52 protein-coding genes, 1 tRNA gene and 3 pseudogenes (1 of these 56 running past the window's edge) are annotated in these 56,168 nt (G+C 63.2%); 27 read left to right on the top strand and 29 right to left on the bottom strand.

Annotated features, from left to right (window positions below; translation table 11 throughout):
- A protein-coding gene (locus tag AB5Y54_RS09150; RefSeq protein ID WP_368153472.1) for a YdiU family protein crosses the window boundary here: on the bottom strand, window positions 1-866 show its 5' portion. 562 nt of this gene lie to the left of the window's left edge; the window shows 866 of its 1,428 coding nt (coding positions 1-866); the start codon lies at window positions 864-866; its stop codon lies beyond the left edge, outside the window.
- 104 nt (window positions 867-970) lie between these two features.
- Here AB5Y54_RS09150 and AB5Y54_RS09145 point away from each other — a divergent pair, with 104 nt between their 5' ends.
- On the top strand, window positions 971-1,273 hold the full coding sequence (locus tag AB5Y54_RS09145) for a cytochrome c (RefSeq protein WP_041211966.1): 303 nt from the start codon (window positions 971-973) through the stop codon (window positions 1,271-1,273).
- A 99-nt stretch (window positions 1,274-1,372) separates the two neighbouring features.
- Here the strand turns inward: AB5Y54_RS09145 and recQ are convergent, their stop codons facing one another.
- Complete coding sequence (recQ, locus tag AB5Y54_RS09140; protein WP_069784941.1) at window positions 1,373-3,208, bottom strand: ATP-dependent DNA helicase RecQ; 1,836 nt, start codon at window positions 3,206-3,208, stop codon at window positions 1,373-1,375.
- Between the two features lie 131 nt (window positions 3,209-3,339).
- On the opposite strand from recQ, the gene AB5Y54_RS09135 reads away from it, so the two are divergent.
- Window positions 3,340-3,804, top strand: a complete 465-nt coding sequence (locus tag AB5Y54_RS09135; RefSeq protein ID WP_201985335.1) for a thioesterase family protein — start codon at window positions 3,340-3,342, stop codon at window positions 3,802-3,804.
- A gap of 123 nt (window positions 3,805-3,927) precedes the next feature.
- Window positions 3,928-4,455 (top strand): hypothetical protein, encoded by a 528-nt coding sequence (locus AB5Y54_RS09130; protein ID WP_010676052.1) that lies wholly within the window; start codon window positions 3,928-3,930, stop codon window positions 4,453-4,455.
- A 235-nt stretch (window positions 4,456-4,690) separates the two neighbouring features.
- Here AB5Y54_RS09130 and AB5Y54_RS09125 read toward each other — a convergent pair.
- From AB5Y54_RS09125 to AB5Y54_RS09085, 9 genes are all read right to left on the bottom strand, one after another.
- A tRNA-Pro gene (locus tag AB5Y54_RS09125) sits at window positions 4,691-4,767 on the bottom strand.
- 140 nt (window positions 4,768-4,907) lie between these two features.
- Window positions 4,908-5,633 carry an MOSC domain-containing protein gene (locus AB5Y54_RS09120; protein WP_103260958.1) on the bottom strand — a complete coding sequence of 242 codons (726 nt, stop codon included), beginning with the start codon at window positions 5,631-5,633 and terminating at the stop codon, window positions 4,908-4,910.
- A gap of 48 nt (window positions 5,634-5,681) precedes the next feature.
- Complete coding sequence (locus AB5Y54_RS09115; protein ID WP_010676054.1) at window positions 5,682-6,524, bottom strand: ABC transporter permease subunit; 843 nt, start codon at window positions 6,522-6,524, stop codon at window positions 5,682-5,684.
- Entirely contained in the window at window positions 6,521-7,426 is a 906-nt protein-coding gene (locus AB5Y54_RS09110; RefSeq protein ID WP_368153470.1) for an ABC transporter permease subunit, read from the bottom strand. The genes AB5Y54_RS09115 and AB5Y54_RS09110 overlap by 4 nt, the downstream gene beginning before the upstream one ends.
- Window positions 7,423-8,577, bottom strand: coding sequence for a polyamine ABC transporter ATP-binding protein (potA, locus tag AB5Y54_RS09105; RefSeq protein WP_010676056.1), 1,155 nt, complete (start codon window positions 8,575-8,577; stop codon window positions 7,423-7,425). The genes AB5Y54_RS09110 and potA overlap by 4 nt, the downstream gene beginning before the upstream one ends.
- 76 nt (window positions 8,578-8,653) lie before the next feature.
- Complete coding sequence (locus tag AB5Y54_RS09100) at window positions 8,654-9,739, bottom strand: polyamine ABC transporter substrate-binding protein (RefSeq protein ID WP_043153440.1); 1,086 nt, start codon at window positions 9,737-9,739, stop codon at window positions 8,654-8,656.
- Window positions 9,740-9,856: 117 nt separating this feature from the next.
- On the bottom strand, window positions 9,857-10,954 hold the full coding sequence (locus AB5Y54_RS09095) for a polyamine ABC transporter substrate-binding protein (RefSeq protein WP_029314872.1): 1,098 nt from the start codon (window positions 10,952-10,954) through the stop codon (window positions 9,857-9,859).
- A 54-nt stretch (window positions 10,955-11,008) separates the two neighbouring features.
- Window positions 11,009-12,370 carry an aspartate aminotransferase family protein gene (locus tag AB5Y54_RS09090; RefSeq protein WP_053288187.1) on the bottom strand — a complete coding sequence of 454 codons (1,362 nt, stop codon included), beginning with the start codon at window positions 12,368-12,370 and terminating at the stop codon, window positions 11,009-11,011.
- 290 nt (window positions 12,371-12,660) lie between these two features.
- On the bottom strand, window positions 12,661-13,992 hold the full coding sequence (locus AB5Y54_RS09085; protein WP_010676060.1) for a glutamine synthetase family protein: 1,332 nt from the start codon (window positions 13,990-13,992) through the stop codon (window positions 12,661-12,663).
- Window positions 13,993-14,454: 462 nt separating this feature from the next.
- On the opposite strand from AB5Y54_RS09085, the gene AB5Y54_RS09080 reads away from it, so the two are divergent.
- The 9 genes from AB5Y54_RS09080 to malZ all read left to right on the top strand — a co-directional run bounded on the left by AB5Y54_RS09080 (window position 14,455) and on the right by malZ (window position 23,121).
- Window positions 14,455-14,841, top strand: coding sequence for a TraR/DksA C4-type zinc finger protein (locus tag AB5Y54_RS09080; protein WP_010676061.1), 387 nt, complete (start codon window positions 14,455-14,457; stop codon window positions 14,839-14,841).
- Between the two features lie 156 nt (window positions 14,842-14,997).
- Entirely contained in the window at window positions 14,998-15,858 is an 861-nt protein-coding gene (locus tag AB5Y54_RS09075) for a hypothetical protein (protein ID WP_202041055.1), read from the top strand.
- Window positions 15,859-16,049: 191 nt separating this feature from the next.
- The gene (locus AB5Y54_RS09070; RefSeq protein ID WP_041214237.1) at window positions 16,050-16,496 is read left to right on the top strand and encodes a DUF962 domain-containing protein; all 447 of its coding nucleotides are present in this window, start codon (window positions 16,050-16,052) and stop codon (window positions 16,494-16,496) included.
- Window positions 16,497-16,517: 21 nt separating this feature from the next.
- Window positions 16,518-16,997 carry a CreA family protein gene (locus tag AB5Y54_RS09065; protein WP_103857784.1) on the top strand — a complete coding sequence of 160 codons (480 nt, stop codon included), beginning with the start codon at window positions 16,518-16,520 and terminating at the stop codon, window positions 16,995-16,997.
- Window positions 16,998-17,074: 77 nt separating this feature from the next.
- Entirely contained in the window at window positions 17,075-18,064 is a 990-nt protein-coding gene (locus tag AB5Y54_RS09060; RefSeq protein WP_042878605.1) for a 2-hydroxyacid dehydrogenase, read from the top strand.
- Window positions 18,065-18,168: 104 nt separating this feature from the next.
- On the top strand, window positions 18,169-19,530 hold the full coding sequence (gene yegD / locus AB5Y54_RS09055) for a molecular chaperone (protein WP_042878606.1): 1,362 nt from the start codon (window positions 18,169-18,171) through the stop codon (window positions 19,528-19,530).
- A 178-nt stretch (window positions 19,531-19,708) separates the two neighbouring features.
- Complete coding sequence (locus AB5Y54_RS09050; RefSeq protein ID WP_010676067.1) at window positions 19,709-20,128, top strand: META domain-containing protein; 420 nt, start codon at window positions 19,709-19,711, stop codon at window positions 20,126-20,128.
- A gap of 69 nt (window positions 20,129-20,197) precedes the next feature.
- Window positions 20,198-21,046, top strand: a complete 849-nt coding sequence (locus tag AB5Y54_RS09045) for an HDOD domain-containing protein (protein WP_039039670.1) — start codon at window positions 20,198-20,200, stop codon at window positions 21,044-21,046.
- A 245-nt stretch (window positions 21,047-21,291) separates the two neighbouring features.
- Entirely contained in the window at window positions 21,292-23,121 is a 1,830-nt protein-coding gene (gene malZ, locus AB5Y54_RS09040; RefSeq protein WP_128272681.1) for a maltodextrin glucosidase, read from the top strand.
- A 154-nt stretch (window positions 23,122-23,275) separates the two neighbouring features.
- Here malZ and AB5Y54_RS09035 read toward each other — a convergent pair whose 3' ends face one another.
- Both AB5Y54_RS09035 and AB5Y54_RS09030 read right to left on the bottom strand, forming a co-directional pair.
- Window positions 23,276-23,809, bottom strand: a complete 534-nt coding sequence (locus tag AB5Y54_RS09035) for an ATP--cob(I)alamin adenosyltransferase (protein ID WP_042016441.1) — start codon at window positions 23,807-23,809, stop codon at window positions 23,276-23,278.
- Window positions 23,810-23,903: 94 nt separating this feature from the next.
- Window positions 23,904-25,025 carry a DUF5610 domain-containing protein gene (locus tag AB5Y54_RS09030; RefSeq protein ID WP_323909279.1) on the bottom strand — a complete coding sequence of 374 codons (1,122 nt, stop codon included), beginning with the start codon at window positions 25,023-25,025 and terminating at the stop codon, window positions 23,904-23,906.
- Between the two features lie 169 nt (window positions 25,026-25,194).
- Between AB5Y54_RS09030 and trmA the strand changes: the two genes are divergently transcribed.
- The 5 genes and pseudogenes from trmA (at window position 25,195) to AB5Y54_RS09005 (ending at window position 29,085) form a co-directional block, all read left to right on the top strand.
- The gene (gene trmA / locus AB5Y54_RS09025) at window positions 25,195-26,328 is read left to right on the top strand and encodes a tRNA (uridine(54)-C5)-methyltransferase TrmA (RefSeq protein WP_368153467.1); all 1,134 of its coding nucleotides are present in this window, start codon (window positions 25,195-25,197) and stop codon (window positions 26,326-26,328) included.
- 258 nt (window positions 26,329-26,586) lie between these two features.
- On the top strand, window positions 26,587-27,294 hold the full coding sequence (gene rstA, locus AB5Y54_RS09020; RefSeq protein ID WP_010676073.1) for a two-component system response regulator RstA: 708 nt from the start codon (window positions 26,587-26,589) through the stop codon (window positions 27,292-27,294).
- Window positions 27,295-27,319: 25 nt separating this feature from the next.
- A pseudogene (locus AB5Y54_RS09015) lies at window positions 27,320-27,409 on the top strand (two-component system response regulator RstA); the annotation flags it as partial.
- Between the two features lie 113 nt (window positions 27,410-27,522).
- A complete protein-coding gene (gene rstB / locus AB5Y54_RS09010) occupies window positions 27,523-28,848 on the top strand; it encodes a two-component system sensor histidine kinase RstB (RefSeq protein ID WP_277856486.1) in 1,326 nt (441 codons plus the stop codon).
- Between the two features lie 54 nt (window positions 28,849-28,902).
- Window positions 28,903-29,085 carry a hypothetical protein gene (locus tag AB5Y54_RS09005; protein ID WP_010676075.1) on the top strand — a complete coding sequence of 61 codons (183 nt, stop codon included), beginning with the start codon at window positions 28,903-28,905 and terminating at the stop codon, window positions 29,083-29,085.
- Between the two features lie 72 nt (window positions 29,086-29,157).
- Here AB5Y54_RS09005 and AB5Y54_RS09000 read toward each other — a convergent pair whose 3' ends face one another.
- The 3 genes from AB5Y54_RS09000 to rpmE form a co-directional block, all read right to left on the bottom strand.
- A complete protein-coding gene (locus tag AB5Y54_RS09000) occupies window positions 29,158-30,414 on the bottom strand; it encodes a malic enzyme-like NAD(P)-binding protein (protein WP_368153466.1) in 1,257 nt (418 codons plus the stop codon).
- A gap of 179 nt (window positions 30,415-30,593) precedes the next feature.
- Entirely contained in the window at window positions 30,594-32,027 is a 1,434-nt protein-coding gene (locus tag AB5Y54_RS08995; protein WP_368153465.1) for a DUF2867 domain-containing protein, read from the bottom strand.
- Between the two features lie 116 nt (window positions 32,028-32,143).
- Complete coding sequence (gene rpmE / locus AB5Y54_RS08990) at window positions 32,144-32,359, bottom strand: 50S ribosomal protein L31 (RefSeq protein WP_010676078.1); 216 nt, start codon at window positions 32,357-32,359, stop codon at window positions 32,144-32,146.
- Window positions 32,360-32,506: 147 nt separating this feature from the next.
- Between rpmE and priA the strand changes: the two genes are divergently transcribed.
- On the top strand, window positions 32,507-34,714 hold the full coding sequence (priA, locus tag AB5Y54_RS08985) for a primosomal protein N' (protein WP_368153463.1): 2,208 nt from the start codon (window positions 32,507-32,509) through the stop codon (window positions 34,712-34,714).
- Here the strand turns inward: priA and AB5Y54_RS08980 are convergent.
- Window positions 34,711-35,250 carry a TetR/AcrR family transcriptional regulator gene (locus AB5Y54_RS08980; RefSeq protein WP_290435930.1) on the bottom strand — a complete coding sequence of 180 codons (540 nt, stop codon included), beginning with the start codon at window positions 35,248-35,250 and terminating at the stop codon, window positions 34,711-34,713. The genes priA and AB5Y54_RS08980 overlap by 4 nt on opposite strands.
- Before the next feature lie 150 nt (window positions 35,251-35,400).
- On the opposite strand from AB5Y54_RS08980, the gene AB5Y54_RS08975 reads away from it, so the two are divergent.
- The gene (locus AB5Y54_RS08975; protein WP_171864758.1) at window positions 35,401-35,796 is read left to right on the top strand and encodes an HPP family protein; all 396 of its coding nucleotides are present in this window, start codon (window positions 35,401-35,403) and stop codon (window positions 35,794-35,796) included.
- Window positions 35,797-35,848: 52 nt separating this feature from the next.
- On the opposite strand, the gene ompA is transcribed toward AB5Y54_RS08975, so the two are convergent.
- The 6 genes from ompA to ilvG form a co-directional block, all read right to left on the bottom strand.
- Complete coding sequence (gene ompA / locus AB5Y54_RS08970; RefSeq protein WP_104452107.1) at window positions 35,849-36,979, bottom strand: porin OmpA; 1,131 nt, start codon at window positions 36,977-36,979, stop codon at window positions 35,849-35,851.
- A 248-nt stretch (window positions 36,980-37,227) separates the two neighbouring features.
- Complete coding sequence (gene ilvA, locus AB5Y54_RS08965; protein ID WP_010676083.1) at window positions 37,228-38,760, bottom strand: threonine ammonia-lyase, biosynthetic; 1,533 nt, start codon at window positions 38,758-38,760, stop codon at window positions 37,228-37,230.
- A 64-nt stretch (window positions 38,761-38,824) separates the two neighbouring features.
- Window positions 38,825-40,666, bottom strand: a complete 1,842-nt coding sequence (ilvD, locus tag AB5Y54_RS08960) for a dihydroxy-acid dehydratase (protein ID WP_043153414.1) — start codon at window positions 40,664-40,666, stop codon at window positions 38,825-38,827.
- Window positions 40,667-40,812: 146 nt separating this feature from the next.
- Entirely contained in the window at window positions 40,813-41,757 is a 945-nt protein-coding gene (locus AB5Y54_RS08955) for a branched-chain amino acid transaminase (RefSeq protein WP_039039680.1), read from the bottom strand.
- 12 nt (window positions 41,758-41,769) lie between these two features.
- Complete coding sequence (ilvM, locus tag AB5Y54_RS08950) at window positions 41,770-42,027, bottom strand: acetolactate synthase 2 small subunit (RefSeq protein WP_010676086.1); 258 nt, start codon at window positions 42,025-42,027, stop codon at window positions 41,770-41,772.
- Window positions 42,024-43,670 carry an acetolactate synthase 2 catalytic subunit gene (gene ilvG, locus AB5Y54_RS08945; RefSeq protein ID WP_041211990.1) on the bottom strand — a complete coding sequence of 549 codons (1,647 nt, stop codon included), beginning with the start codon at window positions 43,668-43,670 and terminating at the stop codon, window positions 42,024-42,026. Before ilvG ends, ilvM begins: the two co-directional genes overlap by 4 nt.
- 384 nt (window positions 43,671-44,054) lie before the next feature.
- Here ilvG and AB5Y54_RS08940 point away from each other — a divergent pair, with 384 nt between their 5' ends.
- The 3 genes from AB5Y54_RS08940 to AB5Y54_RS08930 all read left to right on the top strand — a co-directional run bounded on the left by AB5Y54_RS08940 (window position 44,055) and on the right by AB5Y54_RS08930 (window position 47,559).
- Window positions 44,055-45,572, top strand: coding sequence for a YifB family Mg chelatase-like AAA ATPase (locus tag AB5Y54_RS08940; protein WP_052815775.1), 1,518 nt, complete (start codon window positions 44,055-44,057; stop codon window positions 45,570-45,572).
- Window positions 45,573-45,704: 132 nt separating this feature from the next.
- Window positions 45,705-46,604: an acyltransferase gene (locus tag AB5Y54_RS08935; RefSeq protein WP_104454974.1), complete on the top strand. Its 900-nt coding sequence runs from the start codon at window positions 45,705-45,707 to the stop codon at window positions 46,602-46,604.
- 7 nt (window positions 46,605-46,611) lie between these two features.
- Window positions 46,612-47,559 carry an acyltransferase gene (locus tag AB5Y54_RS08930; RefSeq protein ID WP_052815773.1) on the top strand — a complete coding sequence of 316 codons (948 nt, stop codon included), beginning with the start codon at window positions 46,612-46,614 and terminating at the stop codon, window positions 47,557-47,559.
- On the opposite strand, the gene AB5Y54_RS08925 is transcribed toward AB5Y54_RS08930, so the two are convergent.
- From AB5Y54_RS08925 to AB5Y54_RS08915, 3 genes are read right to left on the bottom strand one after another with little or no spacing between them, the layout of a single operon-like run.
- Entirely contained in the window at window positions 47,502-47,978 is a 477-nt protein-coding gene (locus AB5Y54_RS08925; protein ID WP_104454975.1) for a DUF523 domain-containing protein, read from the bottom strand. The genes AB5Y54_RS08930 and AB5Y54_RS08925 overlap by 58 nt on opposite strands.
- Entirely contained in the window at window positions 47,975-48,280 is a 306-nt protein-coding gene (locus tag AB5Y54_RS08920; protein ID WP_143236902.1) for a hypothetical protein, read from the bottom strand. Before AB5Y54_RS08920 ends, AB5Y54_RS08925 begins: the two co-directional genes overlap by 4 nt.
- A gap of 16 nt (window positions 48,281-48,296) precedes the next feature.
- The gene (locus AB5Y54_RS08915; RefSeq protein ID WP_368153461.1) at window positions 48,297-48,947 is read right to left on the bottom strand and encodes a DNA mismatch repair protein MutT; all 651 of its coding nucleotides are present in this window, start codon (window positions 48,945-48,947) and stop codon (window positions 48,297-48,299) included.
- Between the two features lie 74 nt (window positions 48,948-49,021).
- Between AB5Y54_RS08915 and AB5Y54_RS08910 the strand changes: the two genes are divergently transcribed.
- The 5 genes from AB5Y54_RS08910 (at window position 49,022) to phnE (ending at window position 54,100) form a co-directional block, all read left to right on the top strand.
- A complete protein-coding gene (locus AB5Y54_RS08910) occupies window positions 49,022-49,657 on the top strand; it encodes a nicotinamidase (RefSeq protein ID WP_043153394.1) in 636 nt (211 codons plus the stop codon).
- Window position 49,658: 1 nt separating this feature from the next.
- A complete protein-coding gene (gene pncB / locus AB5Y54_RS08905; protein ID WP_104452104.1) occupies window positions 49,659-50,837 on the top strand; it encodes a nicotinate phosphoribosyltransferase in 1,179 nt (392 codons plus the stop codon).
- Window positions 50,838-50,961: 124 nt separating this feature from the next.
- Window positions 50,962-51,807 carry a putative selenate ABC transporter substrate-binding protein gene (locus AB5Y54_RS08900; protein ID WP_043153390.1) on the top strand — a complete coding sequence of 282 codons (846 nt, stop codon included), beginning with the start codon at window positions 50,962-50,964 and terminating at the stop codon, window positions 51,805-51,807.
- Window positions 51,804-52,565: a phosphonate ABC transporter ATP-binding protein gene (locus AB5Y54_RS08895; protein WP_043153387.1), complete on the top strand. Its 762-nt coding sequence runs from the start codon at window positions 51,804-51,806 to the stop codon at window positions 52,563-52,565. Before AB5Y54_RS08900 ends, AB5Y54_RS08895 begins: the two co-directional genes overlap by 4 nt.
- Complete coding sequence (gene phnE, locus AB5Y54_RS08890; RefSeq protein ID WP_109112443.1) at window positions 52,553-54,100, top strand: phosphonate ABC transporter, permease protein PhnE; 1,548 nt, start codon at window positions 52,553-52,555, stop codon at window positions 54,098-54,100. The genes AB5Y54_RS08895 and phnE overlap by 13 nt, the downstream gene beginning before the upstream one ends.
- A gap of 80 nt (window positions 54,101-54,180) precedes the next feature.
- Here the strand turns inward: phnE and AB5Y54_RS08885 are convergent, their stop codons facing one another.
- The 3 genes and pseudogenes from AB5Y54_RS08885 to AB5Y54_RS08875 form a co-directional block, all read right to left on the bottom strand.
- Entirely contained in the window at window positions 54,181-54,789 is a 609-nt protein-coding gene (locus AB5Y54_RS08885; protein ID WP_053287991.1) for a thiol:disulfide interchange protein DsbA/DsbL, read from the bottom strand.
- 209 nt (window positions 54,790-54,998) lie between these two features.
- A pseudogene (locus AB5Y54_RS08880) lies at window positions 54,999-55,565 on the bottom strand (serine/threonine protein kinase); the annotation flags it as partial.
- A gap of 3 nt (window positions 55,566-55,568) precedes the next feature.
- Window positions 55,569-56,168, bottom strand: a pseudogene (locus tag AB5Y54_RS08875) (ISL3-like element ISAeme19 family transposase); the annotation flags it as partial.

The raw sequence follows: 56,168 nt of genomic DNA, 5'->3' as shown, positions 1-56,168 counted from the left end.
TGCAGGTTCCAGTATCCGACCGCAGGCTGCTGATCCAGCGCATAGCGACCGTCCGGATCCGAGTGGTTGCAGACGAAGTCCGGCACATAGGCGTCGATAAAACCGTAGGGGCCGTAATCCAGGGTCAGCCCGAGCAGGGACATGTTGTCGGTGTTCATCACCCCGTGACAGAACCCCGCCGCCTGCCACTTGGCGATGAGCCGCGCGGTGCGGCGCACTACTTCGGCAAACAGCTCGGCGCCATCGGCCAGCTCGGGGAAGTGGTAACGCCGCGCATAGTCGATGAGGGCCGGGATCTTCTCCCCCTGTCCGCTCCATGCGAAATACTCGAAGTGACCGAAGCGCAGATGGCTCGGCGCGGTGCGCAGCACGGTCGCCCCGCTCTCCACCTGCTCCCGGTAGACAGGCTCGTCACTGCCCAGCAGCACCAGAGCCCGGGTGGTGGGAATGCCGAGGGCATGCAGCGCCTCGGAAGCCAGGTACTCGCGAATGCTGGATCGCAGCACGGCACGGCCGTCGCCGAAGCGGGAGAATGGCGTCTTGCCCGCCCCTTTGAGGTGCAGGTCCCAGCGGCTGCCATCAGGCGCCAGCTGCTCCCCCAGCAGCAGGGCGCGGCCATCCCCGAGACGCGGGCTGTAGCCGCCGAACTGGTGGCCCGCATAGACCTGAGCCACCGGCTGCATGCCCGGCAGGGGCTGCCCCTGGCCGCAACAAGCGAGCCACTGCGCCTCGCTCACCTCCCCGAGCCCCAGCTCCCCAAGCAGCGCACCGTTCAGATGCAGCAATCTGGGGCCATGCAGCGGCTGCGGGGCAACAGGCTCGCAAGCCCAGGGGAGTTCGGTGGCAAAAGTGTTGATCAACTTCATGGTGATGGGGGTTGTCCCTGCGTATGCTCGTGTCACTCTTTATACCGCCGTCGGCTCGTCGAGGCTAACAGGCGATCACGATTATTCATTTCAAGGAGAAGACGATGCAAAAGTGGGTCTATACCCTGCCCCTGCTGGCGCTTGCCTGGGGCCATCAGGCCAAGGCGGCCGACATAGACGCAGGCAAGGCCAAATCCGTGGTCTGTGCCGCCTGTCATGGCGCGGATGGCAAGGCGAGCGTCCCGACCTACCCCCACCTCGCGGGCCAGAACCAGGCCTATTTGCTCAAGCAGATGAAAGCGTTCAAGGAGGGTTCCCGTACCGAGCCGCTGATGGTTCCCTTCATGGCGATGCTGACCGAGGCGGACATGGAGAATCTGGCGGCCTATTACGCCAACCTCAAATAATGCATGGCGCCGATCAACGGGCGCCTTTTCACTGTGTGTTGTGCCAGCCTACCGGCCTGGGCCTGCTGCGGTCGATGACAAGGTCTACCAGGGCCGACCCTACCGGCGGCAGTAGTCGATGATCAGGTCCATAAAAGCCTCACCGAAGCGCTCCAGCTTGCGGTGACCGACACCGTTGACCGCTAGCATTTCCTCCTCGGTCATCGGCATGAGCTGTGCCATCTCCACCAGGGTGGCGTCGTTGAACACCACATAGGGCGGCACCTCTTCATCCTCGGCGATCTGCTTGCGCAGGGCGCGCAGCTCCTTGAACAGCCGCTTGTCATAGTTGGCGTTGTCGAGCAGGCCGTTGCGCTTCTCCTTGCGACTGGAGATGGGCTGCAGGCGGGGGACTGCCAGTTCAAGCTTCATCTCGCCACGCAGCACGGGTCGAGCCGCTTCGGTCAGCTGCAACACCAGATTGCGGGTGATGTTCTGGGTCAGCAACCCCTTGTGGATCAGCTGGCGGATGACGCTCATCCAGTATTCGTGGCTCTGATCCTTGCCGATGCCGTAGGTCGACAGCTTGTCGTGACCGTGATCCTTGATGCGCTGGTTCAGCGATCCGCGCAGCACCTCCACCACATAACCGACCCCGAAATTCTGTCCCACCCGCCAGACGCAGGAGAGCGCCTTCTGGGCATCTTCGGTGCCGTCATAACTCTGGGGCGGATCGAGGCAGATGTCGCAGTTGCCGCACGGCTTGTCGTTGTACTCGCCGAAGTAGTTGAGCAGCACCTGACGGCGGCAAGTCTGCGCCTCGGCGAAGGCCGCCATCACGTTGAGCTTGTACTGCTCCACCTGCAACTGCTGTGGGTTTTCGATGTTGTCGAGCAGCCGGCGAACCCGACCGATGTCGGCGGGATCGTAGAGCAGCAGCGCCTCGGCCGGGGTGCCGTCGCGCCCGGCACGGCCGGTTTCCTGATAGTAGGATTCGATGTTCTTCGGAATGTCGTAGTGCACCACGAAGCGCACGTTGGGCTTGTCGATGCCCATGCCGAACGCCACCGTCGCCACCACGATCTCGATGTCATCCTTGAGGAAGGCCTCCTGGGTCTGCTGACGCAGCTCCAGCGGCAGACCGGCATGATAGGGTGCCGCCTTGCAGCCGTGACGGGATAGCCGCTCGGCCACCTCCTCCACCCGATTGCGGCTGGAGCAGTAGACGATGCCGCAGTTGCCCTTCTGGCTCTGCACGTAGCGCAGCAGCTGCTCCGCCGCCTTGAACTTTTCCACCAGGCTGTAGCGGATATTGGGCCGATCGAAGCTGGCGGTGTGGATGAAGGGATCGTTCAGTTCCAGCCGGTGCAGCATGTCGCAGCGGGTCGCCTCGTCGGCGGTGGCGGTGAGCGCTACCACCGGCACCTGGGGGAACCACTGCTTGAGCCGTCCCAGCGCCGCGTATTCCGGCCGAAAATCGTGCCCCCACTGGGAGACGCAGTGGGCCTCGTCGATGGCGAACAGGCCGAGGGGCAGCTCCGCCAACCGGTCCATGAACTCGTGCTGCAGCAAACGCTCGGGGGAAACATAAACCAGCTTGATCTCGCCCCGGCGCATGGCGGCGAAGTTCTGGATCATCTCTTCCCGGCTCAGTGCCGAGTTGATGTAGACCGCCGCCACGCCGTTGGCGCGCAGGGTGTCGACCTGATCCTTCATCAGCGAGATGAGGGGGGAGACCACCACACCGAGCCCGGGTCGCAGCAGCGCCGGGATCTGGTAGCAAAGCGACTTGCCGCCGCCGGTGGGTTTGAGCACCAGGGCATCGCGCCCCGCCACTATCTGCTCGATGATCTCGAGCTGGCCCGGCCGAAACTGCTGATAGCCAAACACCGCCTGCAACAGGGCAAGGGGATTCTCTGGCTGAGGGTCAGGCAGGGTTTCGGCAATGACGGTCATGGGCTCTCCTTTGGGGTCGCCATTCTAAAGCAGCCGCCGCCCACAATAAACCTGCCATTGCGAGTGTTAAGGAAGTGTTGCAGACTGGCTGGAGTTTTTACTCGGCTTTGATGACAGGGCGGACTGAAGGAATGAAACAGATGCTCAAGAAGATGGCGCTCAGTGGCATAGCCAACCTGTTCGCCGAGAGGATGCCCTTCAACAAGCTGATCGGCATGCAAGTCACCCACTACGACTTCGACAAGGTGGAGTTGCGCATCAAGATGGAACAGAAGCTCATCGGCAACCCTTTCCACAACATACTGCACGGCGGCGTCACCGCCAGCCTGCTCGATGTGGCGGGCGGCATGATAGTCACCGCCTCCTGCATCGACGAGCTGGAGGACTTCTCCCCCAGCTATCTCAAGGAGCGCTTCTCGCGGCTTGGCACCATCGATCTGCGGGTGGACTATCTTCGTCCCGGTCGCGGCAACGAGTTCATCGCCACCGCCCACATCATCCGGGCAGGCAGCAAGGTAGCGGTCGCCCGCATGGAGCTGCACAACGAAGAGGGCACCCACATCGCCTTCGGCACGGGCACCTACCTCGTCGGCTAATGGTTTTTATTGCATAAAAAGTGCGCGTCTAAGCTGATTTTAATCATTAGAATTCTTACCCCCTCCTCCGCTCAGGGTCCATACTGAAAGTCGGGATTCTGTGCAGAGGGAGGATTGCAGACGATGAGCGCGATACTGGCTACCCAACCATCCAGAGCCTTGCTGACACGACTTGAGGCCATGCGCGAAGAAGTGCAGACCCCAGAGTGCCGTCACTGGTTGGAACAGGAGCTGGAGGGGTATTCTCTCTGTTCACCCCTGCCCTGGTATCGCATCATTGCCTGTCGGCAACGCGGTCACTTCCTGAATCTGAAGACGGGAAAATATCTGACTTGCCATATCGGCAGCCAAACGCTAAGCCAACGCGACCTGGCCCAAGTTCAGTTCATCTATGCCCGTGAACCCGCCGCCCACTATTTACTGCGTCACGATTCCCATATCGAGCCCTGGCCGGAATCACTGCTGGAAGCGTATCGAGAGCAGCTGATCCCTGGTCATCTCTGCCTGCAAGCCTGGCATGAGCCCGTGTCTTCGCTGCGTTCACAACTGATGGAGGGAATAGCACATTTCATTAGTGAGTACCCCAAGCATGCGGCCCTGCAAACCCAACACGGTTTCAAGGCATTGCGGCATCAACACTGGCATATCTGAATGAGCGCCTGGGGCGCAAGGAGGGCACCATCGACAAGACCCATAACGAGATTGTCACAATCTAGAGTGCCGGAGTCAGGATCAGACTCCACCAGTGGGGCCACCGAGCGGTGGCCCTTTTAGTTGGGCAAATGAGGGAGATCGGAGCAGGAGCAGCAATCGACAATGGAAATGTCAGCTTTGCTTCAACAGACCAAATGCGAAAAGGCCGCTCATTGAGCGGCCTTTTCAAATGTGGTCGGTGTGAGAGGATTCGAACCTCCGACCCCTTCGTCCCGAACGAAGTGCGCTACCAAGCTGCGCTACACACCGATGTCTGCGGGGCGAGAATTTACCGAAAGCCCCGACCCGACACAAGCCTTTTTTTGCATTCACTCTAAAAAAATGGCTTTACGCTCAATAATTCAGCGAGTAGCAGCAAAAATCGCCACAAGGCATCTTTCCGCCTGCCTTCAGCCCTGTCGAGACAACCTGAACTCGGTCGGCCCCAGCAAACGCCGGCTCCAATCCGCCACCACTCCATGTTCCAGCCAATGAGCCGCATGCTGGCGCCAGTTGGGAGAGAGCGCCGGGTTCTCCAGCAGCAGTTGCAGGTCTTCCTCGTTGCGAGCCTGGTTGAACAGGATGTCGGCGGTGCGCTTCACCGTCAGCTCAGGGTAGGGTCTGTCCACCAGTGTCAGCTCCCCCTGCGGATCCACCCTTCCCTCTTCCAGCACCCGCAGCAGCCAGCCACAGCGACCACTCAGCTGCATCACCTGGGAGAGCTGGCCATAGCCAAAGCGCTGGTTGAGCTTGAAACAGGGGGATCTGGGCTGGCTTATCTGGATCAGCGCCTCCCCAAGTCGATAGACATCGCCGATGCAGGCCTGCGCCTCCGTCAGCCCCGAACCAGAGAGATTCTCGCCAAAGGCGGCAGGCTGCCAGGGTGTGCGTGGTACAGGCAGCCCCAGCGCGGTTTGCCAGGTTTTCCACCAGGCGTAGTGCTCCGCAGGGTAATGGTGCAGGGCCCGATCCGGGCCGCCATGATGGCGTCTGTCGCTCTGCTCATCCCCGCGAAGGCCGAGGAAATCGCACCACAGAGGGGCGTCGGCAGGCTGCTTGTGGATGGCACTGATGAGGCCGGGGGCCTGCTCTGGGTTCAGTTCGGCGCTCTGGCCGATGAAGAGGGAGATCCGCATTCCATTCTCCTGACGGATGGGGGAATGCGGATCTTATCACGGGGCAGGTCAGGCAACTGCCTGCATCTGGGTGGTCATGGCGATTTCGGCACGGCGGCGTTTCTCCGCCCGGGCCATCAGATACCAGCTACCGAAGGTGAACAGGGATACCGACAGCAGGATCAGGCTCGCGATGGCGTTGATCTCGGGCTTCACGCCGAGGCGCACCGCCGAGAACACTTCCATCGGCAAGGTGGTCGAACCCGGGCCGGAGACGAAGCTCGCCAGCACCAGATCATCCAGCGACAGGGCGAACGACATCATGCCACCCGCCGCCAGCGACGGGGCTATCATCGGGATGGTGATCAGGAAGAACACCTTCCAGGGCTTGGCACCCAGGTCCATGGCCGCCTCCTCGATGGAGAGATCCAGCTCCCGCAGCCGCGCCGACACCACGATCGCCACATAGGCGGTACAGAAGGTGGTATGTGCTATCCAGATGGTCAGCATGCCCCGCTCCGCGGGCCAACCCACCAGCTGGGCCATGGCCACGAACAGCAGCAGCAGGGAGAGACCGGTGATCACCTCAGGCATCACCAGCGGCGCCGTCACCATGCCGCCGAACAGGGTCCGGCCACGGAAGTGAGGGATCCGGGTCAGCACGAAGGCCGCCACCGTCCCTAGCGCCACCGCCGCGATGGCGGTGTAGAAGGCGATCTCCAGGGAGCGGAACACGGACCCGATCAACTGTTTGTTGTCGAGCAGGCCGAAGTACCACTTGAGCGACCAGCCCCCCCACACCGTCACCAGCTTGGAGGCGTTGAAGGAGTAGATGACCATGATGATCATGGGCAGGTAGATGAACAGCAGCCCCAGCCACAGCATCAGCTTGGCAAAACCGAAACGTCTCATGCCTTGCCCTCCAGCTCTTTGGCCTGGTTGCGGTTGAACAGGATGATGGGAATGATCAGCACCGCCAGCATCACCACCGCCAGGGCGGAGGCCACCGGCCAGTCACGGTTGTTGAAGAACTCCTGCCACAACACCTTGCCGATCATCAGGGTCTCCGGACCACCCAGCATCTCGGGGATGACGAACTCGCCCACCACCGGGATGAAGACCAGCATGCAACCGGCGATGATGCCGTTCTTGGAGAGTGGCACCGTGATCTGCCAGAACCGGGTCAGGTTGCGGGCACCCAGGTCGGAGGCCGCCTCCAGCAGGCTCTGGTCGTGCTTGACCAGGTTGGCGTAGAGCGGCAGCACCATGAACGGCAGGTAGGAGTAAACGATGCCGATATAGACCGCCAGGTTGGTATTGAGGATCTGCAGCGGTTCGTCGATCACCCCGATGCCCAGCAGGACACTGTTGAGCAGGCCGTTGTTGCTGAGGATCCCCATCCAGGCGTATACCCGGATCAGGATCGCCGTCCAGGTCGGCATCATGATGAGCAGCAGCAGAACGGTCTGGGTCTCCTTGTTGGCCCGCGAAATGGCGTAAGCCATGGGATAACCGATCAACAGGCAGAGCAGGGTGCTGACCAGGGCTATCTTGAGGGACCCCAGATAAGCCGCGATGTAGAGATCATCCTCCTGCAGCAGCAGGTAGTTGCCCAGGTTGAGCAGTATGGTGAGCTGATTGTCTGCCCAGCTCACCACGTCCGTGTAGGGCGGGATGGCCACGTCCGCTTCGGCGAAGCTGATCTTCACGACGATGATGAAGGGCAGCAGGAAGAAGAGAAACAGCCAGAAGAAGGGGATGCCGATGACCAGCTGCCGCCCTCCCACCTGTTTGAGTCGTCTCAATGCCTTCATGATTGCAGCACCACGCCGCTGTCATCTTCCCAGTAGAGGAACACCTGGTCATCCCAGGTCGGCCGTTTGCCGTGGCGTTCGGCATTGGCGATGAAAGCCTGAACGATTTTGCCCGAGGGCAACTGGATGTGATACACGGAATGGCCGCCCAGATAGGCGATGTCATAAACCTCGCCCTTGGTCCAGTTGAAGTCCGGATGCTCGATCTCTTCCGGCTTTTGCAGGCTCATCAGCAGTTTTTCCGGACGCAGGGCATAGGTGACCTTCTTGTTCTCCGCCCGGGAGCTGATGCCGTGACCCACATAGATGGGCTGCTCCAGATCCGCACAGGCGATGATGGCGTGGTCCTGCTCATCCTCCACCAGCAGGCCGTCAAACAGGTTGACGTTGCCGATGAACTCGCACACCAGCCGGCTGGCCGGGGTTTCGTAGATGTCCATCGGGCTGCCGATCTGCTCGATGCAACCGAGGTGCATGATGGCGATCCGCTCGGCCATCGTCATGGCTTCTTCCTGATCGTGGGTCACCATGACGCAGGTCACGCCGACCCGCTCGATGATCTCGACCAGCTCGAGCTGCATGGTGGAGCGCAGCTTCTTGTCCAGCGCCCCCATGGGCTCGTCCAGCAGCAGCAGTTTCGGGCGCTTGGCCAGGGAACGGGCCAGGGCCACCCGCTGACGCTGACCACCGGAGAGCTGGTGCGGCTTGCGGCGGGCGTACTGGGTCATCTGCACCAGCTTGAGCATCTCTTCCACCCGGGCATCGATCTCCGCCTTGGGCAGGCCATCCTGCTTGAGGCCGAAGGCGATGTTCTGGGCCACCGTCATGTGGGGGAACAGGGCATAGGACTGGAACATCATGTTGATGGGGCGTTCATAGGGCGGCATGTCGGTAATGTCGACGCCGTCGAGGAACAGCCGTCCTTCCGTGGGTCGCTCGAACCCGGCCAGCATCCGCAGCAAGGTGGACTTGCCGGAGCCGGACCCACCCAGCAGGGCGAAGATCTCGCCCTTGTGGATGTTGAGAGACACGTTGTCGACCGCCAGCGTTTCGTCGAACTGCTTGCTTACCCTGTCTATTTTGACCAGCACTTCTTTACGCTGCTGGCTGCCCTCGAGGGCTTTCTTGTAGGCACTGGAGGCTATCGCCATTACCAAACTCCCAAAGGTGATTCCGGCCTGGGCCGATCCATCAATACAATCTGGCGCCCCGGGATGGGCGCCAAGGTTAGGTTCCGGATTTGATCTTGGTCCAACTCCGGGTGATCAGGCGCTGCACCGAGCGGGGATGTGCTTCCTGCACATACAGACGCTCAAGCACCGCCTGGGGGGGATAGACAGACTCATCCTCGCGAACGGCCTTGTCCATGAACTCTCCCGCCTTGATGTTCGGGTTCGCGTAACCCACATAGTCGCTCACCTTGGCGATGACCTGCGGTTCGAGAATGTAGTTGATCAGGGCGTGAGCCTCTTTCACGTTGGTGGCATCGGCCGGGATCGCCATCATGTCGAACCAGAGATTGCCACCCTCCTTGGGGATGCTGTAGGCAATATTGATCCCCTTGCCCGCCTCCTCGGCCCGGGACGCCGCCTGCAGGATGTCGCCGGAGAAACCCGCCGCCACGCAGATGTTGCCGTTGGCGAGGTCACCGATGTACTTGGAGGAGTGGAAGTAGGCCACGTAGGGGCGCACCTTGAGCAGCTGCTCTTCGGCCCGCTTGATGTCCGCCGGCTCATGGCTGTTGGGGTTGAGCCCCAGGTAGTTGAGGGCAGCCGGGATCATCTCGTCCGCCGAATCGAGGAAGGCCACGCCGCACTGGGAGAGCTTCTTCATGTTTTCCGGCTCGAAGATGGTCGCCCAGGAGTCAATCTTGTCGACACCCAGCACTTCCTTGATCTTGTCGACGTTGTAGCCGATGCCGTTGGTGCCCCAGAGGTAGGGCACGGCGTACTGATGGCCCGGATCCACCTTCTCGAGCTGCTTGAGCAGCATGGGGTCCAGGTTGCTCAGGTTTGGCAGCAGGGTGAGGTCCAGCTTCTGGAAGGCCCCCGCCTTGATCTGCTTGGCCAGGAAATTGTTGGAGGGCACGACCAGATCGTAGCCGGTGCGTCCGGTCAGCAGCTTGCCTTCCAGCGTCTCGTTGGAGTCAAACACGTCGTAGACGGTCTTGATCCCGGTCTTCTGCTGAAAGTCACTGAGGGTGGTCTCGCCGATATAATCGGACCAGTTGTAAAAATGAACCACAGGGGCTGCCTGGGTCAGATTTGCAAACCCCAGGGTCAGGGCCAGCGTTGCCATCTTGGTCATGTGCACTTATCAGTCCTCATTTGTGTGATTTTGCCAGTCGCGCATCCATACGCGCCGTCCAACCTGTCGGGTGGTCACCACCCTCCCGGCCGAACTGCGGACCGGGAGGGGTACTCGTCACTCTTACTTGCCTGACTTGATCTTGGTCCAGCTGCGGGTCATCAGACGCTGCACCTTGGCCGGCAGATCCGGGAAGGTGTAGATCTTCTTGAGGGTATCCGGCGTCGGGTAGATACCCGGGTCGGTACGGATCGCCTCGTCCACCAGCGGCGTGGCCGCCTTGTTGCCGTTCGGGAACTGCACCACGTTGGTGATGTTCGCGATCACGTCCGGCTTCATCAGGTAATTGATGAAGGTGTGGGCCGCCTCGACGTTCTTGGCATCCGCCGGGATGGCGATCATGTCGAAGAAGCTGCCTGCCCCCTCTTTCGGAATGGTGTAAGTCAGGCTGACACCGTTCTTGGCCTCGGCGGCACGCGCCTTGGACTGCTGCAGGTCACCGGAGTAACCGACCGCCACGCACAGGTTGCCGTTGGCCAGATCCGAAATGTACTTGGAGGAGTGGAAGTAAGCGGTATAGGGACGGATGGAGAGGAACAACGCCTCTGCCTTCTTCAGCTCGTCCGGCTTCTGGCTGTCCGGCTTGAAGCCCAGGTATTGCAGGGCGGCCGGCAGCATTTCGGTCGGCGAGTCGAGGAAGGAGACACCGCACTCCTTCAGCTTGGCCATGTTCTCCGGCTTGAACACCAGATCCCAGGAGTCCACCGGGGCATCCGCCCCCAGCACGGCCTTCACCTTCTCGGCGTTGTAGGCATAGCCGATGGTGCCCCACAGGTAAGGGATGGAGTATTGGTTGCCCGGATCGCTCGGTTCGAGCGCCTTGAGCAGGTCGACGTCCAGGTTCTGCCAGTTGGAGAGTTTGGACTTGTCCAGCTTCTGGAAGACACCTGCCTTGATCTGCTTGGCCAAGAAGGGGTTGGACGGTACGACGATGTCATAGCCCGACTTGCCTGCCAGCAACTTGGCTTCCAGCACTTCGTTGCTGTCGAACACGTCGTAGACCACCTTGATGCCCGTCTCCTTCTGGAAGTTTTCCAGCGTATCCGGCGCGATATAGTCGCTCCAGTTGTAGACGTGCAGCACCTTCTCGTCGGCCATCGCCCCGGTACTCATCATGACCAGCGCCACGGAAGCAGCCATCATTCCCTTTTTAAAAGACATAGTCCTTGTCTCCTAAGCAAATTGTATGCGTAAGCCAACCTGCCCGGTTCCCGCCTATTCCCGCAGCTTTGCAGCCGTCAGGTCCAGACTGAGCCTGGCCAGTTTGACCAATTCATCCACCTGTTCCTCGGTGATCACCAAGGGGGGCGATATGATCATGGTATCGCCGACAGCCCTCATCACCAAGCCATTGTTAAAACAGAACTCCCGACAGGTCATCCCGGCATGGAGCTTGGCCGGGAAGCGACGTTTCGTCTGCTTGTCCTGCACTATTTCCAGCGCGGCGACCAGGCCTTTCCCACGGGTTTCCCCCACCAGCGGATGGTCCGCCAGCTCAGCCCAGCGGCGCTGCAAATAGGGGCCGATACTATCATGAACTCGCTTAACTATGCTCTCCCTTTGCATAAGCTGGATGTTGGCAATGGCCACGGCGCAGGCGACCGGATGGCCGGAATAGGTGAAGCCATGGTTGAACTCCCCCCCCTCTTCCACCAGCACCCTGGCAACCCTGTCCCCCACCATCACGGCGCCCATCGGCAGATAGCCGGAGGTAATGCCCTTGGCCAGGCACATGAGGTCGGGTTTGATGCCAAAACCTTCACTGGCAAACCAGTGGCCGGTGCGGCCAAAGCCGCAGATCACCTCGTCTGCGATGAGCAGGATGCCGTACTGGTCGCAGATGCGCTGGATCTCCGGCCAGTAGCTCTCGGGCGGAATGATGACCCCCCCCGCACCCTGGATAGGCTCGCCGATGAAGGCGGCTACCTTGTCCACCCCCAGTGCCAGGATCTTCTCTTCCAGCTGGCGGGCACGGGCCAGACCGAACTCGTGGGCGCTCATGCCCTCTCCCTCACCGAAGTGATAGGGCTGGTCGATGTGGACTATGCCCGGAATGGGCAAGCCGCCCTGGGCGTGCATCCCCTTCATGCCCCCCAGACTGGCCCCCGCCACGGTGGAGCCGTGATAGGCATTGTGGCGGCTGATGATCACCTGCTTGTCAGGTTGTCCCTTGCTGGCCCAGTAGTGGCGCACCATGCGCAGCACGGTGTCGTTGCACTCGGAACCCGAACCGGTGAAGAAGACGTGGTTGAGGTGGGAAGGGGTGATCTCGGCCAGCAGGGTGGCCAGCTCGGCAGCAGGGGGGTGGCTGGTCTGGAAGAAGAGGTTGTAGTAGGGCAGTTGCTGCATCTGGCGAGTGGCGGCATCCACCAGCTCCTGACGGCCGTAGCCCATGTTGACGCACCACAGACCCGCCATCCCGTCCAGAATGCGCTTGCCTTCGGAGTCTTCCAGATAGACGCCTTCGGCCTTGGTGATGATGCGACTGCCCTTCTTGTTCAGGGCCTGAAAATCGGTAAACGGATGCAGATGATGGCTGGCTTCCAGTTGCTGCCACTCACGGGTGGTGTGCTGCATTGCTTGCTCCTCGGTTCCTTCGATTCGGCGAATCTTGTCGCCATTCATGAGGGCACGGATGGCCGGCCCGGTCACTGCCATTCACGGGGCTGGCACTCTCTTGCCTGCTCGATGCCTTTCCATGGGGCGAACATCGTCGCCAGTTGATTGCAGGTGACCCCCTCTCCATTGCGGGAGCGGGCCTCACCTTTACTCGGTGCCTTCCGGGTCGCGGGCGCCGCCGCGAGACGGGCCTTCAGCCCCTTGCTTGCGATATGACGGGGAGAGGCCTCGCCTCCCCCGGGGACAGATCAGACGTTCAGCAGCAGGAATTCCCGTTCCCAGCGGCTGATCACGCCGAAATAGGTCTCGTACTCCTTGCGCTTGACGGCCACGAAGGCGCGGATGAAGCGCTCCCCCAGCATGTCCTTGATGGGTTCACACTGCTCCAGGTGGCTCAGCGATTCCTCCAGCGAGCGGGGCAGGCTGTAGGGCAGGTCATAGGCACTCGCCTTCATCTCCTGCATGGGTTCGAGCTTCTCCAGCATGCCGAGGTAGCCGCAGGCCAGGGTGGCGGCCAGAGCCAGATACGGATTGGCATCGGCCCCGGCGAAGCGGTTCTCGACCCGGCGTGCGCTCGGTTCGGAGAAGGGGACCCGCAGGCCGCAGGTGCGGTTTTCCACCCCCCACTGCACGTTGCGCGGCGCACTCTCGCCAAAGGTGAGGCGGCGGTAGGAGTTGACGTTCGGCGCCAGCAGGGCGGTCACTGCCGGGGTGTATTTCTGCAGGCCGGCGATGAAATGCATGAACAGATCGGAGTTGCCCCCTTCGCTGGTACCAAACAGGTTGTTGCCATCCATGTCTTCCAGGCTCTGGTGGATGTGCATGGCGGAACCCGGTTCGTTGCTCATGGGCTTGGCCATGAAGGTGGCATAGATGCCGTGGCGATGGGCGGCCTCGCGCATGGTGCGCTTGAACAGAAACACCTGGTCGGCGAGATCGATGGCATCCCCGTGCAGGAAGTTGATCTCCATCTGGGCGGCGCCGGATTCGTGGATCAGGGTGTCCACCTCAAGCTCCTGGGCCTCGCAGTAGTCGTACATGTCCTCGAAGATGGGGTCGAATTCGTTCACCGCATCGATGCTGAACGACTGGCGGGCCGTTTCCGGGCGGCCGTTGCGGCCCACCGGCGGCACCAGCGGATAGTCGGGATCTTCGTTGCGGGTCACCAGGTAGAACTCCAGCTCCGGCGCCACCACCGGCTTCCAGCCCTGCTTCTCGTAGAATGACAGAACCCGGCGCAGCACGGAGCGGGGAGCGATGTCGATGAGCTTGCCGTTGACGTCAAAGCAGTCGTGGATCACCTGGGCGGTGGGCTCCAGCGCCCAGGGTACGAAACGAATGGTGTTGGGATCGGGATAGAGCTGCATGTCCCGCTCCAGCGGGTCTATCATGCTGTCGTCATCCGGGTACTCGCCGGTCACCGTCTGGGTGAAGATGACCTCGGGCAGCCGCATGCCCCCCTCGCGCAGAAACTTGTTGGCTGGAATGATCTTGCCTCGGGCATTGCCGGTGAAATCTGGAAACAGGCACTCCACTTCCGTGATGCGATTGCTCTCCATCCAGCCCTTGATACTGTCCATGTTAAACCCCGACTTTACGGTTGCCATTGTCAAGGGTGTCTAATATAAGGAACACCCTTGTTAAGAAAATGTAATCGACCACACCATAAAAGCCCGTGATAAAGGCCTTTGTCAAGCAGCGGTGTTTAAAAAACTATAAACAACGGCCTGTATAATGACCAGCGCGGCACCAAATACTAAACACTTTGTGTCACGATCAGCCCACTGCAAGCTCGATGCCAACGGCGGCGGGATCTCGTTCGATACTCAGTCAGACCCTGTCGGAGAAGGCCCATTTCTTTGCAAGGGCGCACACTCCTTATCCAATTTCCTTTGCATGTCTGCATTTTTTTGGTACAAGGCCCGCCCTGATTTGCACTCTCCTGCATGGATTTGGTGCAAAACGGGATACAAGGGCTTGGTCTGACGACAGACAGCCCCCATCAATGGGTAACATTGGGAAACTGACTGGTAGCAAACCGTATGTGTGATTTCATGACAGAAGACCAACTGACCTTCTACAAAGGCCAGATCGAGCGACAAATCCTTGAGCTCGAAGAACGTCTCAACTCCCAGGCCAGCCAGGCTATCGCCACCGATACCAACGAGATGGCGGATGAAATTGACCGTGCCAGTGTCGAGGAGGCCCGTCGCCTGGAGCTGAACCGCATCGAGCACGACAAGTTGCACCTGCGCAAGCTGAAAGGGGCGTTGAAGCGCATCAATGAAGGGGATTTCGGCTATTGCGAATCCTGTGGCGACGAGATCTCTCTCAAGCGGCTGCAGGCCCGTCCCGAGTCCCGCTTCTGTGTTGAATGCCAGAGCACCAAGGAATTCAACGACACTCACGTGTTCCGTCGCGTCGCCTGATGCGGCGAACAAGCCCGGCCTCGGTACGAGCCGGGCACAGGGCAGGCCATGCCCGAAGATGACGCGGCCGGGTGATCCCCGGCCCCTTTCACAGCAAGAGCGTGACAACTTCTGTTAGACTCCGGGCAAGTCCCGGATCCTACAGGAGATCAAAGCGTGAAATGGCTCATCAGGCTGTGCTTGTGCCTGCCATTGCTGGCACAAGCACAGACGCTCACCGTCAAGGTCCCCAGCCGACCGATCAACGATCTCGACAACGAATACCAGCTCAAGCTGCTGGAACTGGCGCTCAACCACGCCGGGCAGCCCTACAAGCTGGAGCGGGTCGACCTCAATCTCAACCAGTACAGCCTCCAGCAGGCGCTTGCCAAGGGCAAGGTCATCAATGTGTTCTGGATGGGTACCTCCAGCGCACTGGAATCCTCCCTCACCGCAGTGCCAATCCCGCTGTTTCGTGGCCTGGAAGGGCTGCGCCTCTCCTTCATCCACGCCGATGCCCAGGAGCGGTTCAACCAGATCAACACCCTGGCAGACCTCAAGAAACTGAAAGCCGCCCAGGGGGTGGGCTGGGCCGACAACAAGATCCTGGAACTGGCAGGCATTCCCAACTATGCCGGGCGCTACAGCAACCTGTTTCGCCTGATGAATGACGGCGACAAGCTGGACTTCTTCCCCCGTGGTCTGGTGGAAATCTTCGCCGAACGCAGCGAGCTGGCGGCACAATATCCCAACCTGGTGATCGATCAGCACCTGCTGATCCGCTACCCCTTCGCCGAGTTCTTCTTCGTCAGCCCGGAGTCGCCGAAGCTGGCCAAGGCGATCCAGACCGGCCTCGAGCGTGCCTATGCCGACGGCAGCTTCATGGCGTTCTTTCGGGAGAACCCCAAGATCCGCGAGGCCCTGGCCAGCGCCAATCTGGAGCAGAGAGTCACCATCGCCCTGCCCAATCCCGACATGACCCCCTTGCTCAAAAGCATTCCGGCCCAATATTGGGAGTATCCACCGTCGCAGGAGTAAATGGACACTATATCCGGCGTTGAGAATATCCACCGCTGCGAGCATGAACGGACACGGTATCCCGGCATTGGGAATATCCGCCGCCGGGAGCGTGATCAGCCGCGGGTCATCCCATCCGGTGGGCGCAGCCCGCCGCAGACGCACAGGAACGCGAGGTCGCCCGGCCTCAATACGCGCACCAGGGAGGTGCCATGAAACGACTGGATGACTGGTTTCGCGACTACGGCCAGAGCCATCAACACCCCGTCAATGTGGCCATCCACAAGGTGGCGGTGCCAGGCATCTACCTCTGCATCCTGGCCCTGCTCTGGTGCCTGCCCGCCGGTCCCCTGCCAGCGTCCTTCAACTGGGCGGGGCTGGTGGCCATCCCGGTGCTGGTCTTCTACCTGCGGCTGTCGTTGACGATCTTTACGGGGATGACCGCCCTGACCGCCCTGGGACTGGCCTTCTGCCACGTCTGGCAGGGGCCGCTGCTGTGGCCTGCCCTCATCGGGTTCGTGCTGTTCTGGATAGCCCAGTTCGTCGGTCACCATATCGAGGGGAAACGCCCCTCCTTTCTCACCGACCTGCAATTTCTGCTGGTAGGCCCCGCCTGGGTGCTGGCCAGCCTCTATCGTCGTTTGGGCATCCCTTTCTGAGGGAGGCCAACAGGAGAGACCATGAGACATCCTCAGACCCTTGCTCGCACCCTGCCCCTGCTGCTGGGGGCACTGATGACCGGCCCGGTGCTGGCCGACAAGGCAGATCCCGTCGGCGAGGTGAGCACCGCTTTCAAGCTGCTCGGCCCCAACCACAAGATCCTGGTGGAGGCGTTCGACGACCCGAAAATCGCCGGTGTCGCCTGCTATCTGGCGCGCCCCAAGACCGGCGGCGTCAAGGGCGGACTCGGGCTGGCGGAAGATCCCTCCCACGCCTCCCTCTCCTGCCACCAGATCGGCCCCATCACCCTGCCCGCCAGGCTGAAGGCGGGGGAAGAGGTGTTCGATGTCAGCACCTCGCTGGTATTCAAGGAGCAGAAGGTGGTGCGTTTTTACGACGAGAAGCGCAATGCCCTTGTCTATCTGACTTACAGCACCAAGTTGGTGGATGGTTCGTACAAGAGTGCAGTGAGTGCCGTCCCCATCATGCCCTGGGGTTGAAACAGCACCACTTATCCCGTGATGACGGTCACTATTTGTTGTAATTTAACCACATCATTATCTACGGAGAGCGCACCATGAGAGTCGCCGTTTTCAGTACCAAGAGCTACGACAAGGAACATTTCCACCAGGCCAACGCCCAGTACGGTTTCGATCTGGAGTTCTTCGACGTGCGGCTGGAGGCCAAGACGGCCCGTCTCGCCCACGGCTTCCCCGTGGTCTGCCTGTTCGTCAACGATGATGCCGACCGCGAAGTGCTGACCGAGCTGGCGCAGTACGGCACCAGGGTCATCGCCCTGCGCTGCGCCGGTTACAACAACGTGGATCTGGCCGCCGCCAAGGAGCTGGGACTCAAGGTGGTGCGGGTGCCTGCCTACTCCCCCGAGGCCGTTGCCGAACATGCGGTGGGCCTGATGATGACCCTCAACCGCCGCATCCATAAGGCGTATCAGCGCACCCGGGACGCCAACTTCTCCCTGGAGGGGCTGGTCGGCTTCAACATGCATGGCCGCACCGCCGGCATCATAGGCACCGGCAAGATCGGCATCGCCACCTTGCGCATCCTCAAGGGGTTCGGCATGCGCCTGCTGGTGAGCGATCCCTATCCGAACCAGGCGGCCATCGATCTGGGCGCCGAGTACGTGGATCTCGATACCCTGTTCCGTCAGTCCGATGTCATCAGCCTGCACTGCCCCCTGTTCAAGGAGAACTATCACCTGCTGAACAAGGAGGCCTTCGCCAAGATGAAGGACGGGGTGATGATCATCAACACCAGCCGGGGCGGCCTGCTCGACTCCAACGCCGCCATCGAGGCCCTCAAGACCTCCCGCATCGGCGCCCTGGGGCTGGACGTCTACGAGGAGGAGGAAGACCTCTTCTTCGAGGACAAGTCCAACGAGGTGATCACCGACGACGTCTTCCGCCGCCTGTCTGCCTGCCACAACGTGCTGTTCACCGGCCACCAGGCCTTCCTGACCCGGGAGGCACTGCACGCCATCGCCGACACCACCCTCAGCAACATCCAGGCCATCGAGAGCCAGGGCCGCTCTGACAACGAAGTGGAGTGATCCCTGAGGCGTTGTCGCCACGCCATTGATCCCGCCGCCGGGTTGTGAGACCCGGCGGCATCGGGTAGGCTACCAGCCCTTTTTTGTACAGGAGTCTGGCCAGCATGTTCATCGGATTTGATTACGGTACCTCCAACTGTGCCGTCGCCGTGATGGAACAGGGCAGCCCCAGGCTGCTGACCCTCTCCGGTTCTCATTACCTTCCCTCCACCCTGCACGCCCCCCACCGGGACGCCATCGCCGGCCTCCTGGCCGAAGGCCTGGCCCCCGTCCAGCAGAGCGAATACCTCAAGCTGCGCGGTCCCGTGGTGACCCGGGCACAAGCGGTGCGCCGCCAGATGCGCGAAGAGGGGCTCATCGACGAGCTGAGCTTCGGCGGTGCGGCGCTGGCGCGCTATCTGGAAGAGCCGGACGAGGGCTACTACATCAAGTCCCCCAAATCCTTTCTCGGGGCCTATGGCCTCAAGGCTCCCCAGATCGCCCTGTTCGAGGACATCGTCTGCGCCATGATGCTGCACGTGCGCCGGGAGGCGGAGCAGCAGACGGGCAGCACCATCCGCCAGGCGGTGATCGGCCGACCGGTCAACTTCCAGGGACTGGCGGGGGAAGAGAGCAACCGCCAGGCCATCGCCATCCTGAGCGAGGCGGCACGCCTCGCCGGGTTCGAGCGGGTGGAGTTCCTCTATGAGCCGGTGGCCGCCGGCTTCGAGTTCGAAGCGCGCCTCACCGAGGATGCGGTGGTGCTGGTGGTGGACATCGGGGGCGGGACCACCGACTGCTCCGTACTGCGCATGGGCCCGAGCCACCGTGACCAGCTGGATCGCAGCGGCGATCTGCTCGGTCACAGCGGCCAGCGCATCGGGGGCAACGACTTCGACATCCGCCTGACCGTGGAGGGCATGATGCCGCTGCTCGGCATGCACGAGACCCTCAAGACCGGCAAGCCGCTGCCCCATCCCCTGTTCTGGGACGCCGCCGCCATCAATGACGTCAGTGCCCAGAGCCGTTTCTACAGCCTGGATACCGCCCGCCAGTTGCAGGATCTCCAGCTCGACAGCCAGCCAGGCAGCAAGCTCCCGCGCCTCGCCAGCCTGCGGGCCCACAAGCTGAGCCATCAACTGGTGTGGCGCGCCGAGCAGGGCAAAATCGCCCTCTCCGACCACGAGCACAATCACCAGACCCTGAACGAGCTGGAAAAAGGGCTGGAGGCGGCACTCACCCGCCCCCAGCTGGCCAGTGCTTCCGCCCCCTTGCTGGAGAAGATTGGCGAGCTGATGGACGAGGCTATCCTGGCGGCAGGCGTGCAGCCTGACCGGGTCTTCGTCACCGGCGGCAGTGCCCGCTCCCCCCTCATCAAGGCCTTCATCCAGCAGAAACTGCCCAAGGTACCGCTGGAGGGGGGTGATGACTTCGGTTCGGTGGCCTCGGGCCTCGCCCGCTATGCCGAGCGCCTGTTTGCGGACTGAGACGGCCAGGGGAGCCATGGGCAACCGGTAGACAGGTTCGCTCGGGGCGGGTGTTGCCATTTGCCGACACCCCCTCTTCCCCCGGGGCGACAGAAGCGGTCGGGCTCCTCCCCCCTCGCCCTGCCGCCTGGGCCCGGGGACGGGTATGCTTGTCATACCCACCACCGGAGCCCCTTCAATGCCCAGATACCTGCTACTGTTGCTCGCCCTGCTTCTGCTCAGCGCCTGCAGCAGTGCTCCCCGCTTTGCCTCGCAAGACCTGCAACACCATCACTGGGTGCTCGATCGGCTGGATGGCCAGGCCATCGCCAGCCGCCGCAGCAATCCCCCCGACATCGAGATCGGTGAGCACTTCACCGTCAACGGCATCGCCGGTTGCAACCGCTACTTCGGCCAGGGTCACCTCAAGGGGAACAAGCTCTGGGTCACCAGCCTCGGCAGCACCGCCATGGCCTGTCCCCCCGAACTCGATCTGATAGAGCAGGCCGTGCTCGCCACCCTGACGGAGGGGGCCACACTGAGCGGTTCCACCCAGACCCTGATCCTCCAGGGAAAACGGCACCGTTTGGAATACAGACTGCAAGACTGGGTGTACTAGGGCTCACAAAACCGCTCGCCAGCAGGAACAACTGGCCAGGCTGTGGCACAATATGAGGCATTGTTAGCAATGGAGGCTGCCTCAGCCATGTCGATGGATCGCCTGTTTGGCAAGATCAAGCAACTGCCCACAATTCCGAAACTGCTGCACGAGCTGATGCAGAGTTTCAACGACGAGAATGCCCGCATCGACGAGATCGCGGCCAAGATCGCCATGGACCAGGTGATCAGCGTCAAGGTACTGCGGATGGCCAACTCCGCTGCCCTGCGCCGTGGCAATGAAATCACCTCCATCGAACAGGCGGTGATCCGCCTCGGTTTCAACCGCCTGCGCTCCGTGGTGGTCGCCTCCGGCATCATCAGCAGCTTCAAGGCCCCTCCCGGCTTTGACAAGCTCCACTTCTGGACCCAGACCTTCCAGGTCGCCACCATTGCCCGCACCCTGGCACAGCAGACCACCTCGGTGGATCCCGAGACCGCCTTCACCTGCGCCCTCATTCACAACATTGGCGAGCTGCTGATCCAGAGCACCCTGCCGGAAGAGGCGGGGCTCATCAATCTGGCCATCGAGAAAGGCAGCAGCCGGGTCGATGCCCAGCGGGAGATGCTGGGTTACGACTATGCCCAGCTCGGCGCAGAGCTGGCGCGGCGCTGGAACCTGTCGCCCGCCTTCGTGGATGCCATCGCCCAGCAGCTCGACCCCCTCTCCCACGATCCGGTCAGCAAGGAGGCCGTGCTCATCCGGCTCGCCGTCTTCGTCTCCTTCGCCTGGCAGGCCGGCGTACCGGCCCAGGCCATCATCGCCCGTTTCCCCAGAACCCTGGCTGACCAGCTGGGGCTGGATCCCGCCAGCCTGGCGGATCAGCTGGAGCAGCTCCACGAACAGGGCAACGCCCTGGCCGATTTGCTGACCCAGTAGATGCACAACGGCCGATCAGCAGGAGCCGGATCCCCGTCTCATTCTGGCGGATCAGCTCGAACAGCTGCACGAACAGGGCAACGCCCTGGCCGATTTGCTGACCCAATAGCGTCACGGCAGACCGCCCAGCCAAGCCGGAAGCACCGTCTCATTCTGGCCGGTCGTCACATACACACGCCCATGGACGGGATAAGATGGCCTGCGCCCATCCCCCATTCCTGAGCCTCTCTGACACAGTAGATACCATGACCCATCCCTTCCTGTTTCACCCCCAGGCGGCACCCTGGTTCAAAGAGAGTGCCGACACCCTGCAGCTCACCCTGTTCAGCGAGCTGGACGCCCCCATCCGCGAGGTGTGGCTGCGCCACGAGCCGGACAACGAGGAGTATCTGGTCGCCATGACGCCGGTCGCCACCCGGGACAGGCTTCAGGTCTGGCAGGTCGAACTGCCGCTGGCCAGGGGGCAGGAGATCCACCTCTACTGCTTCAAGTGCCTCACCGACGAGGAGCAGTGGTGGCTGCACGGGGCAGGCGTCAGCGCCGCCATGCCGCCGCGGGAGCAGCATTTCCGCTTCAACAGCCATCACCAGCCCCCGGCCTGGGTGCAGGATCAGGTGTTCTACCAGATCTTCCCCGACCGCTTCTGCAACGGCGACCCGTCCCTCAGCGTCAAGCATCACGAGTACGAGTACAGGGGCAAGGCGGTCATCAGCAAGGCCTGGGGCGAGCCGGTCAGCCGCCACGAAGAGGGGCACGGCGCCTGTGAATTCTACGGCGGGGATCTGGCGGGCATCGACGCCAAGCTGCATTACCTGCAATCCCTGGGGGTGACGGCGCTCTACCTCAACCCCATCTTCGATTCGCCGAGCAACCACAAGTACGACACCCAGGACTACTTCAAGGTGGATGCGCACCTCGGTACCAATGCCCAGTTTGCCGAGCTGACCCGCAACCTGCACCAGCGCGGCATGAGGATCATCCTGGATGCGGTGGTCAACCACACCTCCACCGAGCACCCCTGGTTCTGCCCGCCGCTGGGCGCCCAGAGCAACCCGGACTCCCCCTGGCGCAGCTTCTACACCTTCGATCAGGAAGGGGATTATGTTAGCTGGAAAGGGATCCGCAGCCTTCCCAAGCTGGATTTCTCAAGTGAACAGGTGCAGGACGCCGTTTATCGGGCAGACAACGCCATTCTGCGCTACTGGATGCGCGCCCCCTACCAGATCGATGGCTGGCGCTTTGACGTCATCCACATGCTGGGGGAGCGGGGCACTGCCGAGGGCAATCGCGGCCATGTGCGCGCCATTCGCGGTGCGGTGAAGCAGGAGAATCCGGACGCCTACGTGCTGGGCGAGCACTTCTTCGAAGCGAGCCAGTGGCTGCAGGGGGATCAGGAGGACGGCGCCATGAACTACTACGGCTTCGCCCACCCCATCCGCGCCTTCCTGGCGGGGCAGGACATCGCCTATCATCCCATCAAGATCAGCGCCACCGAGCTGGATCACTGGCTCAAGCTGGCGCGGGCCCATATTCCGTTCAAGAACCAGCTGGCCCAGTTCAACCTGCTGGACAGCCACGACACCGCCCGCTTCCTGCACCTGCTGGGGGAAGACAAGCAGCGGATGCGACTCGCCGCCACCCTGCTCATCACCTACATCGGCGTGCCCTCCATCTACTACGGCGACGAGGTGGGGCTCTCCGGCGGCAACGACCCGGACTGCCGCCGCTGCTTCCCCTGGGATACCACCGACTGGGATCACGTGCTGCACGACCACTATCGCCGCCTGATCCAGCTGCGCCGCCAGCGCCCGGCCCTGCGTCGGGGAGACATCCAGACCCTCTACGCCGGCCCTCACAGCTATGTGTTCGCCCGTACCCTGCAAAGCGATCAGGTGGTGGTCGCCTGCAACCGCCACCCCACGGAGCCGCGCACCATCAGCCTGCCCCTGTGGCAGACCGCCAGCCCCGCCAGCCGCTTCACCGACGCCTTCAACGGCGACAAGTGCGAGGTGGTGCTGGGGGAGGTGCAGCTCACCATCCCGGCCAACTCGGCCAGGGTACTGCTGTCGAGCTAGGGATCGCGGCAATAGAAAACCGGCGCTCGGGGCGCCGGTTTTTTTATGCCTGCACCCACCGAAGTGGCGGATGCTGCCTCATCTCTGTTTTTCGATCCGATACCTCTACATCGCCATGTGTGATGCGACGAATACATCAAACATCATCTCTTCATCAGTAGTTGATGCTGACATAGGGGACTTCGGTCACATCCCACGCCTGCTTGAGGTAGACGGTGAGCACGAAGAAGAAGTTGGCCAGCAGATTGGCGAAGCGATAGAGGATGGGATCGAAGCGCACGCCGCTCTCTTCCAGGCGTACCAGCAGACGCACCACCTTCTTGCTGCCACAGCGGCACAGGTGCAGGGTGGGAATGGGCTGGGGCCCCTGGGGCAGCACGAAGCCGGTCACCCGGCCGCGACTCGCCTCGTTGTAGTGATCGTACCGTCCCTTCAGCCAGTCCAGATCCTCTTCGAAGATGCCGAGCCGTCCCCGCACCGAGCCGTTGAGGTTGTAGATGAGCCGCTGCAGGGTCGCCAGATCCGCCATCACGGGCCGGGTATCCTCATCCGGCATCAGATGAGAGAGCACGGCCCCCACCTGGCAGCAGAGCTCGTCGGTGGCGATCTCGTAGTCGCACTGGAACTGGGTTTCGAAGATGAAGGGGTAGCAGAGCTCGCGCTTGTCTCTTGGCTTCTTGGGGTTCATGGCATCGCCGGGCTGGGGAAAAGGGCAGTGTGCCAGCCCGGGGACGGGCTGGCAAACACCCCGCCCCCGCCGGCATCACGGGGGCGTCGCCAGACTAGCCGGTCGCCATCTGCTGGCCAAGCAGCCGCATGGCCTCCAGCATCCGCTGGTTGAAGCCCATGAAGCCTGCCCCCTGGGTCGCCCCGTCCTGACCCCGCGCCGCCAGCACGGTGGGTGTCAGCGCCTCCTGCTGGGAAGGGGGCAGCAGGGCGTCGGCCTGCTGCTGCAACCGGCTGAGCCTCGGCAGGTAGTCCGCCAGGGGCTTGAGGCTCTCCTGCAGGGAACTGGCCCCCTGGTAGGTCTGACTCAACTTGGCCGATTGCTTGAGCTTGAGGGAGTAGGAGACCAGCTGGCTGTCATCCAGTTGCAGCCCGCTCAGCCCGTCCGCCAGGGTCTTGCCGTCGCCCCCCTTGAAGAACTGCCCGGCCAGCTCGTCCAGCCCCTTGACCAGGGTGCCGATGGCATCCATCTCGGCACTGTCGAGATCCCCCTCCAGGGAGAAGTCGAAGCTCTGGCTCGACTTGAGGCTGAACTGGCTGCCCCCCCCGTCGCTCTGGGACTTGAACTGCCAGCTGTCGCTGAAGCGCAGCATCACCTTGTCCCCGTCCCGGGTCTCGATCTCGAGGAGGGCCTGCTGGCGGCTGGCCATCCTGGCATCCCCCAGATCCGTGGTCGACACCTTGCCGAAGAACTCCTTCTCGAACTCGTCGAGCCCCTTCTGGATCAGCTTGTAGCTCTGATCCATGCCGGTCTTGATGTCCTCGTTGTCCGCCCAGTCACCGAGCAGCTTCCTGGCGTCACCGAAGCCCTTGTCCACCCCCTTGCGGGCCTGCTCCATCATCTTGGTCAGGTCGTCGTCGGACTTGCCGTCGGCACGGGCCGCGCCTATCCGCCCGGTGACGAACTGCAACACGTTGTCCGCCACCGACTGGAAATCGAACAGGGTCTCCGGGGTGATCTCCTGGGGTTCCTGCACCTTGGGTGCCTTGTAGCCCTGGCCGTTGATCTCCAGCGCAAATTGCAGCGCCTGCTGGATCAGCACCTGGGCCCATTTCGGGGGCTTGTTCAGGGAGACCTCATCCCCCTTGTCCGCCGTTTTCGACTCCGTCTGTTGAGGCGATTTGGGAGCAATGCCCACTCCCTTGGGTTGGGCTGCGCCCATGCCATCAATTTGCATCATTACTCTCCCGCCTATAGTGGTGGATCGGTTATCGGCCCGACTGGCCACTTCTTGACCACAAAAAACTTGGACAATCCGCAACGGCCTTTTAAAATCCCCACCCTTTGGTTGGCTGCGGCCTTCCCCCGGTCTTTCCCCGGCTCAGCCCGGTGCATGCGAGGTATCCATGACTCAATCCCAGCCCTCTTCCGCCGACGCCCAGGGCAGACGGACTCCTGCCGACTACCAGGCCCAGCTCGACGAGAAGCGCGATCGCCTCACCCAGCTGTTCGCCCCCTTCAATCCGCCCGCGCTGGAGTTGCACGCCTCCCCCGCCGAACACTACCGGATGCGCGCCGAGTTCCGCATCTGGCATGAGGGGGATGACCTCTTCCACTGCATGTATGCACCGGCCACCAAGGAGATCATCCGGGTCGACAGCTTCCCCACCGCCAGCCTGCTCATCAACCGGCTGATGCCTGTGCTGCTGGCCGGGCTGCGCCCGCACCCCGTGCTGCGCAAGAAGCTGTTCCAGATCGACTACCTCTCCACCCAGTCCGGCCAGATCTGCGTCAGCCTGCTCTACCACCGCAAGCTGGAAGCCGAGTGGCAGCAGGCCGCCGAGGCGCTGCAGGCCGACCTGCGGGCCAAGGGGTTCGAGCTGCAACTGATTGGCCGCGCCCACAAGCAGAAGATCTGTCTCGGGGATGACTTCGTCATCGAACGGTTGAATGTGCAGGGGCGCGAGCTGGTCTACAAACAGGTGGAAAACAGCTTCACCCAGCCCAACGCCGCCATCAATGAACAGATGCTGGGCTGGGCCCTGGACGTGACCAAAGAGAGCGAGGGGGACCTGCTGGAGCTCTACTGCGGTAACGGCAACTTCTCCATCGCCCTGGCGCAGAACTTTCGCAAGGTGCTGGCCACCGAGATTGCCAAGCCGAGCGTGGACTCCGCCCAGTTCAACATCGCCGCCAACGGTGTCGACAACCTGATCATCCTGCGCATGTCGGCGGAGGAGTTCACCATGGCGATGCGCGGCGAGCGGGAGTTCAACCGCCTCAAGGGGGTCGATCTCGGCGCCTACCAGTGCAACACCATCTTCGTCGACCCGCCCCGGGCCGGTCTGGACGACGCCACCGTCAAGCTGGTGCAGGATTACGACAACATCCTCTACATCTCCTGCAACCCCGAGACCCTGCAGGCCAACATGGCCGTGCTCGGTGAAACCCACGAGATCGCCCGCTTCGCCCTGTTCGACCAGTTCCCCTGGACCCACCACATGGAAGCCGGGGTGTACCTGAAGCGCAAGGGCGGCTGATCCGGGCGGTTCCCCGGCTGCTCCATGGCAGCCGGGGCAGCTATGGCCACTGAAGGGCACGGATCCTGCCTCATCGGACCGACCCGCCACGGGACAAGTGGGGCGGCCCGATGCCAACCGCTTCATCCTGCCCCCCCATCCCCCCGGGAGAAGGGGCAAAAACCCCCGCATTGATTAGTTATCCCGGTGCAGAGCGCGGACGCAGCCGTTATGCTGGCGACACGCCCACTCACGCCATGACCGGGGAACCACGCCACCATGCCACGCGTTCTGTTTGTTGAAGACGATCCCGAGATAGGCCAGCTCATCAGCAGCTGGCTCGGTCGCCACGACATCGAGGTGTTGCTGGAGACCCGGGGTGACCGGGCACTCGACAGGGCCCTGGCCGAGCAGCCGGATCTGGTGCTGCTCGACATCATGCTGCCGGGGCAGGATGGCCTCTCCCTGTGCCGGGATCTGCGCCCGCGCTTTGCCGGCCCCATCGTCATGCTCACTTCGCTCGACAGCGACATGAACCAGATCCTGAGCCTGGAGCTGGGGGCCAACGACTACATCCTCAAGACCACGCCCCCCCCGGTGCTGCTGGCCCGGCTGCGAGTCCAGTTTCGCCAGCAGGGGCAGAGCCAGCAGGCCGTGGTCCCCGCCGCCCCGCCCCAGCGCCTGCAGTTCGGCCGCCTCCAGATAGACGGCCCGGGTCGGGACGTGCGCCTCGATGGGGAGAGCATCCCCCTCTCCACCGCCGATTTCGACCTCCTGTGGGAGCTGGCCTGCCACGCCGGCCAGATCCTGGGGCGGGAGGCGCTGTTTCGCAGCCTGCGGGGGCGCGACTACGACGGCCAGGATCGCAGCATGGACGTGGCCATCTCCCGTCTGCGCCGCCGGCTCGGGGATGACAGCAACAACCCGACCCGCATCAAGACGGTGCGCCAAAAGGGTTATCTACTCGTACCCCAGGCTTGGGAATGAGCTGGTGTCTCACACGCCTGCACACCAGAAGCCAGGGAATGACAGCAACAACTCGATCTGGATCAAGACGGTGCGCCAGAAAGGTTACCTGCTGGTGCCCCAGGCCTGGGAATAAGCCCCGCCGAATGACCTTGATGCACTCAGCCTTCTCCCCTTGCGGGAGAAGGGTTGGGGATGAGGGGCAACAAGGCAATGTCCAGACGCAATCCAGGCAAGAGGAGAGCCCCGATGCGACGCCTGTTTATCCAGTTCTATCTGCTGTTGATAGGCTGCTTCACCCTCGCCATTCTGCTCATCGGGCTGGTCTATCAGGTCAGTGCAGAGCGGGCGGGGGACCGTTATCTGGAGCGGATGATGCAAGGCTCCCTCGGCCTGCTCACTGGCGAGCTGGCCCGGCTGCCGCCGGAACACTGGGCCACCCGCATCGGCGAGCAGAGCCGCCAGCTCAATCTGCCGCTGCAGATCGGCGTCCTCGCCAACCAGCCCCTGGCCAGCGAGGATCAGGCCTTCCTCGAGGCGGGCAACATCGTCATCGTCGAGGAGGATGACACCTTCCTGCAGCGCATCCCGAACACCGACAAGGTGCTGATCGTCGGCCCCGTCCCCTACCTCTCCTACCTGCATGAGCTGCACTGGGTGGACGTGGGGCTGCTGCTGCTCATCGGCCTTTCCCTCGGCCTGCCCATCCTGCTCTGGCTGCGCCCCCACTGGCGCGGCCTGCAACAGCTCGAACAGACCGCCCGCCGGGTCGGCGACGGGGATCTCTCCTGTCGCACCGGTTTGCCGCCCGGCAGCAGCCTGGGCCGGGTCGGCCGCACCTTCGACCAGATGGCGGAGCAGTTGCAGGCCATGCTGGCCAGTCGCAAGCAGTTGACCGACGCCATCGCCCACGAGCTGCGCTCCCCCCTGGTGCGGCTGCGCTATCGCCTCGCCATGCTGGCCGAGCCTCCCTCACCCGAAGAGCAGCAGGGACTGGAGCGGGACCTCGGCGCCCTCGATGCCCTCATCGAGGAGATGCTCACCTATGCCAGGCTCGATCGCCCCGAACTGCCGCTGCAATGCAGCGATCTGGAGCTCGGCAGCTGGGCCGGCAGCCGCCTGGCCGACTGGCAGGCCCTGCGACCGGACAAGCGGCTCGACTTCGTGCGCCCGGCCATGGCTCTGCCCTGGCGCGGCGACACCCGATTGCTGGACCGGGCGCTGGAGAACCTCATCGGCAACGCCCTGCGCCATGCCACCAGCCAGGCAAGCCTCTGCATAGCGCGACAGGGGGACGACTATCTGCTGGAGGTGGCCGACGATGGCCCCGGCATCGATCCCGCGCTGGCCCCGCAAATCTTCGAGCCCTTCGTGCGCCTGGATCAGAGCCGGGATAGACGCACCGGCGGCGCCGGGCTGGGGCTGGCCATCGTGCGCAGCATCGCCCACCACCACGGCGGCGAGGTGCAACTGCTGCCAAGCCGCAGCGGTGCCCGTTTCTGCCTGACCCTGCCCGTACATTTGGATACAAACCGTCACCAGTCGCTCACTGAACCGCAGGTCGAACAGCCCTAGGATGAAGTCATGGAGAAACGCTCCATGTCATCAAACCGAACGAGGAACTGGAATATGAACAAGCTGATCCCCCTGACTCTGGCCGCTGTCTTCGCCCTGACCTCCGGCTTCACCATGGCCGCCACCCCGACCAAGGCCGCCGCTCCCCACGCCACCCAGACCAAGGTCGTGAAAAAGCATCACAAGGCTGCCCACGCCAAGGCGCCGGCCGTCAAGGTTGCCCCCAAGACCAAGTAAGCTGCCCGCTGCCGCCATGAAAAAGGGGCCCCCGACAGGGGGCCCCTTCTGTTTTTGCGCGCTTGCCGTGACTCAACCCAGCATGTAATCCCCTGGCAGTTCGATGCGGGCCACCCCGGAGGCAACAGCCGCCAGTGCCACGGCACGGGCAACCCGCGGCAGCAGGCGGGCGTCCATGGGCTTGGGAATGACGTAGTCCTTGCCGAAGGCGAGTTCACTCACGCCAGCGGCGGTCAGCACCTCGGCGGGTACCGGCTCCTTGGCCAGAGCCCGGATCGCCTCCACTGCCGCAATCTTCATGGCATCGTTGATGCGGCTGGCACGGGCGTCGAGGGCGCCGCGGAAGATGAAGGGGAAGCAGAGCACGTTGTTGATCTGGTTCGGGTAGTCCGAGCGGCCGGTACCCATGATGAGATCCCCGCGCACTCCGTGAGCCAGGGCAGGCTTGATCTCGGGGTCCGGGTTGGAGCAGGCGAAGATCACCGGGTTGGGGGCCATCAGGGCCACCGCCTCGGCGGGCAGTACGTCCGGGCCGGAGACGCCGACGAAGACGTCAGCCCCCTCGATCACCTCCATCAGGGTGCTCAGGGGGGTGTCGTTGGCGAAACGCTGCTTGTACTGGTTCAGATCGGTGCGGCCGCTGTGGATCACACCCTGGCGGTCCAGCATGAAGATGTTGTGCGGCGCAGCCCCGCACTTGATCAGCAGATCCATGCAGGCGGTGGCGGCGGCACCGGCGCCCATGCAGACGATGCGGCTGGTGCCAATCTCCTTGCCCTGTACTTCCAGCGCGTTGAGCAGCCCGGCTGCGGTGACGATGGCGGTACCGTGCTGGTCATCGTGGAACACCGGGATGTCGCAGCGGGCGATCAGCGCCTCTTCAATCTCGAAGCACTCGGGGGCCTTGATGTCTTCCAGGTTGATGCCGCCGAAGGTGTCGGCGATGGCGGCCACCGTATCGATGAACTGGGTGCTGGTCTCGTGCTTCACCTCGATGTCGATGGCGTCGATGCCGGCAAAGCGCTTGAACAGCAGGGCCTTGCCCTCCATCACCGGCTTGGAGGCCAGCGGGCCCAGATTGCCCAGCCCCAGAATGGCGGTGCCGTTGGAGATGACGGCCACCAGGTTGCCCTTGCCGGTGTAGCGGTAGGCATCGGCCGGATTGGCGGCGATCTCGCGTACCGGTTCGGCAACGCCCGGGCTGTAGGCCAGCGCCAGATCGCGAGCGGTCTCGGCGGGCTTGGTGAGGGCGATGGCGATTTTGCCCGGAACGGGTTGGGCGTGGTAGTCGAGTGCCTGTTGGCGGAGATCGTGCTGCTGATCGGACATGGGGGACCCCGATACGGAAATGAATGAGTGATGCGTTGGCTCGCCAGCGGGCGAGGGCTGAGGATCATAAAGAAATCCCCCGCCCTTTCACAGCATAAAATATCGCTGGATAGCAATGACACGCTAGTCAGTAGCATGTCATGCCACCCCAAATTACCCAATTAGTTATAGATTCGATTTCAATCCATGACTGGAATGCCGGCTTTTGCCTCTGCCTGCCGGGCGATGGCCTCCGTCATCCCCTGGAAGATGAAGAGGTGAAACGGCAGCATGGCAAGCCAGTAGGTCAGCCCCCAGGCCCCCTGCGGATGCCAGTGGGCCGTCACCCGCAGCCGGGTCAGGCCGGACTCCAAGGGCTGGATGTTGAACTCCAGCCGACCGACGCCGGGGGCCTTCATGTTGAACAGCAGATCCAGCCTGCGTCCTTCATCCACCCCGAGGATCTGCCAGGAGTCCAGCATGTCCCCCTTCACGAAGCGATCCGGGTTGGTACGTCCCCGGGTCCGGGCCGGGCCGCCGATCAGATGATCCATCCATTCGCGCACCACCCACAGCTCGTTCATGTAGAAGTAGCGCTGCTCACCCCCCAGTTGTTGCAGCACCTGCCACACCACCTCGGGGGCGGCGAGGCAATCCGCCTCCCCGCTGGCGGTGCGGTCGTAGAAGCCATATTCAGGATGGCGCCAGCGCAGACCAAGGGGCGTCTCCTCCCCGTGCTGCTCGGCACCGAGCCTCTGCTCCAGCGCCAGGCTCTCCGCCAGCGCCTCATCGAAGCTGAGCAGATGCTGGGGCAGCAGGGCGCGCAAGGGGCCGTCATCCGCCGGGATGTCGTGCTTGAGCCCCCCCACCAGCGCCTTGGCGATGGGTTGGGGAACCGAGGTGGCGAACTGCAGCCACCAGGCGGAGAGCCGGGGGCTCAAAAAGGGGATCGGAATGATGGGGCAGCGTTTGCCGATATGGGTGGCGAACTTCTGGAGCTGCTGCTGGTAGCTGAGCAGCTCGGGGCCCGCCGCATTGAAAATCTGGCCATCCACCCCGTCGGCTTCCACCAGCCCGCCCAGATAGTGCAAGAGGTTGGAGAGGGCGATGGGGGGCGTGCGGGAACGCACCCACTTGGGCGTCACCATCATGGGCAGGTTGTACACCAGATCCCGCATCACCTCGAACGCCGCCGAGCCGGGGCCTATGATGATGCCGGCACGCAGCTCTACCGTGGGCACCCCTGCGCTGCGAAACAGCTCGCCACAGTAGCGCCGGGAGTTGAGGTGGCGACTGTTGCAGGGCTCGGGCTGGATGGCCCCGAGATAGACGATGCGGCGCACCCCGGCGGCACGGGCGGCGGCGGCGAAGTTCTTCACTCCCTGCTGCTCCAGCCGGTGAAAACCGGCCCCCGCCCCCATGGCGTGTACCAGATATAAGACGGTGTCGACCCCCGCCAGCGCAGGGGGCAGGGTGGCAGGCTTGAGGCTGTCGGCGAGGCGAAACGCCACCCCCTCCGGCAGACGGCAGGGACGACGGGCCCCGGCGATGACCCTGTACCCCAGACCCTGCAGATGAGGCACCAGGTAGGATCCTATGTACCCGGCAGCTCCCATCACCAGACATGTGCGCATCGGCTCTTCTCCCTTGGTTGAGCCAACACCATAGGGCAAAGCGGTGAATTACAGAATGGCGGCCAATAAAAAAGGCACCCGATGGGCGCCTTTTTCAGAATTCTTCAGAAGCAAGATTACTTCTTGGAGGTCAAGCCACCGAAACGCTTGTTGAACTTGTCTACGCGGCCGCCGCTAGAAACTTCTTTCTGCTTGCCGGTGTAGAACGGGTGGCACTCGGAGCACACGTCCAGGTTCAGATCTTTACCGATGGTAGAGAAGGTGTTGATGACGTTACCGCAAGAGCACTTGGCGGTGATGGCTACGTAGTCAGGATGGATACCAGCTTTCATGGACAACCTCAATTATCAGGCCGTGTCGCCATCCGATCTCTTGTCGGACACCACACGATTGTTGAACACAGTTTCAAAGGCTGCGAATAATATAGGAAACGCCTGAGATCAGGCAAGTGGCTTCGCAGAAAAAATAGGCAACCCCTGGTGAATTCTTCCCAAACGCTGGATCTGGTTCGTGTGGCTGTGCCGGTGCCGTTACGCCGTCATTTCGACTATCTCTCTCCCCTGCCCTTGCCTGCCCCCGGTTGCCGGGTCGAGATCCCGTTCGGCCCGCAGACCCTGGTCGGTCTGGTGGTGGATCACCCGACCGAGAGCCAGGTCCCCCGCAACAAATTAAAGCCCTTGAAGAGGGTGCTCGACAGCGCCCCCGTGCTGGGGCCCGACATTCTGGCGCTGATGGCCTGGAGCGCCGGTTACTACCAGCACCCGCTGGGGGAGGTACTGCCCCACGCCCTGCCTGTGCTGGTGCGCAAGGGGGAGCCCGCCGCCTATCGGGAGCTGGAGTTCTGGTTTGCTACCGAGGCCGGCATGGCCATCGACCTCAACGAGCTCAAGCGGGCGGCCAAGCAGCAGCAGGCCCTCGCCCTGCTGCGCAAGGGGCCGCAGACCCCCTCCGCCCTCAAACAGGAGGAGATCCAGAGCGCAGCCCTCACCGCGCTGGAGAAGAAGGGACTGCTGGAGAAGCGCTCGCTGGAGCCGAGCCATGATGGCGACTGGGCCACCCGCTTCGAGCCGGGTGAGGGGCTGCGCCTCAACGGCGAGCAGGCGCTGGCGGTGGCCGCCGTCACCAGCCAGAGCAACAAGTTCGGTGCCTTCCTGCTGGACGGCATCACGGGCTCCGGCAAGACCGAGGTTTACCTCAGCATCCTCGAGCCCCTGCTCAAGGCGGGCAAGCAGGCGCTGGTGATGGTGCCGGAAATCGGCCTCACCCCCCAGACCATCAACCGCTTCCGCCGCCGCTTCAACGTGCCCGTGGTGGCGATGAACTCCGCCATGAACGACAGGGAGCGGCTCGATGCCTGGCTGGCCTGCCGCGACGGCGGTGCCGCCATTCTGATCGGCACCCGATCTGCGGTGTTCACGCCGTTCAAGGACCTCGGCATCATCATCATCGACGAGGAGCACGACGGCTCCTTCAAGCAACAGGACGGCTTTCGCTACCACGCGCGGGATCTGGCGGTGATGCGGGCCCATCGCGCCGGCATTCCCATCCTGCTTGGATCTGCCACCCCGTCGCTGGAGACGCTGCACAACGCCCGCAGCGGCAAGTATCACCACCTCACTCTCACTCGCCGCGCCGGCAACGCCCAGACCGCTCGCCAGGTGATCCTGGACATCAAGAACGTGCGGCTGCAGGCGGGGCTCTCCCCCCAGCTGGAGCAGCTGATGGCCGAGCATCTGGCGGCGGGCAACCAGGTGATGCTGTTTCTCAACCGCCGCGGCTATGCGCCGGCACTCATCTGCCACCAGTGCGGCTGGAGTGCCGCCTGCGAGCGCTGCGACGCCTGGTACACCTGGCACCAGGCCGGGCGGCGGCTGCACTGCCATCACTGCGACAGCGTGCGCCCGCTGCCCCACCACTGTCCCGAGTGTGGCAGCAGCGAGCTCATCGGCTCCGGGGTCGGCACCGAACAGCTGGAGCAACTGCTCGGCACCGTGTTCCCGCAATATCCGGTGGTGCGCATCGACCGGGACAACACCCGCCGCAAGGGGGAGCTGGAGACGCACCTCGGCGACATCAAGGCGGGCAAGTACAAGATCCTGATCGGCACCCAGATGCTGGCCAAGGGCCACCACTTCCCGGATGTGACCCTGGTAGGGCTGCTGGATGTGGATGGCGCCCTGTTCAGCGCCGATTTTCGCGCCGCCGAGAAGCTGGCCCAGCTCTACACCCAGGTGGCGGGCCGGGCTGGTCGCGCCAGCAAACCGGGGCTGGTGGTGCTGCAGAGCCACCATCCCGAACACGCCCTGCTGCAGGATCTGACCCAGAACGGCTATGGCCACTTCGCCGACACGGCGCTGAAAGAGCGCCGCCTGCTGGGGCTGCCACCGTTCAGCCATCAGGGACTGTTCCGGGCCGAGGCCAACGGCCGCGACGAGGTACAGCTGTTCCTCAGTCGCCTCGCCGATACCCTGCGCAGCGCCCGCTATCCCCAGGTGCAGGTGCTGGGGCCCATCAGCGGCTTCATGGAGCGCAAGGCGGGCAAGTTTCGCATGCAGCTACTGGTGCAGGGGCCCAGCCGGGCACCGCTGGCCCAGTTGCTCGACTGGGCGGTGAAGGAGCTGGAGGGGTGGCCCGAGACCAAGCGGGTGCGCTGGAGTCTGGATATCGACCCCACGGAACTGAGCTAGCGCGGCTCTGCCAGCACGGCCTCCGCCAACACCCTGGCCTGTTCCAGAGCCAGAGGCTGCTGATAGCTGTGGGCCATCACTACGGCCCCTTCCAGCAGCAGGCATAATCCGGTGGCCTGCACCTCGGTGCATTCGAGGGCCTCCCTGACCCAGTTCAGCAACGCCCGCTTGTGGGCCACCACCAGCTTGCGCACCGGGTGGCGAGGATCGGAGAACTCGGCGCTCGCGTTGATGAAGTTGCAGCCGTAGAAATCGCTGCGGCCAAACCAGTCGGCAAAACCCTCGAACAGAGCCTGCAATCTGGCCTCCCGGCCCGATACCCCCGCCATCCTGGCGTCCAGCAGGGCAAAAAACTCCGCATCCCGCGCCATCAAGACGGCTTCGATCAAGGCATCCTTGGTGGGGAAGTGGCGATAGAGGGTGCGTTTGGTACTGCCCGCCTCGGCCCAGATGCGATCGATGCCGGTGGCGTGAAAGCCGTGACGATTGAACAGCCGATAGGCTGTCGTCATCAGCTGTTGCCGTTTTTCGCTCATGGTGACTTTCCTCTTGAAGTACACCGATCTGTCTACCTAATGTCGCAGGCTGGATCAAGTGATCCGGCACAGACAAGGAGACAGGAGATGGAAACAAGACGATGGCGAAGTGCCTGGCTGGCAGGGCTCGGTGCCTGCCTGGCCATAATGTTGCTCGGCTGGCTGGACATGAGCTGGCAGTCGACCCTGTTGATGGCACCGTTCGGGGCAAGCTGTGTGCTGCTCTTTTCCCTGCCGGACAGTCCGCTGGCCCGTCCGCAGAACGTGCTGGGAGGCCATCTGCTATCGGCCACCGTGGGGTTGGTGGTGCAATTGCTCCCGCTACCGATGGAGCTCAAGCTGGCGCTGGGTGTGGGCCTGTCCATTGCACTCATGCAGGGACTGGGGCTGATCCACCCCCCTGCCGGAGCCAATCCACTGTTGATCCTGCTCACCACCCAGTCCTGGCCTTTCCTCTGGCAAACAGTGCTGCCCGGCGCCTTGCTGCTGATCATGGTGAGTCATTGCGCCAAGCGGCTGCAAACGTCACGGCTCACACCCACATAAACAACGAGGGGACCAAGGCCCCCTCGTTGTTTAATAGCAAGGCAAAGATGGCTTATTCGGCGACCTGGGAGACCCCGGTCAGGCGTACCTCGACCCGGCGATCCGGGGCCAGACAGGCGATCATCTGCGCCTTGGCGCCATCAGGGCAGCTGCCCCCGGTCACGGGCGAAGACTCTCCCCGCCCTTCGGCACGCACCTTGTCGGCAAACAATCCCTTGGCGATGAGATAATCCGCCACCGTGCGGGCACGCTGTTCGGAGAGGGACTGGTTGTAGGCCTCCGAGCCGATGCGGTCGGTATGACCGATCACCGTCGCCACCCCGTCTTTCGGATTGGCCGCCAGGATCTGGGCAAACAGGTTGTCGAGGGCCTGGCTGGCGGCTGGCTTCAAGGTCGCCTTGTTGAACTCGAACAGCACATCGGAATCCAGGCTGAACTGTTTCTCCACCAGCACGGGGGCCGGGGCGGGCGCAGGTTCGGGCGCAGGCGTTGGTGCCACCGGCTCTTCGCCGATCTGGCCGAAGCGATAGAGCATGCCGACCGACAGCAGGCCGTTGTCCATCTCGATGCCTGACTCGTCGAGGGAAGTCTTGCCAAGGGGGGTGGTGTACTGGTATTCGAGGCGGGCGGCCCAATCCTTGTCGATGGCGTATTCGACCCCCAGCGCCCCGACAAAGGCGGCACCATGATATTTGTTGCCCTCATGGGATTCGGAGAGGCTGCTGGTGCCATCGCTGGCCCTGACGTTGAGTGAGCTCTCGGTCCAGGCATAGGCCCCCCCGAGACGGCCGTAGATATCCAGTGCCGAGGTTGCAGGCAGGATGATCTTCATGGTGGCCTGCACCATCTGGGCCTTGGCCTCGCCATCGAGTGCGAAATCAACCCCGTTGCCCGAGTAGTGCTTGTCCACCTGATACTTGCCGAGCCAGTCATAGCCGAGCTCAATCGCCACGTTTCTGTTCACCTGATAACCGGCAAACAGCCCCAGACCGAGATCATCGCTGTTCTCGTTCACCTTGGTCGCATCAAACAGCTCTTCGACCTGAGCGTTGTAATCCACCCCGTAATAATTTGACCAGCCGGCCTTGCCGCCGACATACCAGGTGTTGTCCTGGGCGGCAGCCTGCACCGTCCCTGTTGCCATCAAAGCGCCGATCAGGACGGCGAGCATAGATCTGTTCATGGATGAGCCCCTGCAATGAATTGTTATGACGCGGCTGCGTCTCTCTTCCCTGACGGGGCCCTGAACCCAAGCCCCGCATTCAGATTATCCCATCTGCAACCAGCCTCAAACGACCAGGGACTCAGGAGTGTGATATTGGCGACATTATCGGCCACCGTGCCCCCAATCATGGGGGCCGGCGCGTTGCCCATAAAAAAACGAAGAGCCGGGCTCTTCGTTTTTCATCTGGCAAGGGGATGGCTCCCTGCTCACTGACTGCCCTGGCTCGCCAGGAACAGGCGGTAGGCGGGATCCTCGCTCACCTCTTTCCAGCCGTAGCCAATCTCGTGCAGGTAGTCGTGGAAGGCGGCCACGTCCTCGTCCGGCAGCTCGAAGGCGCAGAGCACCCGTCCGTAGTCGGCGCCGTGGTTGCGGTAGTGGAACAGGCTGATGTTCCAGCGACAGCCCAGGGTCTCGAGGAAGCGCATCAGGGCACCCGGCTGCTCCGGAAACTTGAAGCTGTAGAGGCGTTCACCGAGGGGCCGGGCCGGGCGGCCGCCAATCATGTAGCGCACGTGGTTCTTGGCCAGCTCGCTCTCGGTCATGTTGACCACCGGATAGCCGTTGCCGCCGAGCTGATCGATGATCTGGCCCAGCTCCTCGTCACCGCCGGTGAGGCGCACCGAAACGAACAGCGACGCCTGCTCGGCATCCGCATAGCGGTAGTTGAACTCGGTCACCATGCGCGGCCCCAGCTGACGACAGAAGTCGAGGAAGGCCCCCTTGCGCTCGGGGATGGTCACCGCCAGCATGCCCTCGCGCTTCTCGCCGATCTCGCAGCGCTCCGACACGTAACGCAGGCTGTGGAAGTTGACGTTGGCGCCGGACAGAATGGCCGCCATCCGCCCCCCTTTCACCTGCTCTCGCTCGCTGTAGGCCTTGAGGCCCGCCAGGGACAAGGCCCCTGACGGCTCGGCGATGGCGCGGCAGTCATCGAAGATGTCTTTCAGGGCGGCGCAGATCTGGTCGTTGGAGACGGTCACCACCTCGTCCAGATACTGGTTGCACAGCCGGAAGGTCTCCTCGCCGATGCGCTTGACCGCCACCCCGTCCGCAAACAGGGAGACCCGGTCCAGATTGACCGGCTCGCCAGCCGCCAGCGCCGCCTTGAGGCAGGCGGACCCCTCCGCCTCCACCCCGATCACCTTCACATCCGGCAGCAGCTGCTTGATGTAGACCGCCACCCCGGCGGCCAGGCCGCCGCCGCCCACCGGCACGAAGACGTGGGTGAGGTGGGTATCCTGCTCCAGCAGCTCCTTGCCGATGGTGCCCTGGCCCGCGATCACCTCGACGTCGTCGAACGGCGGGATCAGGGTGTAGCCCTCCAACTCGGCGAGTCGGCGGCTCTCGCCGTAGGCCTCATCGAAGCTGTTGCCAAACAGCATGACGTTGCCGCCCTGACGGCGCACCGCGTCGATCTTGATGTCCGGCGTGGTCTTGGGCATCACGATGATCGCCTTGATGCCGAGCTTGGCGGCCGACAGGGCGACCCCCTGGGCGTGGTTGCCGGCAGAGGCGGCGATGACGCCGCGTTCTTTCTGCTCCTGGGTCAGGGTGGCGATCTTGTGGTAGGCGCCGCGCAGCTTGAAGGAGTGAACCGGTTGCAAATCCTCCCGCTTCAGGCTGACGTGATTGCCGAGCCGCTCGGAGAGTTTCTTCAGGGTTTGCAAAGGGGTGACCCTCGCCGCCTCGTAGACGGGGGAGAGCAGTACCTTGCGTAGATAATCCGCCGCAGAGACCATGGTTTATACCCCCGTCTCGTGGCGAAGGGCGCGCAATGCGCCCATATCATGACAGTTCATTCTCTCACTCCCCCAGCAGGGTGCGATCGCGCACCGCGCCCTTGTCGGCGCTGGTGGCGAACATGGCGTAGGCGCGCAGGGCAAAGGAGACCTCGCGCTGACGATCGACCGGCTTCCAGCCACGGGCAGAGACGGCGGCGCGACGAGCAGCCAGCACGCTGTCTGCCACCTCCAGCACCATGCTGCGGGCCGGGATGTCGATGTTGATGATGTCGCCATCCTCCACCAGACCGATAGTGCCACCGGAGGCCGCCTCCGGGGAGACATGACCGATGGAGAGACCCGAGGTACCGCCGGAGAAGCGACCGTCGGTGATGAGGGCACACGCCTTGCCCAATCCCATGGACTTGAGATAGGTGGTGGGATAGAGCATCTCCTGCATGCCGGGGCCCCCTTTCGGGCCCTCGTAGCGGATCACCACCACTTCACCGGCTTTCACCGTGCCGTCCAGAATGCCGCTCACCGCGCTCTCCTGGCTCTCGAATACCCGGGCCGGGCCGCGGAAGGTGAGGTTCTCCTCGTCCACCCCGGCGGTCTTGACGATGGCCCCGTTGAGGGCGAGGTTGCCAGCGAGGACCGCCAGGCCACCTTCCTGGCTGTAGGCGTGATCGAAGGAGCGGATGCACCCCTCGGCGCGGTCCAGATCCAGCTCGGGCCAGCGGCAATCCTGACTGAACGCCTTGGTGGTACGGATGCCGGCAGGGCCTGCACGGTAGAAGTCGTGAACCCCCTTGTCATTGCTGCGGCTGACGTCATATTCGGCCAGCAGCTCCACCAGGGAAGTGCCCAGCACGTTGCGGGTATCCCCGTGCACCAGGCCCGCTTTTTCCAGCTGACCCAGGATGGCAACCACGCCGCCGGCGCGGTGCACGTCTTCCATGTGGTACTTCTGGGTGGAAGGCGCCACCTTGCACAGCTGGGGCACCTTGCGGGACATGCGGTCGATGTCGGCCATGGTGAAGTCGACGCCCGCCTCCTGGGCTGCCGCCAGCAGGTGCAGCACGGTATTGGTGGAGCCGCCCATGGCGATGTCGAGCGCCATGGCGTTCTCGAACGCCGCCTTGGTGGCGATGTTGCGCGGCAGTGCCGAGGCATCGTCCTGCTCATACCAGCGCTTGGCCAGAGTGACGATGCGCTGGCCCGCCAGCTTGAACAGCTGCTCGCGATCGGCGTGGGTCGCCAGCAGGGAGCCGTTGCCCGGCTGGGAGAGACCCAGTGCCTCGGTCAGGCAGTTCATGGAGTTGGCGGTGAACATGCCGGAGCAGGAGCCGCAGGTGGGGCAGGCGCTGCGCTCGATCTGGTCGCTCTGGGCGTCGGAGACCTTGGGGTCGGCGCCCTGGATCATGGCGTCCACCAGATCCAGCTTGATGATCTGATCCGACAGCTTGGTCTTGCCCGCTTCCATGGGGCCGCCGGAGACGAAGATCACCGGGATGTTGATGCGCAGGGCAGCCATCAGCATCCCCGGGGTGATCTTGTCGCAGTTAGAGATGCAGACCATGGCGTCGGCGCAGTGGGCGTTGACCATGTACTCCACCGAGTCGGCGATGAGTTCGCGGGACGGCAGGGAATAGAGCATGCCACCGTGGCCCATGGCGATGCCGTCATCCACGGCGATGGTGTTGAACTCCTTCGCGACCCCGCCAGCCGCCTCGATTTCGCGGGCGACCAGTTGGCCCAGATCCTTGAGGTGGACGTGGCCCGGCACGAACTGGGTGAAGGAGTTGACCACGGCGATGATGGGCTTGCCGAAATCCTGATCGGTCATGCCGGTGGCACGCCAGAGGGCGCGGGCCCCGGCCATGTTACGTCCGTGGGTGGTGGTGGCGGATCTCAACTTCGGCATTGTCTCTACTCCCTGAATGCCCCTGGGGCGCATTGTCTTTCAACATGAATGTGTGATTCGCGGATCGGGAATCGATCCTGGTGAAGGCACCTCGGGGAGCCTTCACCGGAAGCGACTCGGGGAGGCGTGACGCCTCCCCGCTATCATCAGTCGTTGACCGGCGTCAGCCAGCCCCACTTGTCTTCGGTCTTGCCGTTGAACAGGCCGAAGAAGGCGTTCTGCAACTGCTCGGTCACCGGGCCACGGCAACCGGCGCCCACTTTCATCCGATCCACCGAGCGCACCGGGGTCACCTCGGCGGCGGTGCCGGTCATGAAGATTTCGTCTGCGACGTACAGCGCTTCACGGGGCAGCGCCTGCTCGCGCACCTCGTAACCCAAGTCGCGCGCCAGCGTCATGATGGTGTCGCGGGTGATGCCGGGCAGGATGGCGGCGGTGGCGGGCGGGGTGAACAGCACGCCGTTCTTCACCAGAAACAGGTTCTCCCCCGCCCCTTCGCTCAGATAGCCGTTCACATCCAGCGCCAACCCCTCGGCGAAGCCGTTGCGCTTGGCCTCGCGGCTGATGAGCTGGGAGGAGAGATAGTTGCCCCCCGCCTTGGCACCGGTCGGGATGGTGTTGGGAGCGAGCCGGTTCCAGGAGGTGACGCACACATCCACCCCGTTTTTCAGCCCCTCTTCACCGAGGTAGGCGCCCCAAGGCAGGGCCGCGACCATGAGGTCGGCCTTGGCATCCAGCGGCGGATGCAGCCCCAGCCCCACGTTGCCGACAAAGGCCAGCGGGCGCAGGTAGCCGCTCTTCAGGCCGTTCTCGCGCACCACGGTGCGGCAGGCTTCATTCACTTCGGACTCGCTGTAGGGGACGTCCATCCAGTAGATCTTGGCGGAGTCGAACAGGCGGCGGGTGTGCTCCTGCAGGCGGAAGATGCAGGTCCCCTTGGGAGTGTCATAGGCCCGCACCCCCTCGAACACCGAGGAGCCGTAGTGCAGGGCATGGCTCATGACATGCACCTGGGCATCCTGCCAGGGGACCAGCTTGCCGTTGAACCAGATGTATTGGGGGTGGGCGGCGGATTGGGAAGGCTGTGACATTGGCTTGGCTCCTTAAGCTCTGATCCGGGGTTGCTGTTCCAGTGCATCGACCCGGGAGACATCCACCAGCTTCACCAGCTGGCTCCACAACTGCTGGATGGGACGTACCGATTCGACAGTAACCGTGATCCGCAGCTGTTGGCAATCCTGCTCCATGTTGAGGGCGCAGAGATTGAAACCGCGGTGACGGACCACCCGCAGCACCCGTTCCATCACTTCGGGTCTGGGTTGGGCATGGATTTCCAGGGTGCTGGTATTGAGCTGGTTCATGGGCGTTGCTCCATCATCTTGTGGTTGGCGACTCCTGGCGGAACCAGGGGCCAGACATTTTCTTCCTCTGAAATAGCCACATGCAGCAGATAGGCACTCTCGCTCGCCAGCAGGCGATCCAGTGCCGGACCTATCTCTTCCTTGCATGTGATGGTCTCGCCGGGAATGCCGAAGGCGGCAGCCAGGGCGACGAAATCGGGGTTGTCGGACAGATTGGTCTCGCTGTAGCGACCGTCGAAGAACAGCTCCTGCCATTGGCGCACCATGCCGAGGCGCTGGTTGTCCAGCAGCACCATCTTCACCTTGAGCCGGGCCCGGCGGATGGTGCCGAGCTCCTGCACGTTCATCATGAAGGAGCCGTCGCCGCTCACCAGCACCACCTCGTCATCGGGGCGCGACATCTTGGCGCCGATGGCGGCGGGCAGGCCGAAACCCATGGTGCCGAGGCCGGCACTGGAGAGGTGGTTGCGCGGGCTGGTGAAACGCATGTGCTGGGCCACCCACATCTGGTGCTGACCCACGTCGCAGGCCACCACGCTGGTGTCAGGCAGCTGGCTTGAAAGCTCTTTGAGCAGGGCCGGGGCGTAGATGGCCTGACCCGGATGGTCGTAGCGGAAGGCGTATTCCCGAGCCATGGTGGCGCAGTGCTCGCGCCAGGGGTCGAGGGTCAGCGTCATCGCCAGGGCGGGCAGCACACGCTTGAGATCCGTGGTGATCCCCACATCGGCGGCGCGACGCTTGCCGAACTCGGCGGCGTCCACATCCAGGTGGATCACCTTTGCCTCGGGGGCAAACTCTTCCAGCTTGCCGGTCACCCGATCATCGAAACGGGCGCCTACTACCACCAGCAGATCGCACTGCTGTACCGCCAGGTTGGCGGCCTTGGTACCGTGCATGCCGAGCATGCCCAGATAGACGGGGCTGTCGGGGTCGAGGGCACCTATCCCCTTGAGGGTGGTGACCGCCGGCATCCCCGTGGTGGCGGCAAAGTCGCGCAGCTGCTGCTCGGCATTGGCCATGCCCACCCCGCCGCCAACGTAGAGTACCGGACGCTCGGCACCGGCCAGCAGGGTACGGGCGACCGTCAGTTCGGCCGGATTCAGGGGGTCGGGTTCCTCCACGGCAAACAGCGGGCTTTGAGAGGGAACGGCGGCCAGTTGCACATCCTTGGGCAGGTCGATGAGCACGGGGCCCGGACGCCCTTCGGTGGCGATGGCGAAGGCTTCGGCAATGACCCGTCCCAGATCCGCCGGGTCCGTCACCATGAAGGAGTGCTTGGTGCAGGAGAGGGACATGCCGAGCACGTCCACTTCCTGAAAGGCATCGGTACCGACGGCGGCGCAGGGCACCTGGCCGCTGATGGCCACCAGCGGTACCGAATCGAGCAGTGCCTCCGCGAGGCCGGTGACCAGGTTGGTGGCGCCGGGGCCAGAGGTAGCGATGCAGACCCCCACCTGACCGGAAGCGCGGGCATAACCCACCGCAGCCATGGCGGCACCCTGCTCGTGGCGGCAGAGCTGATGGGCCAGGCCACCGTCATACAGGGCGTCGTAGACCGGCATGATGGCCCCGCCCGGGTAACCAAACACCTGGGTCACACCCTGTTTCTTGAGAGCCTGTACCAAAAACTGCGCGCCGTTCATGTGGAAAATCCTGTCCTTTGGTCGAAAAAAAACCCCCGGGCCGTGAGGCTCGGGGGTCGCTTGTTTCGTTCTGTCCGGTGGTGGGTCTATCCCTTGTTCCGTGCAGCCAAACGAGCCCCGAGCGGTGAGATAATAATCACCACTAGGACCACAATAATGCTGACGAAACGGGAGGCCATGTTCATAGTTACAACCGGAAATCCTGTGAAATGGGAGCGGAGCTTGCCGCGAATGGCTATTAGAACTAGCACGGTGATTTTTATTGGGCAAGCACTTTTTACCTGACAAGACTCTGATTTTGACTGCTCTGAAACCTGACAACTGGAACAAAAAACTAATAAAAAACGGTTAACCAGCATATACATCAAACCAAGGACGGTATTTATGTCATTAGCTGTTGTTTATAGCCGTGCCAGCCTGGGGATAGCGGCGCCGCAAGTCACGGTGGAGGTGCACCTCTCCAACGGCCTGCCCGCCTTCAACATGGTGGGGTTGCCGGAAACCTCGGTGAAAGAGTCGCGGGATCGGGTGCGCAGCGCCCTGCTCAACGGCAATTTCGAATTTCCGGCCAAGCACATCACGGTCAACCTGGCCCCTGCGGATCTGCCCAAGGAGGGGGGCCGCTTCGACCTGGCCATCGCCATCGGCATTCTCGCCGCATCCAAGCAGATACCCGCAAAATACCTGCTAGACCACGAATTTTTAGGGGAATTGGCCCTGACCGGCGAGATCCGCCCTGTGCTTGGGGTGCTCCCCTCGGTGCTCGCCTGCCGCGACGCAGGGCGCACCCTGCTGGTCCCACGGGAGAACGGTCCGGAGGCTTCCCTCATACAGGATGCCGAGGTGCGCACCGCCCACCAGCTGCTGGCGGTCACCGCCTGGCTGGCGGGCCAGTACGAACTGCCGCTGCCGGAACCCCAGAGCGCGGAGACCCTGCCCGACGTGCCGGATCTGCAGGACGTGATCGGTCAGTCCCAGGCGAAGCGGGCGCTGGAGATCGCCGCCGCCGGCAGCCACAACCTGCTGTTCATCGGCCCCCCCGGCACCGGCAAGAGCATGTTGGCCAGCCGTCTGCCCGGCATTCTGCCGCCGCTCAGCGAACAGGAGGCGCAGCAGACCGCCGCCATCCACTCCATCGGCGGCCTCACCCCCCGCGCCGGCCACTGGCACCACAGGCCGTATCGCACGCCCCATCACAGCGCCTCGGCGGTGGCGCTGGTGGGCGGGGGTACCCATCCCAGGCCTGGCGAAATTTCCCTCGCCCACAACGGGGTACTGTTTCTGGATGAACTGCCGGAGTTCGAGCGCAAGGTGCTCGACTCCCTTCGCGAGCCGCTGGAAACCGGGCACATTACCATCAGTCGCGCCGCCCGCCAGGTGGATTTTCCCGCCCGCTTCCAGCTGGTGGGTGCCATGAATCCCAGCCCCTGCGGCCATTATGGCGACGGCCAGACCCGCTCCAGCCCGGATCAGATCTTGCGCTATCTGGGCAAGCTCTCCGGCCCCTTTCTCGATCGGTTCGATCTGACGGTAGAGGTCCCGCTCTTGCCCAGGGGGAGCCTGACCGGCAAGGCGGAGCGGGGGGAATCGAGCCAGCAGATACGCGAACGGGTGCTGGGGGCGCGAGAGCGCATGCTGAGTCGCAGCGGAAAACTCAACAATCTGCTGGATAGTCGTGAAATCGAAGATGTTTGCAGATTATCGCCACAGGATGCCGAGTTTCTGGAGGGTGCAATCCAGAAGCTGGGGCTCAGCATCCGGGCCTGGCACCGCATCCTGCGGGTATCGCGCACCATCGCCGATCTGGCGGGACACGCCACCATCGAGAGAGCGCATCTGATCGAAGCCCTGGGCTATCGTGCCATGGACAGGCTGTTGTCACGGCTGCGCGGGGGCCAGTGAGAGGGGGAACGGCAGCAGCCACCTCCCGACCCGGAAAGGGCGCCACCATGGTCTAGTCGTGGGCCGGCTGATATTATGGCAACAGATCTGACCACTTGGTTGCCATCCACCGATACGAAGACGGATTCCACCATGCCCAACAAGCTGATAGAGCGACTGCGCGGCAGCCTCTCGACCCTGCTCTATTTCATCAACACCCTGTTCTGGTTTGTCCCCGTCCTGCTGCTTGGCCTCATCAAGCTGCTGCTGCCCTTCAAGGGGGCGCGACGTCTCTGCAACACCCTCCTGGACGGCTGCGCCACCCACTGGATAGGTTTTAACAATCTGATCCAGAAAACCATCATCAACACCCCTTTCGATGTGGTCGGAGTGGACAAAGGGCGCCGGAATGAGTGGTATATGGTGATTGCCAACCATCAATCCTGGGTCGACATACTGATACTGCAGCGGATTTTTAATCAAAAAATCCCCTTCCTGAAGTTTTTCCTCAAGAAAGAACTGATTTGGGTACCTTTTCTCGGTCTGGCATGGTGGGCACTCGACTTCCCCTTCATGCGACGTTATTCCCGCAAGTTCCTGGAAAAACACCCGCATCTGAAGGGAAAAGACATAGAGACCACGCGAAAGGCCTGTGCCAAATTCCGCCACATTCCGGTGAGCGTGATGAATTTCGTCGAGGGCACCCGCTTCACCGCCAGCAAGCACGACAAACAGGGCGCTCCCTATCGTCACCTGCTGCACCCGAGGGCGGGTGGCGTCGCCTTCACCCTGGCGGCCATGGGGGATCAGCTGCACAAACTGGTGGATGTCACCATCGCCTATCCAGGCGGCATCCCCAGCTACTGGGACTTCATGTGCGGTCGAGTCAGGGAGATCAAGGTTCGGGTCCGCTTTCTGCCGATCGAACGCAATCTGGTGGGGGATTACTTCAATGACCCCGAGTTCCAACAAGAGTTTCAGCAGTGGCTGAACGGGATCTGGTGCGAGAAAGACCAGACCCTGGGCCAGCTACTGGCGGACAAGACGCAGTAAGACACTCATGCTAAGCCTGCTCCCCGGCCCCCTGGTGCTGCTCATCAGCACCGGCCTGGCCATATTGTTTACCGCCCTGTGCGCCAGCCTGATCCTGCTGGTGTCCCTGGCCAAGCTGCTGCTCCCCGTGCCGGCCTTCGGTCGTGCCTGCAGTCGCCTCAACAACCGTTTCATGCGCCTGTGGCTCGGCTGCAACGCCCTGGTGATCCGTCTCACCACCCGCATCGACTGGCAGGTGGAGGACGACACCCGGCTACGCAAGGATGGCTGGTATCTCATCATCAGCAACCACCTGAGCTGGACCGACATCGTCGTGCTGGGCCATCTCTTCCGCGACCGGCTGCCGGTGCCCAAGTTCTTCATGAAGCACGAGCTCATCTACATCCCGCTGCTGGGGCTCGCCTGCTGGGGGCTGGACATGCCCTTTATGCGCCGCTATTCGAGAGAGTTTCTGCTGCGCAATCCGCACCTGCGGGGCAAGGACATCGAGACCACCCGCAACGCCTGCGAGAAGTTTCGCCACATCCCCACCACCGTCATCAACTTCGTGGAGGGGACCCGCTTCACCGAACAGAAGCGTGACGCCTCCCGCTCCCGCTTTCGCCACCTGATGCCGCCCAAGGCGGCCGGGCTCGCCTTCACCCTGGCGGCCATGGGCGATCAGTTCGACAGCCTGATCAACGTCACCATCAGCTACCCGGACAACACCGAGACCCCCTTCAAGGACTTCCTGATGGGGCGGATGAAGCGCATCCGGGTGCGGATCGAGGAGCTGCCGGTGGACGAGCAACTGGTAGGGGATTACTTCAACGACAAGCAGTTCAAGCGCGGCTTCCAGGAGTGGCTGAACCAGCGCTGGCAGGAGAAGGACGAAATACTGGAAGGCTGGCAGCGGGCTCAGGCGCCCATCCCATTGACCGCCAAGGAGAGCGCCGACGCCAGTTCGGGCAGCTGATCCTCGCTGAACACGGCGATGCCGTGGCGGCGCAGCAGGGCGGTGGTCTTGCCCTCGCCCGCCACCGAGACCCCTTCGAAGCGGCCGTTGTAGATACGGCCGCTGCCGCAGGAGGGGCTCCCCTCTTTCAGCAGGGCGAAGCGAATGCCCTGCTGCTGGCAGAGCGCCAGCGCCAGGGCGGCGCCGCGATCGAACTCGGTCGTCACATCCAGCCCGCTTTCGGTGACTACAGACTCACCCTGCCGCTCGGCGGGTGGTCGCGGGGTCGGCAGCCCCCCCGCCACCTCGGGACAGAAGGCCAGCACCCGCCCCTCGGCGCCCAACTCGGCCAGCCAGTCGCTGATGATGCCCTTGCTGCGGCCGTCGTAGCGCACCGGCTGGCCCAGTAGACAGGAGCTGACTAAGATTTTTTCCTTCACACCTGTGCCTTATGAATTTTATTAAAGCCAACCCACCCGGTACTTTTTGCTGTTTCAACAATGAAATCCATATCTATTAGATCGCCATCGGGCAGTAGCTCTTCACTAATTTCTATAGAGCCATAAAAGCACTGTTCATGGTCTGCCCATCCGACAGCAGCAAGAGTGTAAACTTGCATTCCTTCATGCAAACGAAGCCCTGAAAATGGTGCGAAAGGCAAGTTAAGCTCTTTGGAACCACTGCAAAAACAGGTCTTATCTACATCCCGCACAATTAATGAAAGCTTCACTTTGTAATTCATAGCAATAGCGCTCTCTTCATGCCTCAGCCCCGTTCATCACCTGATCGAACATCACGCAGCAGGGGCTCTCCAGCCGGTAGAGAATGGCGGGCCGCTGCTTGCCGGTACGCTTGCGGCCGGTGTCCGTCAGGATGTCGGCCCGGTGGATCCGCTTGCGAAACGCCGCCGTGTTCATGGGGGTCTGCAGGATGATCTCGAAGGCGCGCTGCACCTCGGAGAGGGTGAACTCCGACCTCAGCAGGTGCAGCGGCAAGGTGCTGTAACGGCTCTTGATGCGCAGCCGCTCCAGCCCCATGGCGATGAGCTGGGAATGGTCGAAGGCGAGTTGCAGGTTGGGCAGGTCATCCAGAGGGTGCCAGCAGCCGCGCACGGCGCCGGCCTCGGGCTCCGCCAGGCACAGGTAGACGAGGGTGGTGGACCAACCCCGGGGATCCCGCTCCAGGTTGCCGAGGGTGCAGACCTGCTCGCTGTAGCACTGCGCCAGCCCCCACTGCGCCAGCAGGCGGTGGCGGGCGGCATCCAGATCCCGATCCCGGGTCTCGTCGATGCGCAGGGCCGGCAGCTGCCAGCAGTGGGCAAAGGGGGGGCGATCCCGGGTTTCGAGGAGCAGTTCGAGCCGCTCCTCGCGCAACCGCAGCACCACCATATCCAGACTCATTCTCGGCATCCTGGTCGACCTGCTCGCCTTCTAATAATGTTTGGTAGATAATATCACAAGAATATTATGTGCAGGAGTCACCCATGGGAACCATCGCCAGCCTGGATATTGATGCGCAGAAGGGGTTTACTCCGCTCTGTCCGAACGAGCTGCCCGTCGCAGGCGGGGATGATATTGTGGCGGCGCTCAACGCCCAGGCCGCCCTCGCCACCCTGCGAGTCGGCAGCAAGGACGCCCACCCCGCGAACGCTGCCTGGGTCGTGAGCGAGCCGGCCGCCATGCTGCAACCGCTGGATCTGCCCAACGCCGACCTCACCTGGCCGGCCCATTGCGTGCCGGGCACCCCTGGCTTCGAGCTGCTCGACGGCCTGCCCGCCCCCATCGACTACGACTTCTTCGTCTGGAAGGGGGTCGAGCCGGATCTGCACCCCTATGGCGCCTGCTACCACGACCTCGCCGAGCGTCGCAGCACCGGGCTCATCGAGTTCCTGCAGGCCCGCGGCGTCGCGACCGTGCTGGTCGGCGGCCTCGCCACCGACTACTGCGTCAAGACCAGCGTGCTGCAACTGCTCCGCGCCGGCTTCCGGGTCATCGTCCACCTCGATGCCTGCCGCGGCATCGCCCCCGAGACGATCGCCCAGGCCCGTGCCCAGATGATCGAGGCCGGCGCCGAGCTGGCCCAGACCCTAGCCGATGTACAACGCCTGCTGGACGCCTGATATGCCCCCGATCCTCAACAGCCTGCTCGACACCGATGCCTACAAGCTGCACATGCAGCAGGCTGTGTTCCATCGCTACCCGGATGCCGAGGTGGTGGCCGAATTCCACAGCCGCAACGAAGAGGATCTGCTGCCCATGATGGGCGAGATCGAGGAGCAGCTGCGCCTCGCCGGCTCCCTGCGGCTGACCCGACCCGAGCTCGATTTTCTGGCCGAGCGCCCCTTCTTCACCCCGGATTATCTGGATCACCTGCGCCGCAAGCCGCTGGATGCCTCCCTGCTCAAGGTGTTCGAGCAGGATGGCCGCATCAATGTGCGGGTCGAAGGGCCCTGGCAGGACGTCATCCTGTGGGAGATCCCGGTGCTCGCCATCATCAGCGAGATGCGCAACCGCTTCCGCTACCCCCAGTTCGGCGTCAGCCAGGCACTGGAGCGGCTCGACCAGAAGATCGACAAGCTGGAACGGGAGCTGAGCCGGGAGGAGATGACCGAGTTCAACCTCATCGACTTCGGCACCCGCCGCCGCTTCTCCCATGCGGTGCAGGATGCCGTGGTGGGCCGCCTCCAGGATCGGCTGCCGGCGTTTCGCGGCACCAGCAACTACCAGCTGGCCCAGAAATACCGGCTGCCGGCGGTGGGCACCCAGGCCCACGAGTGGTTCCAGGCTCACCAGCAACTCGGCTTCCCGCTGGAACTCAGCCAGCGCGCGGCCCTCACCAGCTGGCTGGACGAGTTCACCAACCACCTCGGCATCGCCCTGACCGACTGCATCACCATGGATGCCTTCCTGCGCGACTTCGACTTCGAGCTGGCGAGCCGATATCAGGGGTTGCGCCACGACTCCGGTGACCCCGTGGTCTGGGGCGAGAAGGCCATCAGCCACTACCAGCGCCTCGGTATCGATCCCGCCACCAAGACGCTGGTCTTCTCCGACGGCCTCGACCTCGACAAGGCAGTCCGGCTGTTCCGCCACTTCAGTGGTCGCATCAACACCAGCTTCGGCATCGGCACCAAGCTCACCTGCGATCTGCCAGGCGTCACCCCGATGAACATCGTCTTCAAGCTGATGGAGTGCAACGGCGGCCCGGTCGCCAAGATCTCCGACAGCCCGGGCAAGACCCTGTGCCGGGACGCGGACTTCATCCGCAACCTCAAGCAGGCCTTCCACGTCGGGGTATAAGACGCCTTTTTGAGTGTCCCATCTTGCGCACTGCGCCGATGGCCCCCTACCATGACTCACCTGAAAGGTCCGGCCCCCGTCGGACCTTTCGCTTGTTCGAACGCCAGACCACAAGGAACCACTCATGACCTCCAGATGGATATTCGCCCTCACCACCCTGCTCGCCAGCCTGAGCGCCGTCGCCGCCGAACCGCTGCGGGTCTCCGCCATCCCGGACGAAGCCCCCACCGAGCTGCAGCGCAAGTTTGCCCCCCTGGGTGACTACCTGGCCGAGAAAACAGGCCGCGAGGTGGTGTTCGTGCCGGTCAACGACTACGCCGCCGTGGTCGAGGCGCTGGCCGCCGGCAAGCTGGACATGGCCTGGCTCGGGGGCTTCACCTATGTGCAGGCACACCGCCGTGCCGACAAGGTGGTACCCCTGGTGCAGCGTCAGGAAGATGCCCAGTTCACCTCCAAGTTCATCGCCAATGCCGACAGCGGCATCAAGACCCTGGCCGACACCAAGGGCAAGGACTTCGCGTTCGGCTCCCCCTCCTCCACCTCCGGTCACCTGATGCCACGCCACTTCCTGGCCGAGCAGGGCATCAACCCGGAACGTGACTTCGCCCACGTCGCCTTCTCCGGCGCCCACGACGCCACCGTCGCCTGGGTCGCCTCCGGCAAGGTGCCGGCCGGTGCGCTCAACGCCTCCGTGTGGGAGAAACTGGTGGAAGAGGGCAAGGTCGACACCACCAAGGTCAAGGTGATCTGGACCACCCCGACCTACTTTGACTACAACTGGACAGTACGCGGTGATATGGATCCGGCCCTGCAAGAGAAGATCAAGCAAGCCTTCCTCAGCCTGGATCCGGCGGTGCCCGCCCAGGCCGAGATCCTCAAGCTGCAACGCGCTACCCGCTTCATCGAGACCAAGCCCGAGAATTACCTGGGCATCGAAGCCGCCGCCACCCAGGCCGGCCTGCTGAAGTGATCGCCGTCGCGCTGGACGGGGAAGGATTGCGGCTCGGCCAGAGCCGCATCCTGCAGCCGTTCAACCTGCAGATAACGGCAGGCGAGTGCGTGGCCATCATAGGGCCGAGCGGCGCGGGCAAGACCAGCCTGCTGCGGCTGCTCGGCACCGAGCTGCGCGGCGAAGGCAGGCTCACCCTCTGGGACCAGGATCCCTGGACCCTCTCCACCCGGGACCGCCAGCGGCTGCGCAGCCGGATCGGCATGGTCTGGCAGCAACCGCCGCTGCCCGCCTCCCAGCAGGTGGTGACCGCCGTGCTGGCCGGCCGGCTCGGTCAGTGGTCCCTCGGCCGTTCCTTACTCTCCCTGCTGCGCCCCTGCGACCCCGAAGGCGCGCTAGCCGAGCTGGCGCGCCTCGGCCTCGCCGACAAGTGGCAACAGCGCTGCGGCGAGCTCTCCGGTGGCCAGTTGCAGCGGGTCGGCATCGCACGGGTGCTCTATCAGCAGCCGGATCTGATCCTGGCGGACGAGCCCGTCTCCGCCCTCGATCCCGTGCTCGCCCAAGGCAGCCTGGATGCCCTGCTGGCACAGGCCCGCGCCCGGGGCAGCACACTCATCGCCAACCTGCATGCGGTCGAGCTGGCGCTCGGCCGTTTCCCCCGCATCATCGGCCTGCGGGAGGGGCGAGTGCTGTTCGACTGTCCGGCGGCGGCCGTCACCCCGGCCATGCTGGCCGAGCTCTACGCCGGTGATGACGAGGCGGCGGCGTGTTCAATTTGACTAGCCGCTGGCGCCATCCCCTGCCCTGGTTGCTGCTGCTCATCGGCTACAGCCTGTGGCAACAGGCCGACGGCTGGCTCGGCCTGTTCGACGGCCAGAGCTGGCGGCAGATGGGCAACTTCCTCGCCACCAGCTGGCCGCCCCGCATGGATCGGGACTTCCTCGTCCTGACCCTGACCGCGACCCTGGAGAGTCTGGCGGTGGCGACATTGGGACTGGCGGGCGCCCTGCTGCTCGGCGTGCCGTTCGCCCTGCTCGGCTCCCGCGCCCTGTCGCTGGCCGAACTGGGGCCGGTGCCCAGCCCGCTGCGCGGCGCCTTGCGGGCCCTCTCGCGCCTCGTCGCCATCGTGCTGCGCAGCCTGCCCGAGCTCATCTGGGCGCTGCTGTTCGTGCGTCTGTCGGGGCTCGGGCCGCTCGCCGCCATCCTGGCCATCGCCGTCAGCTACGGCGGCATGCTGGCCAAGGTCTACAACGAGATCATGGAGAGCGGTGCCCTGCAACCGGCCCGCGCCCTGCTGCTGGGCGGTAGCGGCCGGCTGCAGGCGCTCTGGTACGGCGTGCTGCCTGCGGTGCGTCAGGAACTGCTCTCCTACACCGTCTACCGCTGGGAGTGCGCCCTGCGCGCCTCCGTCATCATGGGCTTCGTCGGCGCCGGCGGGCTCGGTCAGCAGCTCGAACTCTCCCTGCGCATGTTTGCCGGTGGCGAGGTGGTGACCCTGCTGCTGGCCTTCATCCTGCTGGTGACGCTCGCGGATGGCCTCAGCGCCTGGCTGCGCCACAGCCGCTCCCCCGGCCTGCTGTTGCTGATCTGCCTGGGGCTGGCCGCTGTCCTCGCGCTGTATCAGCTCGACTGGCGCATGCTGAGCTTCTCACTGGGGGGCCTGGGCACCTTCCTGGGGGAGTTTTTGCGACCGGACTGGTCATGGCCCTTCCTCAAGACAGTGGCTATGGGCCTGCTCGATACGGTGCAGATGGCGCTGCTAAGCACCCTCTTCAGCGCCCTGCTGGCCCTGCCGCTGGCCTGCCTCGCGCGCCACTGCTGGCCGCTGCGGCTGCTGTTCAACCTGCTGCGCTCCGTGCCCGAACTCATCTTCGCCAGCCTGCTGGTGATCGCGGTCGGACTGGGGCCGGTGGCGGGCATACTGGCGCTGACCCTGCACACCACCGGGGTGCTGGCGCGGTTGTTCGTGGAGACCCTGGAGAACGCGGATCCCGCCCCTCGCCTCGCCTTGCAGCTGAGCGGGGCCGGCCCTACGGCCTGCTTCTGGTACGGGGTGTTCCCCCTGGTGGCGCGCCAGTGGCTGGCCTACAGCCTCTATCGCGGCGAGATGAACCTGAGGGCCGCCACCATACTCGGCGTGGTTGGCGCCGGCGGCCTGGGACAGCAGCTCTATGTCTCGCTCAGCCTGTTCCGCTACGACCAGACCGCCACCCTGCTGCTGGCCATACTGCTGCTGGTCTGGCTGGCGGAGGCCCTCAGCCGCCGCACCCGTTTGCCTCGCCCGGCCCCCAGCCAGCGGGATTGCCAGATCTGAGGCCCGCCTTGCATGGCCCTGATAAACAAAAAGCCCGCCGGTTTGCACCGGCGGGCTTTTTTTCACGAGGTCAGTCTGGATCAGTCTTTCTTCGCCAGCAGGAATTGCACCAGCTGGTTGAACTGTTCCTGGGAGGTGATGGATTCGATTTTCACCATGTACTTGCCGTTCACCAGGAAGGCCGGCACGCCGCGCACGTTGTAGCTCTCGGTGTTGCGGTCGAACTGGGAGACCATGCCGGAGACGGCGAAGCTGTCGACAGCACCGTCGAACTCCTCGGCCGGCACGCCGTTGTCCACGAAGATCTGCTTCACGTCACCACGGCTCTGGGGGATCTGGCGCTGGGTGTGGATCTTGTCGAAGATGGCCGGGGTCAGCTTGCCTTCCACGTTCAGCAGATTGGCGACGGCGTAGGCACGCTGCATCTCGGGACCCATTTCACGGCCCAGGAAGGCCACCGGGTTCTTCTTCATCGGCACGCCTTCCGGCAGGCTCTTCTTCAGATCCTCGGCAATCGGCTCGAACTTGGCGCAGTGCGGGCAGAAATAGGAGAAGAACTCCATCACTTCCGGCTGGGCGCTGCCGGTCTGGCTGACCACGTCATAGTTGACACCTTCCTTGAATTGCGGGGCGGCGTGAACCATGGGGATCATCAGCATGGCAGCGAGGAAAAATAGTACTTTTTTCATGACGTTTCCTGTTAAGGGATCACTGTGAGGCACGCCCGGCGAACCGAAGCAGTCCAAGCCTATTGCCTCACCCTCGTGCCGTCAATGGCAAAGGCAGACAGGCGGGACCGCCATCCCGCCTCCCACGGGCACCTTGCCGCTGTGGCAATGGTGCGGGCGACACCACCAACGGACGCCCCGTGGCGTGGCGATCTGCCGGGTTCACGCCCCTACCACTGCGGCATCAGGCTGAGCGGCGGGGCCTTCAATGCCTCGAGCTGATCATGCAGGGTCGCAATCTGCTGGCGCCAGTAGTGTTCGGTGTTGAACCAGGAGAAGTGGCGGGGGAAGGCGGGATCTTCCCAGCGTCTTGCCAGCCAGGCCATGTAGTGGACGATGCGCATGGCACGCAGCGGCTCGATGAGCGCCAGCTCCCGCGGGTCGAACTCCATGAACTCCTCATACCCCGCCAGCAGGGTATCGAGCTGGATCTGCTGCTCATGACGCTCCCCGTTCAGCATCATCCAGAGATCCTGGATGGCGGGGCCGGTGCGGCAATCGTCGAGGTCGACAAACAGGGGGCCGTCACGCCACAGAATGTTGCCCGGGTGGCAGTCCCCATGCAGGGAGATGCGCGCCACATCCAGGGTCATGGCGTCGCATACGTGCCGGATCAGCTCGTCCAGCACCCCGAAGAAGGACTTGGCCAGCCCGCTCGGCAACCACTCGCCTGCCGCCAGCAACTGACGCGGCTCGTGCAGCATGCTCTCCACATCCAGCGGAACCCGGTGATGAAAGGTTCATCGCGGCTTTCCGGGGAAGGCCGCCTTGATTTTCAGAAAAAAGTATTCTGAGTCCCTAAATCCATATGCCATGCGCTTTATCACTTTGATCTTGTTGTTCACCCCTTCCAGCACACTCGTGTGCATCGGGTAGTTTGCACTCGCCAGGATCCCCCGCATATATTTCGATAAATTTCGACCAAATCGTTGCAGCGGCGCTAGCCCGCTTTCCTTCACCTGCCGCATCCAGCTCCGCCATCGTCGCCATCCTTCCCACACGCTCGGCGCATACCAGATGCCCTTCAACGCCTCTTTCAGCACGTACACCATCGCCAGCGGTTGATTCGCCGCCAACAGCTCCTGCAACTTCACATCCTGTTTTTCACTCAGCTTCGTCCGATTACGTAGCAGCAACCAACGCGCACTTTTGACCACTTTTCGCGCCGGTTTATCGCTTTTCAGTGCATTCGCCTGCTCCACTCGCACCCGGTCCACCACCTCTCGGCCATAGCGAGCCACCACGTGGAACAGGTCGTAGACCACCTCCGCCTGCGGGCAGTGTTGCTTCACCTCCAGGTCGAACGCCGTGTTCATGTCCATCGCCACCGCCTCAATCTG

Origin of the sequence: Aeromonas sp. s9, from assembly GCF_040907765.1 — a bacterium.
Classification (GTDB): Bacteria; Pseudomonadota; Gammaproteobacteria; order Enterobacterales; family Aeromonadaceae; genus Aeromonas; species Aeromonas caviae.
This window is presented reverse-complemented; position numbering and strand designations above follow the sequence as displayed.

Bases quoted from the DNA above. Each gene is read 5' to 3' on its own strand.
- AB5Y54_RS08885 (WP_053287991.1), bottom strand. From the start codon at position 54,789: ATGAAAAAAGTACTATTTTTCCTCGCTGCCATGCTGATGATCCCCATG.
- recQ (WP_069784941.1), bottom strand. From the start codon at position 3,208: ATGACCGTCATTGCCGAAACCCTGCCTGACCCTCAGCCAGAGAATCCC.
- AB5Y54_RS09060 (WP_042878605.1), top strand. From the start codon at position 17,075: ATGAGAGTCGCCGTTTTCAGTACCAAGAGCTACGACAAGGAACATTTC.
- AB5Y54_RS09085 (WP_010676060.1), bottom strand. From the start codon at position 13,992: ATGGACAGTATCAAGGGCTGGATGGAGAGCAATCGCATCACGGAAGTG.
- ilvD (WP_043153414.1), bottom strand. From the start codon at position 40,666: ATGCCGAAGTTGAGATCCGCCACCACCACCCACGGACGTAACATGGCC.
- ilvA (WP_010676083.1), bottom strand. From the start codon at position 38,760: ATGGTCTCTGCGGCGGATTATCTACGCAAGGTACTGCTCTCCCCCGTC.
- potA (WP_010676056.1), bottom strand. From the start codon at position 8,577: ATGGCGATAGCCTCCAGTGCCTACAAGAAAGCCCTCGAGGGCAGCCAG.
- AB5Y54_RS08900 (WP_043153390.1), top strand. From the start codon at position 50,962: ATGACCTCCAGATGGATATTCGCCCTCACCACCCTGCTCGCCAGCCTG.
- rstB (WP_277856486.1), top strand. From the start codon at position 27,523: ATGCGACGCCTGTTTATCCAGTTCTATCTGCTGTTGATAGGCTGCTTC.
- AB5Y54_RS08930 (WP_052815773.1), top strand. From the start codon at position 46,612: ATGCTAAGCCTGCTCCCCGGCCCCCTGGTGCTGCTCATCAGCACCGGC.
- AB5Y54_RS08920 (WP_143236902.1), bottom strand. From the start codon at position 48,280: ATGAATTACAAAGTGAAGCTTTCATTAATTGTGCGGGATGTAGATAAG.
- ilvM (WP_010676086.1), bottom strand. From the start codon at position 42,027: ATGAACCAGCTCAATACCAGCACCCTGGAAATCCATGCCCAACCCAGA.
- AB5Y54_RS09000 (WP_368153466.1), bottom strand. From the start codon at position 30,414: ATGTCCGATCAGCAGCACGATCTCCGCCAACAGGCACTCGACTACCAC.
- AB5Y54_RS09135 (WP_201985335.1), top strand. From the start codon at position 3,340: ATGAAACAGATGCTCAAGAAGATGGCGCTCAGTGGCATAGCCAACCTG.
- AB5Y54_RS08910 (WP_043153394.1), top strand. From the start codon at position 49,022: ATGGGAACCATCGCCAGCCTGGATATTGATGCGCAGAAGGGGTTTACT.
- AB5Y54_RS09110 (WP_368153470.1), bottom strand. From the start codon at position 7,426: ATGAAGGCATTGAGACGACTCAAACAGGTGGGAGGGCGGCAGCTGGTC.
- AB5Y54_RS08915 (WP_368153461.1), bottom strand. From the start codon at position 48,947: ATGCCGAGAATGAGTCTGGATATGGTGGTGCTGCGGTTGCGCGAGGAG.
- AB5Y54_RS09005 (WP_010676075.1), top strand. From the start codon at position 28,903: ATGAACAAGCTGATCCCCCTGACTCTGGCCGCTGTCTTCGCCCTGACC.
- AB5Y54_RS08935 (WP_104454974.1), top strand. From the start codon at position 45,705: ATGCCCAACAAGCTGATAGAGCGACTGCGCGGCAGCCTCTCGACCCTG.
- AB5Y54_RS09030 (WP_323909279.1), bottom strand. From the start codon at position 25,025: ATGCAAATTGATGGCATGGGCGCAGCCCAACCCAAGGGAGTGGGCATT.
- ompA (WP_104452107.1), bottom strand. From the start codon at position 36,979: ATGAACAGATCTATGCTCGCCGTCCTGATCGGCGCTTTGATGGCAACA.
- AB5Y54_RS09035 (WP_042016441.1), bottom strand. From the start codon at position 23,809: ATGAACCCCAAGAAGCCAAGAGACAAGCGCGAGCTCTGCTACCCCTTC.
- ilvG (WP_041211990.1), bottom strand. From the start codon at position 43,670: ATGAACGGCGCGCAGTTTTTGGTACAGGCTCTCAAGAAACAGGGTGTG.
- malZ (WP_128272681.1), top strand. From the start codon at position 21,292: ATGACCCATCCCTTCCTGTTTCACCCCCAGGCGGCACCCTGGTTCAAA.
- AB5Y54_RS08980 (WP_290435930.1), bottom strand. From the start codon at position 35,250: ATGAGCGAAAAACGGCAACAGCTGATGACGACAGCCTATCGGCTGTTC.
- AB5Y54_RS09115 (WP_010676054.1), bottom strand. From the start codon at position 6,524: ATGAGACGTTTCGGTTTTGCCAAGCTGATGCTGTGGCTGGGGCTGCTG.
- AB5Y54_RS09070 (WP_041214237.1), top strand. From the start codon at position 16,050: ATGAAACGACTGGATGACTGGTTTCGCGACTACGGCCAGAGCCATCAA.
- rpmE (WP_010676078.1), bottom strand. From the start codon at position 32,359: ATGAAAGCTGGTATCCATCCTGACTACGTAGCCATCACCGCCAAGTGC.
- AB5Y54_RS08955 (WP_039039680.1), bottom strand. From the start codon at position 41,757: ATGTCACAGCCTTCCCAATCCGCCGCCCACCCCCAATACATCTGGTTC.
- yegD (WP_042878606.1), top strand. From the start codon at position 18,169: ATGTTCATCGGATTTGATTACGGTACCTCCAACTGTGCCGTCGCCGTG.
- AB5Y54_RS08940 (WP_052815775.1), top strand. From the start codon at position 44,055: ATGTCATTAGCTGTTGTTTATAGCCGTGCCAGCCTGGGGATAGCGGCG.
- AB5Y54_RS09120 (WP_103260958.1), bottom strand. From the start codon at position 5,633: ATGCGGATCTCCCTCTTCATCGGCCAGAGCGCCGAACTGAACCCAGAG.
- AB5Y54_RS09045 (WP_039039670.1), top strand. From the start codon at position 20,198: ATGGAGGCTGCCTCAGCCATGTCGATGGATCGCCTGTTTGGCAAGATC.
- pncB (WP_104452104.1), top strand. From the start codon at position 49,659: ATGCCCCCGATCCTCAACAGCCTGCTCGACACCGATGCCTACAAGCTG.
- AB5Y54_RS09095 (WP_029314872.1), bottom strand. From the start codon at position 10,954: ATGTCTTTTAAAAAGGGAATGATGGCTGCTTCCGTGGCGCTGGTCATG.
- AB5Y54_RS08995 (WP_368153465.1), bottom strand. From the start codon at position 32,027: ATGCGCACATGTCTGGTGATGGGAGCTGCCGGGTACATAGGATCCTAC.
- AB5Y54_RS09145 (WP_041211966.1), top strand. From the start codon at position 971: ATGCAAAAGTGGGTCTATACCCTGCCCCTGCTGGCGCTTGCCTGGGGC.
- rstA (WP_010676073.1), top strand. From the start codon at position 26,587: ATGCCACGCGTTCTGTTTGTTGAAGACGATCCCGAGATAGGCCAGCTC.
- trmA (WP_368153467.1), top strand. From the start codon at position 25,195: ATGACTCAATCCCAGCCCTCTTCCGCCGACGCCCAGGGCAGACGGACT.
- AB5Y54_RS09080 (WP_010676061.1), top strand. From the start codon at position 14,455: ATGTGTGATTTCATGACAGAAGACCAACTGACCTTCTACAAAGGCCAG.
- AB5Y54_RS09050 (WP_010676067.1), top strand. From the start codon at position 19,709: ATGCCCAGATACCTGCTACTGTTGCTCGCCCTGCTTCTGCTCAGCGCC.
- AB5Y54_RS09090 (WP_053288187.1), bottom strand. From the start codon at position 12,370: ATGCAGCACACCACCCGTGAGTGGCAGCAACTGGAAGCCAGCCATCAT.
- AB5Y54_RS09065 (WP_103857784.1), top strand. From the start codon at position 16,518: ATGAGACATCCTCAGACCCTTGCTCGCACCCTGCCCCTGCTGCTGGGG.
- AB5Y54_RS09130 (WP_010676052.1), top strand. From the start codon at position 3,928: ATGAGCGCGATACTGGCTACCCAACCATCCAGAGCCTTGCTGACACGA.